Raw genomic sequence first — 57,671 nt, 5'->3', positions numbered from 1 at the left:
CTCCGTGGTCGGCCTGTTCATCGTCGTCGTGCTGCTCTACCCGTTCCTCGAGGCGTGGATCACCGGTGACAAGCGCGAGCACCACCTGCTCGACCGCCCGCGCAACGCGGCGACCCGCACCGCCATCGGTGCCGCCGGAGTCACGTTCTACGCCGTCCTCTGGGCAGCGGCGTCCTCCGACATCATCGCGACGCACTTCCACCTCACGATGGAGGGCGTCATCCACGCCCTGCAGTTCCTCCTCTTCGCCGGGCCGGTCATCGCGTACTTCGTGACGAAGCGCATCTGCCTCGCCCTGCAGAAGAAGGACCGCGAGATCGCCCTGCACGGCTTCGAGTCCGGCCGCATCGTCCGCCTCCCCGGCGGCGAGTTCATCGAGGTGCACCAGCAGCTCGACTCGTACGAGCGCTGGAAGCTGGTCGGCCAGGAGGAGTACGAGCCCCTGATGATCCGCCCGGACGCCCGCGGCCGCATCACCGCCCCGCAGCGCGTCCGCGCCGGCCTCTCCCGCTGGTTCTTCGAGGACCGGATCACCCCCGTCACCCAGAAGGAGCTCGAGAGCTCGCACAGCGAGCACTGACCCGCTCCCCCGAAGGGCCCGGACGCACAGCGTCCGGGCCCTTCGTCGTCCCGCCGCTCCACCAACCCGCCCGAAGCACGCACCCCCGCTGATCCAGCGGCGCCCTCACACAGCGGAGCCCACCCACTCCATGCCGATCGAGTAGCCCGCGCAGCGGGCGTATCGAGATCCCCCACCGTCAGAACAAGAGTCTGCAGATCCGGTGTCCGGAGGACGGCGGATCTCGATACGCCCCTGCGGGGCTACTCGACCACCATGGACAGCATCGCCCCGCTCATGCTGATCGAGTAGCCCGCACAGCGGGCGTATCGAGATCCACCACCGCAAGAACACGAATCTCCAGACCCACCCTGCCGAGGACGGTGGGTCTCGATACGCCCCTGCGGGGCTACTCGACCACCATGGACAGCACCGCCCCGCTCATGCTGATCGAGTAGCCCGCACAGCGGGCGTATCGAGATCCATCAGCACCAGTACAGAAGTCTGCAGACCCGCCCTGTTGGGGACGCCGGGTCTCGATACGCCCCTGCGGGGCTGCTCGACCAGCATGAAGGGGCCGTGCCCTTCCAGGCTCGCCGGAACGGCCGCACGCCGCCGGCTGAGACCCGTTGCGGGTGCGCTCGCGGCTCGGCGCCGGCTCGAGTGGACTCGGATCGGCCTCAGGGCGCCGATCAGAGCCCAGAGAGCGTCCGCTCGCGGCGTCCTCCGTACCTGCGCGCCGCCGGCCCTGCGGGCTCCTCCGGCCCACGAGAAGAGGGCCGGGCGCCGGGGGTCGGAACCCCCTGCGCCCGGCCCTCACGGCCGTGCAGGTCGCCTAGCGGGCGAAGTAGCCGCGGTAGTACTCGTACACCCAGCCGGCGATCGCGACGAGGAAGAGGCCGACCGCGATGTAGGTGATCCAGAAGCCGACCGCGAGGCCGAGGAAGGCCAACGCGGCGGAGCCGCCGAGGATCAGCGGCCACCAGCTCCACGGGCTGAAGAAGCCCAGCTCGGGGTCTCCGTCGTCGATGTCGGCGTCGAGACGGTCCTCGGGCAGCTCGGCGCCCTGGGCCTTGTGCACCCGGCCGACGTAGAAGGCGATGAAGCCGCCCAGCACCGACGAGAGCGCGATGCCCACGGTGCCGACCCACTCGACCTGGCCGGTGTCGATCAGCGACCAGAGGATGTAGGTGACGTCCGCGAGGAGGAAGAACCCGGCGAGGAGCCAGAACAGATTGACGTTGGCGCGCATGGCCCTACTTCACCGTGCCTTCGGACTTGTCGTACGTGGGGGCGTCCGGAGCGTCCTTGGCCGGACCGATGCCGACGGGGATGCCGGCCTCGGGGTGGTTGAGGTCGAAGGCCGGAGCCTCGCTGCGGATGCGCGGGATGGAGGTGAAGTTGTGCCGGGGCGGCGGGCAGGACGTCGCCCACTCGAGCGACCGCGAGAAGCCCCACGGGTCGTTCACGGTGACCTTCGGCGCCTTGCGGGCCGTGATGTACACGTTGAGGAAGAACGGGATGAGCGAGACCGCGAGGATCATCGCGCCGATCGTCGACAGCTGGTTCATCCAGGTGAAGCCGTCCTCGGGCAGGTAGCTCGCATAGCGGCGGGGCATGCCCACGACACCGAGCCAGTGCTGGATGAGGAACGTGGTGTGGAAGCCGATGAACAGCAGCCAGAAGTGCCACTTGCCCAGCGTCTCGTTCAGCATCTTGCCGGTCCACTTGGGCCACCAGAAGTAGAAGCCCGAGAACATCGCGAACACGACGGTGCCGAAGACCACGTAGTGGAAGTGCGCCACGACGAAGTACGAGTCGGAGACGTGGAAGTCGAGCGGCGGCGACGCGAGGATGACGCCGGTGAGACCACCGAAGGTGAAGGTGATCAGGAAGCCGATCGCCCAGATCATCGGGGTCTCGAACGTCACGGATCCGCGCCACATGGTGCCGATCCAGTTGAAGATCTTCACGCCGGTCGGGACCGCGATGAGCATCGTCATCAGCGAGAAGAATGGCAGCAGGACCGAGCCGGTGACGTACATGTGGTGTGCCCACACGGTCACGGACAGGGCGGCGATCGCGATGGTCGCGTAGATCAGCGTCTTGTAGCCGAAGATCGGCTTGCGGCTGAAGACCGGGAAGACCTCGGAGACGATGCCGAAGAACGGCAGCGCGATGATGTACACCTCGGGGTGGCCGAAGAACCAGAACAGGTGCTGCCAGAGCAGCACTCCGCCGTTGGCCGCGTCGTAGATGTGCGCGTCGAACACGCGGTCGGCACCGAGGGCGAACATCGCGGCCGCGAGGACCGGGAACGCCAGCAGCACGAGGATCGACGTCACCAGGATGTTCCAGGTGAAGATCGGCATGCGGAACATCGTCATGCCGGGGGCGCGCATCGTGATGATCGTGGTGATGAAGTTCACCGCGCCGAGGATCGTGCCGAAGCCCGAGAGCGCGAGTCCGAAGACCCAGAGATTGCCGCCGAGCCCTGGCGAGAACGTCGTGCTCGAGAGTGGCGCGTAGGCGAACCAGCCGAACGACGCCGCCCCCTGCGGGGTGATGAAGCCGGCGACCGCGATCAGCGAGCCGAAGCTGTAGAGCCAGTAGGCGAACGCGTTCAGTCGCGGGAACGCGACGTCGGGGGCGCCGATCTGCAGCGGCATGAGGACGTTGGCGAAGCCCGCGAAGAGCGGGGTCGCGAACATCAGCAGCATGATCGTGCCGTGCATCGTGAAGAGCTGGTTGTACTGCTCGCGGGTCTCGACCACGGCCAGGCCGGGCTCGAAGAGCTGGGCGCGGATGACCAGGGCCATCACGCCCGCGATGCAGAAGTAGATGAACGAGGTGATCAGGTACATGTACCCGATGACCTTGTGGTCGGTGGACGTCATCCAGCGAACGAGGACGTTCGCCTTGCGCTCGACCGGCGGTGTGCCGAATGCGCGGGACGGGGCGGGTGCGGTGGCGGTGCTCATGCTCCCTCTACTCCTCGTTCTCGGTGCGGGCCGGCGCGCCGGTGCCGGGCAGGTTGCTGTTGCGGTCGTACTCGGCGCCGAGCTGGCCGGTCTGGCCCGCGTCGCGCAGCGACTGGATGTAGTCGTCGTACTCGCCCTGCGAGACGACCTTCACGTTGAAGAGCATCGCGGAGTGGTACTCGCCGCAGAGCTCGGCGCACTTGCCGGCGTAGGTCCCCTCCTTGAGCGGCGTGACGTACATGTAGTTCGTCTTGCCGGGGATCATGTCCTTCTTGTAGAGGAAGTCGACGACCCAGAAGGAGTGGATGACGTCGCGGGCGTCGAGCTGGATCTTGATCTTCTGGTTCACCGGCAGGTAGAGCGTCGGGACCTCGGACTCGACGAGCGAGCCGGCGCCGTCGGCGCTGTCCTCGTACTGGCCCTGGATTCCGGCGGAGTAGACGTCCTCGTCGACGTAGTTGAAGTCCCACGCCCACTGCTTGCCGTACACCTGGATGGTCTCGTCCGGGTCGTCGTAGGCCTGCTCGATGGCGGCCTGGTCGCGCGCGGTGAAGGCGAAGAAGCCGATCACGAGGATCAGCGGCACGATCGTGTAGAAGATCTCGATCGGCATGTTGTAGCGCAGCTGCACCGGGAGGCCGGTCTGGCCCTTCCGGCGGCGGTAGACGACGACCGCCCAGATCGTCAGACCCCAGGTGATGACACCCACGGCGAGGAGGACGATCCAGGAGGTGACCCAGAGTCCGATGACCCGGTCGACGTGGTTCGTCGTGCCGGGTTCGGTGGGGAGCCAGCCCTGCAGCTGCTCCTGCGTGCAGCCCGCGAGGACGAGGGCGAGAGCTCCTGCGACGGGTACTGCGACCCATCGGCGGAGACGGCGATTGAAGCGCACCGGTGACCTTTCGGAAGACTGGGGACCAGTTCACACGAAACTGTATTAGACCGGCCCTAGCCTACCCGCCGTCGCGATCGTGGAGTGCACGGCCCCCCGCTCTTGACCTCGCGCCGAAGTGGTGCTGCGACGACGAACGGCGCCCGACCGCCCGCCGGAGCGGGGTGTCGGGCGCCGTTCGAGCGGGCCGTGCGGCGTGTCGCCGCGGACGATCAGTGGAAGCTGTCGCCGCAGGCGCAGCTGCCGCCCGCGTTGGGGTTGTCGATCGTGAAGCCCTGCTTCTGGATGGTGTCCTCGAAGTCGATCGACGCGCCGTCGAGGTAGGGGACGCTCATCTTGTCGACGACGAGGCCGACGCCCTCGAACTCGACCGCGGCGTCGCCGTCGAGCGTGCGCTCGTCGAAGTAGAGCTGGTAGATCAGGCCGGAGCAGCCGCCGGGCTGCACGGCGACGCGCAGGCGCAGGTCGTCGCGGCCCTCCTGCTCGAGGAGGCTCTTCACCTTGGCGGCGGCGACGGGGGTCATCGAGACGCCGTGCGCCGCGGTGGTCGTGCTGGCGGTCAGTGTCGTGTCGGACATGTCACTCCTCGGTGGGATGGATCGGAACAGAGCAGGGCGGGAACAGCGCTGGACGGGATCGGACGGCGTGCTGCCGACGATTCTACGGTGGCAACCCGGGCGCGGGCCGGGCTATTCCGAATCGCTCAGGCGCGGTGCCCGGCGGCGCGCAGCAGGAACAGCGCCTCCGTCTGCGCCGCGCGCTTGAACACGCCCAGGTGCAGCGACTCGTTCGGGCTGTGCGCGCGCGAGTCCGGGTCCTCCACCCCGGTCACCAGGATCTGCGCGGCCGGGAACTCCCGCACGAGATCGGCGATGAAGGGGATGCTGCCGCCGGCGCTGGTCTGCAGCGGCGCGCGACCCCAGGCGTCCGCCATCGCCTGCTCGACCAGGCCGACGGCCCAGCCCGACGTGTCGACGAGGAACGGCTCCCCCGTGTCGACGTCGGCGATCTCGAGGTGGGCGCCGAAGGGGGCATGGGCCCGCAGGTGCCGCTCGAGGGCGGCGAAGCCCTCGGCCGCCTCCTGCCCGGGCGCGATCCGCGCGCTGATCTTGACCCGCACCGACGGGCTGAGGGTGTTGGAGGCGTCGACGACGCTGGGGGCGTCGATGCCCGTGACCGTGATCGACGGCTTCGACCAGATCCGGGAGAGGAAGGGGCCGGAGCCGATCGGCGAGACGCCGTCGAGGAGGCCCGCGTCGCGGCGCAGGTCGTCCTCGGTGGTCTCGGGGACCGCTCCGTCGTGCTCGGTGAGCCCGGCGACGGCGACCGAGCCGTCCTCGTTCCAGAGCGTGTCGAGCAGGCGGATCGTCGCGAGCATCGAGTCGGGGACCGCGCCGCCGAGCATGCCCGAGTGCGAGGCGTGGTCGAGGGTGCGCACGGTGAGGGTCAGGGTGACGTTGCCGCGCAGCCCGACGGTGAGCGACGGGGTGTCGACGTCCCAGTTGTCGCTGTCGGCGACGACGATCACGTCGGCCCGCAGCGCGTCGTGGTGCTCGCGGAGGAAGGTCGGGAACGAGCGGGAGCCGAACTCCTCCTCGCCCTCGATGAAGAGCACGAGGCCGAGGTCGTGGTCCTCCCCTGCTACCCGGCGGAGGGCGCGGACAGCCGCGAGGTGCGAGACGACTCCGGCCTTGTCGTCGGCGGCACCGCGGCCGTAGAGGCGGTCGCCGCGCACGGTCGGCTCGAACGGCGGCGTCTCCCACGCCTCCTCGGCCCCCTGGGGCTGGACGTCGTGATGGGCGTAGAGCAGCACGGTCGGTGCCCCGTTGCGGGCGGCCCGCGTCGCGAGGACGGCGGGGTGGCCGAGCTGGTCGCTGTCGCCGATGGTGGAGCTCCGGATCGAGACCTCGTCGAAGGCGCCGGTCTCGCGTGCGAGCTCGGCGATCGCCTCGGCGCTGGCGGCGACGCGGGTGGCGTCGAAGCCGTCCCACGAGACGGAGGGGATCCGGACGAGGCGGCCCAGCTCGGCGAGCGAGCGGGGCAGGTCGTCGAGCACGGCGGCGAGGACCTCCTCCTCGGCGGCGGGCAGGGTGGAGGACGGAGTCGGAGCGTCGTGAGCCATGGAGGTAATCTTAAGAGACCCTCGATTCCAAGGACGTTCCCCTGTGGCCAAGCACCCGATCGCACCCGACACCCCCGACGACGCCGACGTGACGGCCGTCGGGAAGGGCCGGCCGACGCCGACGCGCCGCGAGCAGGAGCTCGCCCGCAAGCGTCCGCTGGTCGTCACCGACCGCAAGCAGGCCGCGCGCGACGCCCGCGTGAAGACCGCGGAGCTGCGCGAGCAGGCCCGGGTCGGCATGGCCGCCGGCGACCAGCGCTACCTGCCCGTCCGCGACAAGGGTCCGCAGCGCAAGTACGTCCGCGACTACGTGGACGCGCGCTTCAGCTTCGGCGAGTTCCTCATCCCGGTGATGGTCGTCGTGCTGCTGATCAGCTTCTTCCCGCAGCCCGAGCTCGCCTCGCTCACGCTGATCGTCCTGTGGGCGTTCTTCCTGCTCGCCGTCCTCGACTGCGTCCTGCTCGGCCGTCGCCTGAAGAAGAAGCTCGCCGAGCGCTTCGGCGGCGCCGACAAGGTCGAGAAGGGCATCCCGTGGTACGCCGCGATGCGCGCCCTCCAGCTGCGCGTGATGCGCCTGCCCAAGCCGCAGGTCAAGCGCGGAGCGTTCCCGGCCTGACCGCCCCGGCACCCTGATCGATCGATCGCCCTGATCGACCGGGTGCCGCGGGCCCCGTGCTCGGCCCGCGGTGCTCAGCGCAGGCGCGCGAGCCCGCGGTTGATCTGCCGGGCCCAGAGCGGCCCGCGGAAGACGAACGCCGAGTAGCCCTGCACCAGCGTCGCGCCGGCGTCGAGCCGCTCCTGCACGTCCTCGGCGGTGTCCACTCCCCCGACGGAGATCACGCAGAACTCCGCGGGGACAGCGCCGCGGATGACCCGCAGCACCTCGAGTGCGCGCGCGGCGAGCGGAGCGCCGGAGAGGCCGCCCGCCCCCGCGCGCTCGACGACGGCGCGGTCGGTGCGCAGTCCCTCGCGGGACAGCGTGGTGTTCGTCGCGATGATTCCGGCGAGGCCGAGGCGCACCGCGAGCTCGGCGACGCGGACGACCTCCTCGTCCGAGAGGTCCGGCGCGATCTTCACCAGCAGCGGCGTCGTGTCCGCCGCCTCGGCGACCGCGGCGAGCAGCGGCTCGAGCTTGTCGATCTCCTGCAGGCCGCGCAGGCCCGGGGTGTTCGGCGAGCTGACGTTGACGACCAGGTAGTCGGCGAGCGGCGCGAGCATCCGTGCGCTGACCAGGTAGTCCTCGACCGCGTCATCGACGTCGACGACCCGGCTCTTGCCGATGTTGACGCCGATGACGGGGCGTCCGCGCGCGCCGCGGAGGCGGGCGAGCCGGCCGGCCGCCGCGCGGGCGCCGTGGTTGTTGAAGCCCATCCGGTTGATCAGCGCGCGGTCGGCGATCAGCCGGAAGAGGCGCGGGCGGGCGTTGCCGGGCTGAGCGCGGGCGGTCAGCGTGCCGACCTCGACGTGGCCGAAGCCGAGCGCGCCGAGACCGAGGACGGCTGTCGCGTCCTTGTCGAAGCCGGCGGCCACACCGAACGGCGTCCGGAAGCGCAGGCCGAGCGCCTCGACCGAGAGGTCGGCGCGCGGCACGGTGAGTCGCCGGGCCAGCGGGGCGACGGGGCCGAGCGCCCGGATGACCGGGAAGGCGAGGTGGTGCGCCTGCTCCGGATCGAGGCGCGAGAGCACGGTCGAGAACAGCAGCGGGTACACGGCGGCGCTCAGAGCTCCTCGGCGGTGTGCAGGGCGGCGGGGCGCTCGGCGCGCAGCAACGCGATCGCCGACTCGAAGTCGTCGAGCGAGTCGAACGCCTGGTACACGCTCGCGAAGCGCAGGTAGGCGACCTCGTCCAGCTCGCGCAGCGGGACGAGGATCGCGAGTCCGATGTCGTTCGCGTCGATCTGCGAGGCGCCGGTGGAGCGGAGGTTCTCCTCCACCCGCTGGGCGAGGACGGCGAGGTCGGTGTCGGTGACCGGGCGGCCCTGGCAGGCCTTGCGGACGCCGCTGACGATCTTCTCGCGGCTGAACGGCTCGACCACTCCGCTGCGCTTGATCACGACGAGGCTCGCGGTCTCGGTGGTGGAGAAGCGGCGGCCGCAGGACGGGCACTGGCGGCGGCGGCGGATGGAGAGGCCGTCGTCGCTGGTGCGCGAGTCGATGACGCGGGAGTCGGGGTGCCGGCAGAAGGGGCAGAACATCTCGGGTGCCTCTCGAGGTCAGGCGAAGCGGGCGTCGACGGCGTCGCCGTGCGCGGGCAGCGCCTCGGCATCGCTCAGCGCGCGGATGTGCGGGGCGACCCGCTGCAGGGCGGCACGGTCGTAGGAGACGAGCTGCTGCGGGCGGAGGAAGGTGTGCGCACCGAGCCCGGAGGAGAAGCGCGCCTGCCCGAGGGTCGGCAGCACGTGGTTGGAGCCGGCGAGGTAGTCGCCGAGGCTCACCGGGGTGGTCGGGCCGAGGAAGACGGCGCCGGCGTCGTGGATCCGCTCGGCGGTGGCCTCGGGGTCGACGGTGTGCAGCTCGAGGTGCTCGGGGCCGTAGGCGTCGCTGAAGGCGCAGGCGATCTCGAGGTCGTCGACGATCACGAGGGCGGACTGCGGGCCGGAGAGGGCGACGCCGACGCGCTCGGAGTGGTGGGTGCGCGCGGCCTGCTCGACGATCTCGCGGCCGACGGCCTCGGCGAGGGCCGGGTCGTCGGTGACGAGGAGGGCGGAGGCGGCCTCGTCGTGCTCGGCCTGGCTGACCAGGTCGGCGGCGATCAGGCGGGGGTCGGCGCTGGAGTCCGCGATCACGAGGATCTCGGTGGGGCCGGCCTCGGAGTCGATGCCGACCTGGCCGAGCACCTGGCGCTTGGCCGTGGTGACCCAGACGTTGCCGGGACCGGTGATGACGCTCACCGGGTCGAGGCCGAGGGAGTCGACGCCGTAGGCGAGGGCGGCGACCGCTCCGGCGCCGCCCATGGCGTAGACCTCGTCGACGCCGAGCAGACCGGCGGCGGCGAGGATCGTCGGGTGCACGGAGCCGCCGAACGCCTTCTGCGGCGGGGAGGCGATCGCGACGGAGCCGACGCCCGCGACCTGCGCGGGCACGGCGTTCATGATCACGCTGGAGGGGTAGACGGCCTTGCCGCCGGGGACGTAGAGACCGGCGCGGCCGACGGGCTGCCAGCGCTGGGTGACCGTCGCGCCGTCGTCGAGCACGGTGGTGCGGGCCGGGGGGATCTGCGCGGCGCTGGCCTTGCGGACGCGAACGATCGCCTCCTCGAGGGCCGCGCGGATCGCGGGATCGAGGTCGCGGACCGCCGCGGCGATGTCCTCGGCGGGGACGCGCAGGTGCGGCGGGCGGACCCCGTCGAGGCGCTCGGCCTGGTCGAGCAGCGCCTCGGCGCCGCGCGCGCGGACGTCGGCGATCAGCTCGGCGACGACGGGCCCGACGGCGGCCGAGGTGCCGGGGTTGCGCGGAACGAGGGCGAGGAGCTCGGCGGCGGACGGACGCCGCCCCCGCAGATCGAGAGTCTGAATCATGGCCGCCCCAGCCTACCGGCCGCGCTCCGGGCCCTCCCCCGCAGGCGCCTCCCGCACCGCCGCCGGCGGGTCTTCACACGCCGCTCCGCGCCGGCCGCCCGGTCTCGATACGCCGCTCCGCGGCTACTCGACCAGCATGCGCTCACCGTGCTGACCGCGCAGGCAGTTCATGCTGATCGAGTAGCCCGCGCAGCGGGCGTATCGAGATCCACCACCGCCAGCACGCCGGTCATCAGGTCTCGATACGCCGCTGCGCGGCTACTCGACCAGCATGTGCAGCGCGCGACTCGAGGCGAACCGGCGATCCGCGTGCCAGCGGATCGCCGCAGCCGAACGCAGGACGCTCTGCACGACGCAACCACCCGCACGAGCCGACCGCGGCGAGCCGGGCAGGGACCGGCTCGCACGACGGCTCAGTAGAGGCAGTTCGGCCCCAGCAGCGACTTCAGCTCGCCGAACAGGTCCGGGGTGATCCGCACCGGGAACGGGACCTCGAAGACGCGGGCGGTGTCGCCCTTGATCAGCTTGAGGCGGACCTCGGTGCGGCCGGAGTGCCGGATGAGCACGTCGCTGAGCTGCGAGACGGTGTCGGTCGTCGCCCGCGACTCCGGCATCGAGACGGTCAGCGGCCCGGAGTCGCCGTCCTGGCTCATCTCGGGGGCGAAGAGGCTGAACGCGTGCAGGTTCATGCCGTCGTCGCGCATGCTGACGCGGCCGCGGACGACGACGATGGAGTCGTTCGTCAGCGCCGGGGCGAACTCCTGGTACGCCTTGCCCATGAACATGCAGGTGATCTCGCCGCCGAAGTCCTCGACCTGGATCATCCCGTACTGGTTGCCCGAGGCCTTCGCCATCCGGTGCTGGACGCTCGTGACCAACCCCGCGACGACGACGGTCTCGCCGTCGCCGATCGACTCCGAGATCAGCAGGTCGGCGATCGTCGTGCTGTAGTGCTTGGCTAGCTCCGTCTCGAGCCCGGCGAGCGGGTGGTCGGAGACGTAGAGGCCGAGCATGTCGCGCTCGAAGGCCAGCTTGTCCCGCTTGGCCCACTCCGGCCGGGTCGGCACCTGGATCGCGGCCTGCGGCTCGTCCCAGAGGCTGTCGAAGTCGAAGCCGACCTGCCCGTTCGCCTCGTTGCGCTTCTCGCCGACGGCGGCCTCGACCGCGTCCTCGTGCACCTCGACGAGGGCGCGCCGGGTCGAGCCGAGCGAGTCGAACGCGCCGGCCTTGATCAGCGACTCGATGGTGCGCTTGTTGGCGACCGGGAGCGGCACCTTCCGCAGGAAGTCGTGGAACGACTCGAAGCGCCCCTTCTCCTCGCGGGCGATCCGGATGCCCTCGACCACGTTGGTCCCGACGTTGCGCACGGCGCCGAGGCCGAAGCGGATGTCGGTGCCGACGGCGGTGAAGAAGCCGATCGACTCGTTGACGTCCGGCGGCAGCACCTTGATGCCCATCCGCCGGCACTCGTTGAGATAGGCGGCCATCTTGTCCTTGGAGTCGCCGACGCTGGTGAGCAGCGCCGCCATGTACTCCGCGGGGTAGTGCGCCTTGAGATAGGCCGTCCAGTAGGAGATGACGCCGTAGGCGGCCGAGTGCGCCTTGTTGAACGCGTAGTCGGAGAACGGCAGCAGGATGTCCCAGAGGGTCTTCACCGCGGCCATCGAGTAGCCGTTCGCGTTCATGCCGCCCGAGAAGCCCTCGAACTGCTTGTCCAGCTCGGACTTCTTCTTCTTGCCCATCGCGCGGCGGAGCAGGTCGGCCTGCGCCAGCGTGAAGCCTGCGAGCTTCTGCGCAATCGACATCACCTGCTCCTGGTAGACGATCAGCCCGTAGGTGCCGCCGAGCACCTCGGCGAGCGGCTCCTCGAGCTCCGGGTGGATCGGGGTGATCTCCTGCACGCCGTTCTTCCGCAGCGCATAGTTGGTGTGCGAGTCGGCGCCCATCGGGCCCGGCCGGTAGAGCGCGAGGACCGCCGAGATGTCCTCGAAGTTGTCGGGCTTCATCAGCCGCAGCAGCCCGCGCATCGGCCCGCCGTCGAGCTGGAAGACGCCGAGGGTGTCGCCGCGGGCCAGCAGCTCGTAGGCGGCGGGGTCGTCGAGCGCCAGGTCCTCGAGGACGAGGTCCTCGCCGCGGTTGGCGCGGATGTTGTCGAGGGCGTCGTCGATGATCGTGAGGTTCCGCAGCCCCAGGAAGTCCATCTTGATCAGGCCGAGCGACTCGCAGGCGGGGTAGTCGAACTGCGTGACGATCTGGCCGTCCTGCTCCCGCTTCATGATCGGGATGATGTCCTTGAGCGGATCGCTCGACATGATCACGCCGGCCGCGTGCACGCCCCACTGCCGCTTGAGGTTCTCCAGCCCCAGCGCCGTCTCGAAGACCAGCTTCGCCTGCGGGTCCTCCGCGATGACGTTCCGGACGTCGAGCGCCTCCTTGTAGCGCGGGTGCTCCGGGTCGTTGATCCCGGTCAGCGGGATGTCCTTGCCCATGATCGCGGGCGGCATCGCCTTGGTGAGCTTCTCGCCCATGCCGAACGGGAAGCCCAGCACGCGCGAGGCGTCCTTGAGCGCCTGCTTCGCCTTGATGGTGCCGTAGGTGACGATCTGCGCGACGCGCTCGTCGCCGTACTTGTCGGTGACGTAGCGGATGACCTCGCCGCGGCGACGGTCGTCGAAGTCGACGTCGAAGTCGGGCATCGAGACGCGGTCCGGGTTGAGGAAGCGCTCGAAGATCAGGCCGTGCTTCAGCGGGTCGAGGTCGGTGATCTTCATCGCGTAGGCGGCCATCGAGCCCGCTCCGGAGCCGCGGCCCGGGCCGACGCGGATGCCGTTGCGCTTGGACCAGTTGATGAAGTCGGCGACGACGAGGAAGTAACCCGGGAAGCCCATCTGCAGGATGACGCGGGTCTCGTAGTCGGCGCGGTCGCGCACCTCCTGCGAGATCCCGTCCGGGTAGCGCTCGTTCAGCCCGGCCTCGACCTCCTTGACGAACCAGGTGTCCTCGGTCTCGCCCTCGGGGACGGGGAAGCGCGGCATGTAGTTCGCCGAGGTGTCGAACTGCACGTCGCAGCGCTCGGCGATCAGCAGCGTGTTGTCGCAGGCCTCGGGGTGGTCGCGGAAGACCTGGCGCATCTCGCGCGGCGACTTGAGGTAGAACTCGTCCGCGTCGAACTTGAAGCGCTTGGGGTCGTCGAGCGTGGTGCCCGACTGCACGCAGAGCAGCGCCGCGTGCGAGGTGGCGTCGTGCGCGTGGGTGTAGTGCAGGTCGTTCGTCGCCACCAGCGGCAGGTCGAGGTCCTTGGCCAGCCGGATCACGTCGCCGATGACCCGGCGCTCGATCTCGAGACCGTGGTCCATGATCTCGGCGAAGTAGTTCTCCTTGCCGAAGATGTCGCGGTAGTCGGCGGCCGCCTGCCGCGCCTCTTTGTACTGCCCGAGGCGCAGGCGCGTCTGCACCTCGCCGCTCGGGCAGCCGGTGGTCGCGATCAGCCCCTCGGAGTGCTCGGCGAGGATCTCGCGGTCCATCCGGGGCTTGAAGTAGTAGCCCTCGATCGAGGCGCGCGAGGAGAGCCGGAAGAGGTTGTGCATGCCGGTCGTCGTCGAGCTCAGCAGCGTCATGTGCGTGTAGGCACCGGAGCCGGACACGTCGTCGCCCCCGCCGTCGCCCCAGCGGATCCGGGTCTTGTCCGAGCGGTGCGTGCCGGGGGTGATGTACGCCTCGGTGCCGATGATCGGCTTGATGCCCGCCGCCGTCGCGGTGCGCCAGAAGTCGAAGGCGCCGAAAACGTTGCCGTGGTCGGTCACGGCGATCGCCGGCATGCCCTCCTCCACCGCCGCGTCGATCAGCGGCTTGACCCGGGCGGCACCGTCGAGCATCGAGTACTCGCTGTGCACGTGCAGGTGGACGAAGGAATCGTTACTCGGCAAAGGATGCGCCTCCGACGGACTGCGGGCAGGGAGACCGAAAGTCTACCCGCGTCACTCCCCGCGGAGGACGTCCAGCGCGTGCGCGAGGTCGTCGGGATAGGTCGCCTCGAACTGCACCCACTCCCCCGTCCCCGGGTGGGTGAAGCCCAGGCGCACGGCGTCGAGCCACTGCCGGGTGAGGCCGAGGCGCTTGGAGAGCGTGGGGTCGGCTCCGTACATCGCGTCGCCGACGCAGGGGTGGCGCTGCGCGGCCATGTGCACGCGGATCTGGTGGGTGCGGCCGGTCTCGAGCCGGATCTCCAGCAGCGAGGCGAAGGGGAACGCCTCGATCGTCTCGTAGTGCGTGACGGACGGCTTGCCGTCGGCCCGGATCGCGAACTTCCAGTCCGAGGAGGGGTGCCGCCCGAGCGGCGCGTCGATCGTGCCGGTCAGCGGATCGGGATGCCCCTGCACGACGGCGTGGTAGATCTTCTCCACCTGGCGATCGTGGAAGGCGCGCTTGAGGTGGGTGTAGGCCCGCTCGGACTTCGCGACGACCATCAGGCCGCTCGTCCCGGCGTCGAGACGGTGCACGATGCCCGCGCGCTCGGCGGCGCCGGAGGTCGAGATCGTGAAGCCCGCGGCGGCGAGGGCGCCGAGGACGGTGGGCCCCTCCCAGCCGACGGCCGGGTGCGCCGCGACGCCGACGGGCTTGTCGATCACCACGATGTCGTCGTCGTCGTGGACGATCCCCAGGTCGGGGACCGCGATCGGGACGATGCGCGGCTCCTCGCGGGGGCTCCACTCGACGCTCAGCCAGGCGCTCGCGGCGACGCGGTCGCTCTTGTCGAGCACCCGCCCGTCGGCCGTGACGCCGCCGGCGTCGATGACCTCGGCGGCGAAGGTGCGCGAGAAGCCGAGCAGCTTCGCGACGGCCGCGTCGGCGCGGAGACCGGCCAGGCCGTCGGGGACGGGCAGCGAGCGCGACTGCACCATCAGGCGCCGCCGCGCGGCTCGGACTCGACGGGCTCGCTGCCCTCAGTGCCTTCGCTGTCCTCCGCGGCGGCCTGCTCGGCCTTCCGCGAGGTGCGCGTGCCGTCGAGGTTCACGCCGCGCAGGCTGAGGATCACGAAGAGTCCCATCGCCGTGCAGATCGCGATGTCGGCGACGTTGTAGATCGCCGGCAGCAGCCACGGCGTGTAGAGGAAGTCGACGACGTGGCCCAGACCGAACGACGGCTCGCGGAAGAGCCGGTCGAAGAGGTTGCCGAGCGTGCCGCCGAGCAGCAGGCCGAAGAACAGCGCCCACGCCGTCGAGCGGATGCGCCGGGAGAACCAGATCACGGCCACGACCACGCACGCGGCGATGATCGAGAAGATCCAGGTGGAGCCGCTCGCGAGCGAGAACGCGGCTCCGGGGTTCTTCACGTAGTGCAGGATCAGCACGTCGCCGAGGACGTGCACGTCCTCACCGAGAGTGAGCCCGGTGCTGACGAGGTGCTTCGCGGTCTGGTCGATCGCGAACACCGCGAGCGCAACGAGGCCGAGGGTGACGAGCACCCTCGGCCTGACGTTCGCTGCGGTGGTGCTACGCCCCAAAGCCGGGGAACGAGGACGACTCGGCCGACACCGGCTGGGTGTCGAGGTCGCGGAGCTGGCCCTCGATGTAGCTCTTCAGCTTCTGGCGGTACTCGCGCTCGAAGGTGCGGAGCTCGTCGATGCGGTGCTCGACCGTCGCGCGCTCCTCCTCGAGCTTCGCGACCTGGGCACGCTGCTTGGCCTCAGCCTCGGCGACGATGCGCGCGGCGGTGGCACGGCCCTCGGCGACGAGCGCGTCGCGCTTCTCAGCGCCCTCGCGGACGTGCTCCTCGTGGAGACGGCGCGCGAGCTGCAGGAGTCCGCTGGAGCTCTCGGCCTCGTCGACCGGAGCCGACTGCGAGGCTGCGGGAGCGGCCGGCGCGGGAGCCGGGGTGGGCTCCGGCTCGGGCTCGGGCTCCGGCTCGGGAGCGGGGGCCTCGTCGACCACCGGGGCGGGGGCGGGAGTGGACGCCACGGGGGCGTCGACCGGCCGCGAATCACCCGAGGAGAGGCGCTGGCGCAGCTCCTCGTTCTCCTGGTTCAGGCGGCGCAGCTCCACGACGACCTCGTCGAGGAAGTCGTCGACCTCGTCCTGGTCGTATCCCTCGCGGAACTTGGTCGGCTGGAACCGCTTGTTGACAACATCTTCGGGAGTGAGCGCCATGGCTTTCCACCTTCGATTTCAAGTAGGTACACGTTCAAGAACGTTCGGCTGGAGCTAGCAACGACTAAAGCTAGCAACTGGGAGCGCGCGGCGCAGTGCGGGCACAGCGGAGCACGTCCGATCGATGCCAACGATACAGGGGCCGCCGGGGGCCCGTGCACCGCGGGCGATCAGACCCGCTGGAGCCAGGTGGCGATGTACATGCCGACGATGACGCAGAGCATGGTGAGGCTCCAGCCGAAGTCCAGCGCGATCGGGCCGATGGAGACCGGCTTGATCACGCGGCGGAAGAAGGAGATCGGCGGGTCCGTGACCGTGTAGACGGTCTCGGCCCCGACCAGCCCGACGCCGCGCGGGCGCCACTCCCGACGGATCACGCGGACCAGATCGAGGACGAACCGCGCCCACATGGCGAAGAAGTACAACAGGAGGACGAAGTAGAGGACGCTCGCGAAGAGCGAGATGACGGAGCTCACCGAACGACAGGGCTCCCGGGATCAGGACTTCGCGAAGAACGACGCGTCGGCGTCGCTCTCGGCGGAGGCCGAGTCGCCGGCGACCGTGATGTGCGACGGCGAGAGCAGGAAGACCTTGCTCGTGACGCGCTCGATCCGGCCGTAGAGGCCCTGCGAGAGGCCGCTGGCGAAGTCGATCAGACGGCGCGCGTCGGCGTCGCTCATCTGCGAGAGGTTGATGATGACGGGGATGCCGTCGCGGAAGTTCTCCGCGATGACCTGAGCGTCGCGGTACTGCTTGGGGTGGACGGTGAGGATCTCGTTCATCTCAGCGTGTGCCGTCGCCTTCGGGGTCTGGGGGGTGGGCTTGCGGAGCGGGGTGACCGTCGCGCGGGGCTGCTGCGGGGTCGGCTCGACCGGCGGGACCGGCTGCACCGGGGAGACCGGGGCGCGGTGCGCTGTCGCGGGGGCCGCCTCGACGGTCTCGGCGCGCTCGTACTCGACCTCTTCGTCGGCGAGTCCGAGGTACACCATCGTCTTCTTCAGCGGGTTGGCCATCAGTGTCCTCCGTGTTGTCGTCTCACCCACAGCTGGGTCACGACGAGGCTACGGGCGGGCGGGCCGATTGCCGGTGATTGCCGACCCGATTCGCAGGTGTGTCGCACCCTCGGCGATCGCCTCGGCGAAGTCGTGCGACATGCCGGCGGAGATGTCCTTCGCTCCGGGGTCGATCGAGCGCACCCGCTCCGAGATCCCGCGCAGCCGCGCGAACGCGGGACGGGGCTCCTCGCCGAGCGGAGCGACGGCCATGACCCCGCGCAGGGCGAGCCCCGGGGCAGCGGCGAGGGCCTCCGCGAGCGGCTCGATCTCGTCGGGGGCCGCTCCCCCGCGGTCGGGGTCGTCGGTCAGGTTGACCTGCAGGAAGACGTCCAGCGGCGCCACCCCGGGCTCCGGCGGGCCGGCGTCGAGCAGCGGAACGAGGGCGAGCCGGTCGACCGAGTGGATCGAGCTCGCGTAGCGCTTCACCTGCCGCGCCTTCTTGCTCTGCAGCTGGCCGATGTAGTGCCAGCGGGCGGGCGTGCCGGCGAGCTCGGCCGACTTCTCCTGCGCCTCCTGGTGGCGGTTCTCGCCGAAGTCGGCGACGCCGAGCTCGAGCAGGTCGCGCAGGAGGGAGACCGGGTGGTACTTGGTGACCACGATCGTGGTCAGCTCCGACGGGTCACGGCCGGCCGAGCGCGCGGCGGCGGCGACCTGCTCGGTCACCGAGGCCCAGCGCTCGGCCAGCTCGCGATCCACCACCGCGGCGACTACTTGAGGAAGTCGGGGATGTCGAGGTCGCTCTCGTCGTCGTCGAACGACGGGTCGGCGACGGGAGCCGGCGCGGCGACCGGCGTGCTCGACCAGATCGAACCGGCGGACGGAGCGGCGACCGGGGCCGGCGCGGGCTCGGCCGACGCCTCCGCGGGCAGGCTCTGCTGCGCGCGCGGCGCAGCGACGGCCGCGGGGCCGGTCGCGCCGGGCTCGCCGCCGTCGAAGCCGGCCGCGATCACCGTGACGCGCACCTCGTCGCCGAGGGTGTCGTCGATGACGGCACCGAAGATGATGTTCGCCTCCGGGTGCACCGCCTCCTGGACGAGTCGCGCGGCGTCGTTGATCTCGAAGATGCCGAGGTTCGACCCGCCCTGGATGGACAGCAGCACGCCGTGCGCGCCGTCGATGCTCGCCTCGAGCAGCGGGGACGCGACGGCCAGCTCGGCCGCCTTGATCGCCCGGTCGGCGCCGCGCGACGAGCCGATGCCCATCAGCGCGGAGCCGGCGCCCTGCATGACCGACTTGACGTCGGCGAAGTCGAGGTTGATCAGGCCCGGGGTGGTGATCAGGTCGGTGATGCCCTGGACACCGGCGAGGAGGACCTGGTCCGCCGTGGCGAACGCCTCGAGCATCGAGATGCCGCGGTCGCTGATCTCGAGCAGGCGGTCGTTCGGGACGACGATGAGGGTGTCGACCTCGTTCTTCAGGGTCGCGACACCCGCCTCGGCCTGGGTCTGGCGGCGGCGGCCCTCGAAGCCGAAGGGCTTCGTGACGACACCGATGGTGAGCGCGCCGATCGACTTGGCGATGCGCGCCACGACGGGCGCGCCGCCGGTGCCGGTGCCGCCGCCCTCGCCCGCGGTGACGAAGACCATGTCGGCGCCCGCGAGCACCTCCTCGATCTCCTCCGCGTGGTCCTCGGCGGCGCGGCGGCCGACCTCGGGGTCGGCGCCGGCGCCGAGTCCGCGGGTCAGCTCGCGGCCGACGTCGAGCTTGACGTCCGCGTCGCTGAGCAGGAGCGCCTGCGCGTCGGTGTTGATCGCGATGAACTCGACGCCGCGGAGGCCGAGCTCGATCATGCGGTTGACGGCGTTGACGCCGCCACCGCCGATGCCGACGACCTTGATCACGGCGAGGTAGTTCTGGTTTGAAGTCACGTGTCCGGCCTCCGGGCTGAACCTTAAACCTGTAGTTGAGGCTTAAAGTTATGCTGAGTATGCATTTGGGGTGTGGGGTCGACGGTAGGCGGAGTGCGCGCCGCCCCGCGCCAGACACGCCCGCAATCGGCAAAGAGCCGCGCGGATCCGTCCGGCGAGACGCTCATCGCCGGGCGACGACCGCGGCCTGGGGCGAGGAGACGTCGTAGGAGGCGACCGTCGCCGGATCGGTCGCCGCCATCAGCTTCTCGAGGACGACCGCCTTGAGGGCCGAGTCGTCGGAGCCGCCCCAGAAGACGACCGCGCCGTCGGTGAGCGTCAGCGAGACGTCGTCCCCCGTGGTCGCCGCGGCCGAGGCGACCTGCCCCTCGAGCGACTCCGGCAGGGTCAGCAGCACCCGCGCCGTCGTGCGGAAGGCGGCGCCGGACGCCGAGCCGGTCGGCGTGCTGAGCAGCGGGTACCCATCCTGGGCGGCCGGTGCGGTCTCGATGACGACGCCCGCCGGGTCGACGAGGTCGAACTCGGCCCCGTCGGCGATCACGCCGACAGGGGTCCGCTCGACGACGCTGACGATCAGGGTGCTGGGCGGCCGCGTCTGCACGGAGTAGCTCCGCACCAGGGGGTAGCTGCCGAGCACCCGCCCGACGGCGGCGCGGTCCACCAGCGTGAGCGGCACCCCGACCTGGTCCGAGAGCGAGTTCTGGATGTCCTGGGCGCTGACGCGCTGCGTGCCCGTGATCTCGATCGTCTTCACGGCCATCAGCGGCGAGTACGCCGCGACGGCGACCACCAGCGCGAGGAGGACGACCGAGCCCGCGGTGACCAGAGCGATGGTGCGGCGCCGACGCGCCCGCTTGGTGAAGCGGCGGACCTCGCCGCGCTCGAAGCGGCGGCGCTCCCGAGCGGCCCGCGCGAGGGCGCGGCCCTCCGAGCCGGGCAGCGCCAGGCCGCTGAGCCGGGTCCGCAGCGTCCGAGCCGGCTCGGCCGGCCTCTCGGGTCGGGTCTTCTCGGGTTTCGCGTTCTCGGGCGCTGTGTTCCCGAGCTTCGCCTTCGCCGTCGTCGCCTTCGCGGACGCCGTGGCCGAGGCCTTCGGCGTCGGTGCGGGAGCCTTCTCGGCCTTCGCCGCCGCGTCGGCCTTCGCCGCCTTCTCCACCTTCAGACGCTCGGCCTGCAGCTTCCCGGCCGCACTGCGGGGCACGGCAGATACCCGCAGCGCCACCGGCGTCGTGAGCCGGATCGGCTCAGTCGGGTGCTCGTCGCCGGCGGACGGACGCGGACCCGCCGGGCGCGGATCAGCCGGCGGAGGGCTCGCCGGGCGCCCGGCCGCGGGACGCGCACCGCTCGGCGGCCGCACGCCGTCCGGCCGCTTCATCGTGCGACCGGCGCGACCTCGCTCGCGCCGAGCGACTCGAGCAGCTGCGGGATGATCCGGTAGACGTCACCGCAGCCCAGGGTGATCACGAAGTCGCCCTCGCGCGCGATCTCGGCCGTGCGCCGGGCCGCGTCCTGCCAGTCGGCGAGGAACGAGACGTGCGACGGGTCGGCGAACCTCTCGCTGACGAGCGCCCCGGTGACACCGGGCTCCGGGTCCTCGCGGGCGCCGTAGACGTCGAGGACGATCGTCTCGTCGGCGTGCTGCTCCAGCGCCTCGGCGAACTCGCGGGCGAAGAGCCGCGTGCGGCTGTAGAGGTGCGGCTGGTGCACGGCGATGATCCGGCCGGTGCCGACGACGGTCCTCGCGGCCGAGAGGGCGGCGGCGACCTCGGTGGGGTGGTGCGCGTAGTCGTCGTAGACGCTCACGCCGCGTACCGCACCGTGCAGCTCGAAGCGGCGCTCCGTCCCGCCGAACTCGGAGATCGCGGCCAGGGCGGGCGCGGGCTCGAAGCCGAGGCCGACGAGGACCGCGAAGGCGCCGGCCGCGTTGATCGCGTTGTGGCGGCCGGGGATGCGCAGCCGCGTCGTGTAGCGGCGGCCCTCGTACTCGACCGTGAAGCCGACCGGGCCGACCAGCTCGAGGTCGACGACGCGGACGTCGGAGCCCTCGGCCTCGCCGAAGGTGAGCACCTTCGGCCCGTCGATGCGGCGCGTGACGCTGACGGCGCCGGTGTCGTCGGAGGAGATCACGACCAGCTCGCGCGCGCTCGAGGTGAAGGTGACGAATGCCTCCTCGAACGCCTCGAGCGAGCCGTAGTGGTCGAGGTGGTCCGGGTCGACGTTGGTGACGAGCGAGACCGCGGTGTCGTAGAGCAGGAAGCTGCCGTCGGACTCGTCGGCCTCGACGACGAAGACCTCGCCGGAGCCGGCCGCGGAGGAGGTGCCGAGGCCCTCGATGATGCCGCCGTTGACGAAGCTGGGGTCGGCGTCGAGACCGAGCAGACCGGTGACGATCATGCCGGTCGAGGTGGTCTTGCCGTGCGCGCCGGCGACGGCGACCAGGCGCTTGCCGCGGACGAGCCAGGCGAGCGCCTGCGAGCGGTGCAGGACGGGCAGGCCGCGCTCCTTCGCCAGCAGGTACTCGGGGTTGTCCGGCCAGAGGGCCGAGGTGACCACGACCGCCTCGGCGTCGCCGAGGTGAGCCGCGTCGTGCCCGATCGCGACCGGGATGCCGAGCTCGCGGAGCTGCTCGATCGGGTGCGACTCGCGCACGTCGGAGCCGGTGACGCGGTGACCGGCGCGGTGGAACAGCCGCGCGATCCCGCTCATCCCCGAGCCGCCGATGCCGATGAAGTGGACCGAGCCGAGCTCGTCGGGGACGGTGATGCCGAGGTCGGGCTTGATCACGGGGCTCTCGCTTTCGGGTGGTCGGCGCGGCGGTGGGGTGCCGCAGGCCGGACGAAGGGATCAGTTTAACCGCGGAGGGCTCAGTGCGGACGGAGACCGGAGCCGATGAGGTCGACCAGCCGGCCGGAGCCGTCGCGCACGCCGACGGAGGCGGCGCGGCGGCCCATGTCCGCCAGCCGCGGGGCGTCGTGCAGGAGCGGCACCAGGTCGCTCGCGACCCAGGCGGGCGTGAACGCCGCGTCCTCGACGAGGACCGCGCCGCCCGCGTCGACCACACCGCGGGCGTTGAAGCGCTGCTCGCCGTTGCCGACCGGATAGGGGACGTAGACCGCGGGCAGGCCGAGCGCGCTGAGCTCGCTCACCGTGGCGGCTCCGGCGCGCGAGACGGCGACGTCCGCGGCGGCGAGGGCGAGGTCCATCCGGTCGCAGTAGGCGAGGAGGTGGTAGCCGGCGACGCCGGGGTCGGTGATCTCGGCTCGGTCGCCGGTGATGTGCAGCACCTGGAACCCGGTCGCGACGAGAGCGGCGGCACTCGCGTGCACGGTCGCGTTGATCCGCCTCGCGCCGAGCGAGCCGCCGGTGACGAGCAGGGTCCGGCGCGCGGGGTCGAGACCGAAAGCGGCCATCGCCTCGTCGCGCGCGGCCGCCCGGTCCAGCTGCGCGATCTCGCGGCGCAGCGGCATGCCGACGACCTGCGCGTTCCGCAGCGGCGTGCCCTCGAAGGCGACGCCCACGAACGGCGTGAAGCGGGCGCCGAGCCGGTTGGCGAGACCGGGCCGGGCGTTGGCCTCGTGCACCACGAACGGGACGCCGGCCCGCCGGGCCGCCAGGTAGGCGGGGGCGGCCGCGTAGCCGCCGAAGCCGACGACCGCGTCGATCCGGCGCTCGCGGAGGGTGCGGACGATGCCGTCGATCGTCGCGCGGAAGGCGGAGGGGAAGCGCAGGGCGGCGCCGTTGGGGCGGCGCGGGAAGGGCAGACGCGGGATCACCGACAGCTCGTAGCCGCGCAGCGGGACGAGCCGGGCCTCGAGCCCCTCCGCGGTGCCGAGGACGAGGACCTCGTCGTCCGCGTTCCGCGCGCGGATCTCGTCCGCGGTCGCGAGCAGCGGATTGACGTGGCCGGCGGTGCCGCCGCCGGCGAGCAGGAAGCGGGTCATCGGGCGGCGGCCTTCTTGGCAGCGCGCGCGGCGGCGCCGTCGCTCGGCGAGGTCTGGTTCCGCGCGAAGGAGAGCACGACGCCGATGGCGAGCAGCGAGCTGAGCAGGGCGGTGCCTCCGGAGGAGATCAGCGGCAGCGGCACTCCGAGCACCGGGAGCACCCCGAGCACCACCCCGATGTTGACGAACGCCTGGCCGATCAGCCAGACCATGACGGCGCCGGTCGTGATGCGCACGAACGGATCGGTGGACGCGTGGATGATGCGGAAGAACGCGATGGCGAGGACGACGAACAGCGCCAGGACCACGATCGCGCCGATCAGGCCGAGCTCCTCGCCGATGATCGCGAAGATGTAGTCGTTGTCGGCCGCAGGGAGCCAGGACCACTTGGCCTTGGAGTTGCCGAGGCCGACGCCGAAGATGCCGCCGGACGCCATCGCCCAGGTGCCGTGCACGGGCTGCCAGCACGAGGTCTCGTACTGCTCCGACCCCGAGCAGTCGCCGAGGAAGGACATGATGCGGGTCAGCCGGTTCTCGCTGGAGACCGCGAAGAGCACGGCGCCCACCGCGCCGACCAGCACGATCGGGACGAGCACCTTCATCTGCACGTTCGCGTAGAAGAGCGCGGCCAGCACGATGCCCGCGAGGATCAGGACGGTGCCGAGGTCGCCACCGCCGAGGACGAGGCCGATCGAGCCGCCCGCGACGATCAGGACGGGCATCAGCGCGTCCTTCCAGTCCTTCGGACCGCGGTAGCGGCGCGCGAGGAGCAGGCCCAGCCAGAGGGCCAGAGCGAGCTTGATGATCTCGGACGGCTGCATCGTGAAGCCGCCGATGCGGAGCCAGTTGCGGTTGCCGCCGACCTCCCAGCCGAGCGGCGAGAACAGCACGAGCAGCTGCAGGAAGCAGCCGGCCCCGAGCAGGAGCGGCGTGGCCTTCTTCCAGAACCGGATCGGCACGCGCGAGACGACGAGCATCAGCGGCACGCCGAGCAGGGCGAATCCGCCCTGGCGGAAGAAGCCGCCGAAGGAGTCGTCGCTGCGCACGTAGGAGGTGACGGAGGAGGAGGAGAGCACCATCGTCAGCCCGAAGAGCACGAGGAAGAGCGTGGTGCCGAAGAGCAGGAAGAAGTTCGGCGATCCCGAGGCGAGGACGCGGGCCAGCACGATCCGCGCGGTGCGGAGGCGGCCGCGCTCCCGGCTCTGCTCGTCCCCGGCGGCCTCAGTGCGCGAGCGGCCCGGGCTGCGGTTCGTCGTCGGAGCGGTCATCGGCTCCCCCTCCCAGATACGTCGCCACGGCGGCCGCGAAGAAGCGGCCCCGCTCCGCGTAGTCGCGGAACTGGTCCATCGACGCCGCGGCGGGTGCGAGCAGGACGACGTCGCCCGTGCGGGCGAGCACCGCGGCGGCCTCGACGGCCGCCTGCATCACCGCCCCAGTGTCATCCGGGACCACCTCGGTCACGGGGAGGGCGGGCGCGTGTCGCCGGAATGCCTCGAGGACCTCCGCGCGGTCCGCGCCGATGACCACGGCACCGCGCAGCCGGCCGGTGTGGGCGGCGACGAGCGCGTCGATGTCGACGCCCTTCAGCAGCCCTCCGACGAGCCAGACGACGGACGGGTAGGCCCGGAGCGAGGCGTCGGCGGCGTGCGGATTCGTCGCCTTGGAGTCGTTCACCCAGACCACGCCGGAGCTCTCGGCGACCACCTGGATGCGGTGCGCGTCGAGCTCGAAGGTCGCGAGCGCGCGGCGGACGGCGCCCGGCTCGATTCCGCAGGCCCGCGAGAGGGCCGCGGCCGCCAGCACGTTCTGCACGATGTGCGGGGCGGCGAGTCCGCGGGCGGCGAGCTCGTCGACCGTGGCGATCTCGATCGCGCTGGTGGCGCGGTCCTCGAGGAAGGCGCGGTCGCAGAGGATGCCGTCGACGACGCCGAAGTCGCTCGGACCGGGCACGCCGAGGCCGAAGCCGATGGCGCGCGCGCCCTCGATCACCTCGGCGTCGACGACCATCTGCTCGGTGACGGCGTCGGCGCGGTTGTAGACGCAGGCGACCCGCGTGTTCGCGTAGACCTTCGCCTTCGCGTCGCGGTAGGCCTCGAACGAGCCGTGCCAGTCGAGGTGGTCCTCGGCGATGTTCAGGCAGGCGCTCGCGAGCGGCTCGATCCGGCCCAGGTAGTGCAGCTGGTAGCTGGAGAGCTCGACCACCAGCACGTCGAAGCCCTGCGGATCTCGGACGGCGTCGAGCACCGGGATCCCGATGTTGCCGCACGGCGCCGCGCGCAGCCCGCCGGCGACGAGCATCGTCGCGGTGAGCTGCACGGTCGTGGTCTTGCCGTTGGTGCCGGTCACCAGCACCCAGTCGGCCGGAGTGCCGTCGGCCCGGACGACCTTGTCGCGGACGCGCCAGGCGAGCTCGACATCGCCCCAGAGCGCGATGCCCGACTCCCCCGCCCACGCGACGATCGGGTGCGTCGGTGCGAAGCCGGGCGAGACCACGACCAGCTCGGGGGCGAACGACTCCAGTTCCTCCGGCACGCGGTCGAGCCGCTCGGCGTGGTGCAGTCGCGCGCCGATCACCTCGAGCAGGCGCTCGCGCTCCTCGTCGGCGCGGTCGGCCAGCACGAGGACCTCGGCACCCAGCTCGGTCAGCGTGTCGGCGACGGAGAAGCCGGTGACGCCGAGCCCCAGCACGGCCACGCGGAGACCGCGCCAGTCGGAGTGCCAGCTGGTCAGGGAGTCGGGGCGGGCGGACTGCGCGGGATCGGTCATGCCAGGGAGAGCCATTCGAGGTAGAAGAGCCCGACGCCGGCCGCGACGAAGATGCCGGCGATGATCCAGAAGCGGACCACCACCGTGATCTCGGCCCAGCCCTTGAGCTCGAAGTGGTGGTGGAGCGGGCTCATCAGGAAGATGCGCTTGCCCCGGGTCAGCTTGAAGTAGATCCGCTGCACGATCACCGAGCCGGTGACGATCACGAACAGGCCGCCGATCAGGATGACGAGCAGCTCGGTGCGGGTGAGGATCGCGAGGGCGGCGAGCGCGCCGCCCAGGCCCAGCGAGCCGGTGTCGCCCATGAAGATCTGAGCGGGCGAGGTGTTCCACCAGAGGAAGCCCACGAGGGCGCCCGAGATCGCCGCGGCGATGATCGCGAGGTCGAACGGATCGCTCACCTGGTAGCACTTGTCGGCCACCTCGGGGTTGAGCTGCGCGTCGAAGCACCACTGGTTCGACTGCCAGAAGCCGATGATCACGTAGGAGCCGATCGCGAGGATCGACGACCCGGTGGCCAGGCCGTCGAGGCCGTCCGCGACGTTGACGCCGTTCGACGTGCTCGTCACGATCACGCAGATCCAGAGCACGAACAGCCCGATGCCGATCCAGCCGAGCGTCGCGAAGTCGAACGGGAGGTCGCGGATGAACGAGATCGAGGTCGACGCGGGCGTCAGGCCGTTGGAGTCGCGGACCATGATCGCGATCACCGCGAAGGCCGCCGCCACGATGATCTGGCCGGCGATCTTCGCCCAGCCGCCGAGCCCGAGGCTGCGCTGGTTCCGGGTCTTCAGGAAGTCGTCGATGAAGCCGACGAAGCCGAGCCCCACCATCATGAACAGCACCAGCAGCGCCGACGGCGCGAGCGCCCGGTTGCCGAAGAGCGAGCCGAGGAAGTAGCCCGCCACGGTGGCGATGATGATGACGATGCCGCCCATCGTCGCCGTGCCGTGCTTGACGTGGTGCGACTTCGGTCCGTCCTCGCGGATGAACTGCCCCCACTGGAGGCGGTGGAACAGCCGGATGAACAGCGGCGTCAGCAGCAGCGTGAACGCGCCGGAGAAGGCTCCGGCCAGAAGGAGTGCTCTCATCGGTGGCGCTCTCCCAGTCGGTCGCCCAGGAATCGCAGCCCGGCGGAGTTGGACGACTTCACCAGGACGGTGTCGCCGCTCCGAAGATAGCCGTCGAGGAGGTCGTACGCCTCGTCGGCGGTCTCGACGAAGACGGACTCGCCGCTCCAGGAGCCCTCGCGCTCGGCGGCGACGTGGATCCGCCGCGCCTTCGCTCCGACCACGACGATCTGCGCGATGTTCAGCCGGACGGCGAGCAGGCCCACGCGGTCGTGCTCCTCGTCGGCCCACTCCCCCAGCTCGCTCATCTCGCCGAGGACCGCGACGGTGCGCCCCTCCGGCTTCGCGATCTGGGCGAGGGTCCGCAGGGCGGCCGCCGTGGAGTCGGGGCTGGCGTTGTAGGCGTCGTTGACGACCGTGACGTCGGCGCCGCCGAGGACCTGCATGCGCCAGCGCTCCGCGAGCGTGACGGTGCCGAGGGCGTCGACGATCGCGTCGAGCGGGACGCCGACGGAGAGCGCGGCGGCGGTCGCGGCCAGCGCGTTCATCACGTGGTGCTCGCCGAGGACGCGGAGGAAGAGCTCGGCGCGGGCGGCCTCGCGGCCCTCCCCCGCGCTGATCTCGATGGTGAAGCGGGTGCCCTCGGCCGTCGGCTCGATGTCGACGGCGCGGACGTCGGCCTGCTCGCCGTGGCCGAACCACAGCACGCGGGCGGCGGTCTTCGCCTGCATCGAGGCGACGCGGCCGTCGTCGGCGTTGAGCACCGCGACGTCGTCCGCCGTCAGATCGGCGACCATCTCGGTCTTCGCCTCGAGCGTGCGCTCGATGCCGCCGAACTCGCCGGCGTGGGCGAGACCGACCGCGAGGACGATCCCGACGTCGGGCTTGGCCATCCGGACGAGGCGGCGGATCTCGCCGACCGCGCTCGCGCCCATCTCCGCCACCAGGTACCGCGTCGACGGCGACACCTTGAGCATCGTGATCGGCGCGCCGACCTCGTTGTTGAACGAGCCCTGCGGGGCGACGGTCTCGCCCTGGCGCTGGAGGATCGTCCGGAGCAGGTTCTTGGTGGTCGTCTTGCCGTTGGAGCCGGTGACCGCGAGGACGGTCAGGTTCCCGAGCGCGCGGACGCGGCGGACGACCTCGGTCGCCAGGGCGCCGAGCGCCTCGACGGAGTCGTCGACGAGCACCTGCGGCACGTCCAGGTCGAGCGGGCGCTCGACGATCAGCAGGGCGGCGCCGCGCTCGACGGCGACGGGCGCGAAGAGGTGGCCGTCGGTGTGCTCGCCGCGCTTGGCGACGAAGATCCCGCCGGGCGCGATCTCGCGGGAGTCGGTCTCGGTCGCGCCGTCGACGACGGTGCTCGCGTTCGCGGAGGAGCCGGCGAGGTGCAGGCGGCCGGAGACGGCCGCGGCGATCTCGGTGAGGGTCAGGGCGATCATCTAGAGCCAGCCCGCCTCGCGCAGGGCCTGCCGGACGTCGTCTCTGGCCGAATACGGCATGTGCACTCCTGCAATCTCCTGATAGTCCTCGTGGCCGGGTCCGGCGTAGAGGATCGCATCGCCCTCGTCCGCGAGGGCGACGGCCGCCCGCACGGCGGCCCGCGGGTCGGGGATCTCGTGGATCTCCCGGCCGGGCGCGGCCTCGGTCGCCGCGGCGAGGAGGACGGCGCGGATCGCCGCCGGGTCCTCCCAGCGCGGGTGGAAGTCGGTCACGATCACGACGTCCGACAGCTCGGCGGCGATGCGCCCCATGTCCGCGCGCTTCGTGGTGTCGCGGTCGCCGTCGGCGCCGAAGACCATGATCAGGCGGCCGGGCGTCAGCGCCCGCAGCGCCTCGAGCGCGTTCGAGAACGCGTCCGGGGTGTGGCCGTAGTCGACGTAGACGCGTGGGCCGCGGTCGCCGGAGACGCGCTCGGCACGCCCCGGGATGTAGACGTCGAGCACGCCCTCCTCGAGGGTGTGCGCGATCGCCTCGAGGTCGAACCCGGACTCGACGAGCATGACGATCGCGAGCGCCGCGTTCGCCGCCATGTACCAGCCGATCAGCGGGATGCTCACGACGACGGAGCGGTTCTCCGGCCCCTCGAGGCGGAAGACGGTGCCGTCCGCGGTGCCCTCGACGACCGTCATCGACCAGTCGGCCGGCGTGCTCGGTGCCACGCCGACCACCGGCGAACTGGCGAGCGTGGTCACGGGGATGCGGCTGCGCTCGACGAGCTCGCGGCCCCAGCTGCTGTCGACGGTCACGACGCCGCGGCGCGCGCGGTCCGGCCCGAACAGGTCGGCCTTCGCCTCGAAGTAGTGCGCCATGTCGGTGTAGTCGTCGAGGTGGTCGTGCGTGAGATTGGTGAAGCCGACGACGTCGAAGACGAGGCCGTCGATCCGGTGGCGGGTGAGCGCCTGGGCGGACACCTCGATCGAGACCGCGCGGACGGCGGCCTCGCGCATGCGCGCCAGCAGCGCGTGCAGCTCGCTCGCCTCGGGGGTCGTGAGCGCGCTGACGACGGCCACGTCGCCGATCCGGCGCTCGGCGGTCGAGCTCAACCCCGAGACGACGCCGAGGCGGCGCAGCAGCGCGTCGAGGAGGTAGACGACACTCGTCTTGCCGTTGGTGCCGGTCACGCCGAAGAGCGTCGGAGCGTCCTCGCGGGTGCGGTGGATCCAGGCGGCGACGTCGCCGAGGGCGGCGCGCGGATCCGGGGTGACGAGGACGGGGAGACCGCTGGAGGCGGCCAGCTCGGCGCCCTCGGGATCGGTCAGCACCGCGACCGCTCCGGCCTCGGCGGCCCCGGCGGCGAAGGCGGCACCGTGCGCGGCCCGGCCGGCGACGCCGACGTAGAGGTCGCCCGGCTCGACGCAGCGCGAGTCGAGGGTGACCCCGCTGACCTCGACGCCGTCGACCCCGCGCACCGGGCCGAGGGAGAACTCGGCGACGAGCTGCGAGAGCGAGCGGGGCGCCGGGTGCTCAGGCCGGAGGGAGGTCTGCGGGCGAGTGTCGTGCAAGGCCCGCCCTCTCTCTCCTGCTGGTGCTGTCTCTCGTGCCGGTGCCGGTTCTCGTGCCGGTGCTGGTTGTGGTCTGCTCGGTCGTGTCCTGGGAAGGGCGGTCACCACGTGGTGGGGTACTCGACCGGCGGGACCGTGGACGGCTCCACCCGGTTGGTCTTGAGCACCTGGGTCATGACCTGCTGGAACACGGGGGCCGTCGCCTGGGACGTGTTCATCTTAACCGGATCGGCGATGGTGACCGTCACGACGTACTCCGGGTCCTCCGCGGGCGCGAGGCCGGCCAGCGAGACGGTGTAGCTCTTCGAGTAGCCGCCGTTGCCGTCCGGCTGCTGCGCGGTGCCCGTCTTGGTGGCGATGTTGTAGCCGTCGACGTGGATGTCGTTCGCGAGCCAGCCCTCGTTGTAGTGGGTCTGCAGCATGTCGACGACGTCCTTCGCCGCTCCGGCGGAGACGACCTGGGTGCCGGTCGTGTCGGGCACGTCGATCACGGAGCCGTCGGGCGTGGTGCAGCCCTCGACCAGCTGGGCGGGCAGGCGCACGCCGCCGTTGCCGAGGGTCTGGTAGATGCTCGCGACCTGGACCGCCGTCGCCGAGACGCCCTGGCCGAACATCGTCGTGTAGTTGGTCTGCTTGTCCCAGTCCTCCGAGTCGGCGAGGAGGCCGCCGGTCTCGCCGGGGAAGTCGACGGCCGTCGGGGCGCCGAGGCCGAACTTCTTCAGGTAGTCGTAGCGCTGCGAGGCGGAGAGCTTGGAGCCCATCATCGCGATGCCGACGTTCGAGGAGTCCTTGAGGATGCCGGTCAGCGTGTAGTTGGTCGGTGTGTGCGCGAAGTCGTCGCTGAACGAGGCGCCGTCCTTCTCGAACGTGTCGGGGACGACGATCTCGCTGGTCGGGCTCGCGAGGCCCTGGTCGATCAGCATCGCCGCGGTCATCGGCTTGAAGGTCGAGCCGGGCTCGAACGGGCTCTGGAAGGCCCGCGAGCCGCGGTCGTCCGGGGCACTGGCCGACACGTTGTTCGGGTCGACCGTCGGGGTCTCGGCGACGGTCAGGAGCTTGCCGGTCTTGACCTCCTGCACCACGACGATGCCGTAGCTGCCGCCCACCTCGGCCACCCGCTGCGCGAGCACCTGCTGCGAGTAGTACTGCAGGTCGGCGTCGATGGTCAGCTCGAGCGTCCCGCCGTCGACCGCGGGGGTCTCCGCCACGGTGCTGCCGGGGATGCGGACGTAGTCGGCGCTGCGCTCGTAGCTCTCGGAGCCGTTGGCCCCGGCGAGGCAGGCGTTCTCGGCGTACTCCATGCCCTCCTGCGCGGCGCCGTCGCCGCCCACGTAGCCGACCAGGTTGCCCGCGACCGCGCCGTTCGGGTAGGTCCGGCCCTGCTGCGTCTCGAAGTAGGTCCACGGGATGTCGAGGGCCACGAGCTTCTGGTACGCCTCGAGGTCGAGGCCCTCGGAGAGGATCAGGTAGTTGGCCTTCGGGTCCTTCGCGACCGCGTCGCTCACCGCGGTGACGATCTGCGGGACGGTCTGCCCCGTGATCGCACCGATCTCGGAGGCGGCCTGCTCGACGCTGACCATCACCTCCTGGCCGTCGGGCATCTCGCGGAGGAACTCCGCGACGTTCTTCGGCGAGGTCGTCAGCCGGTACCGCGTGGTGGCGTCGGCCAGCACCGTGCCGGAGCGGTCGACGATCGAGCCGCGGGTGCCGTAGGTGATGACGCTGTTCGACTGGTTCTGCGCCGCCTCGTCGGTCAGCTCGTTGGCGCGGACGACCTGGATGTCGACCAGCTTGCCGATGAAGAGGCCGACGACGGCGGCGATGACGAGGAAGGTGACGGCGGTGCGTCGCCTGCTCGAGCGGTGGTGTCTCACGGCGCTAGGGGCCCTTCGGTGCGTGGTCGGAGCGGCTCAGTGCGTGCTCGAGGGGAGTCAGTGCGTGATCGGGGCGGGCAGCTCGCCCTGCAGCGGGGCGACCGCCGTGGCGGAGCCCGGGACTGCGGCGGCGGCCGGCGGCGCGATCAGCGCGTTCGGCACGGCGGAGGCGGCCGCGGCGGTGCCGACCTCGCTCGCGGCGGCGGTGGCCGGGTCGCCCAGCACCGCGCCGTCGGAGAGGCGGAGGTAGACGGGCGCGGTGTTCGCGACCATGCCGAGGCCCTGCGCGGCGGTCGCGAGGTTCTGCGGCGAGCTGAGCGTGTCGACCGCGTCCTGCTTCTCCGCATTGCCGCGGGTGAGCGTCTTCTGCTCGCCCTGCAGCGTGGCGATCTGGTACGCGCCCTCGGAGAGGCCGACGCTGACCAGCAGCTGGATCACGATGATCGCGAAGAGGCCGGCGACGGCGACGATCCCGTAGACCAGCTTCGGCCGGGCCTGGCGCTCGGGAGCGGGGACGGCCTCGATCCGGGGTCGCCGGGCCGGCTCGGCGGGCTGCGCCGGTCGTGCGGTGCTGCGGTCGATGACGGGGTCGATGACGGCGGTCGCGCTCATGCGGTGCTCCTGATCCTCTCGGCCGCGCGCAGACGCACGGGTGTCGCTCGGGGGTTGGCGGCCTTCTCGTCGTCCGAGGCGAGCTCGGCGCCGCGGATGACGAGTCGGAACTCTGGTCGGTGCTCGGGCAGCTCCATCGGCAGGCCGACGGGCGCCGTGGAGGAGGAGGCGGCCTGCAGGGCGCGCTTGACGATGCGGTCCTCGAGCGACTGGTACGCCTCGACGACGATGCGCCCGCCGACGGCGATGCGGCCGAGCGCGGCGGGGATCGCCCGCTCGAGCACCGAGAGCTCCTGGTTGACCTCGATGCGCAGCGCCTGGAAGACGCGCTTGGCCGGGTGGCCGTTGCGCTGGATCGCGACCGGGGTCGCCGCCTGGATGATCTCGACGAGCCGGCCGGAGCGCACGATCGGCGCGGACTCGCGCGCCTCGACGATCTTCTTCGCGTAGCGCGCGGCGAGCCGCTCCTCGCCGTACTCGTGGAAGATCCGCCGGAGCGCGATCTCGTCGTAGTCGGCCAGGATGCTCGCCGCGGTCAGCGGTGCGGTCGCGTCCATCCGCATGTCCAGCGGGGCGTCCTTGGAGTAGGAGAAGCCGCGCTCGGTCTCGTCGAGCTGCAGCGAGGAGACGCCGAGGTCGAAGAGGGCGCCGTCGATCGTGTCGATGCCGAGCTCGTCGAGGACGTCGGGCAGCTCGTCGTAGACGGCGTGCACCAGGTCGATCCGGGCGGAGTGCTCGGCGAGCCGGGCTCCGGCGAGCTGCAGCGCCTCCTTGTCGCGGTCGAGTCCGACGAGGTGCAGCCGCGGGAAGCGCTCGAGCAGCGCGAGCGAGTGCCCGCCCATGCCGAGCGTCGCGTCGACCAGCACGGCGCCGTCGCGCTCGAGCGCCGGTGCGAGCAGCTCGACGCAGCGCTCGAGCAGCACGGGGAGGTGCCGCTCCTCGGTGGGGCGCACGCCGTCGCCGGTGCGCCCGTCGCTGATGCGCACAGGGGTGTCCTCGGTGTTCTCTGCCATGGCGGTCCCGCCGTCCTGTTCCTGCCGTCCGATCCCCATCCAGCTCACGACCGGACACCGGGGAAGGTGCGTCCGGGCGCCGAGTGGCTGGGAGTCGCGCGGCAGGAGCTAGAACAGTCCGGGGATCACCTCCTCCTCGGTGTCGGAGAACACGGACTCCTGCTCGGTCAGGTAGCTGTCCCAGGCGTCCTGGGCCCAGATCTCGGCGCGATTGCCCGCACCGATGACGGTGAGGTCGCGGTCGAGACCGGCGTAGGCCCGCAGCGGTGCCGGGAGGGTGATGCGGTTCTGCTTGTCCGGCGTCTCGGCGCTGGCGCCGGAGAGGAACACGCGCAGGAAGTCGCGGGCCTGCTTGCTGGTGACGGGCGCCTGGCGGATCTTCTCGTGCATCGTCTCGAACTCGCGCTGGCTGAAGACGTAGAGGCACCGCTCCTGGCCACGCGTGACGACGACTCCGGAGGAGAGCTCGTCGCGGAACTTGGCGGGGAGGATCACGCGGCCCTTCTCGTCGAGCTTGGGGGAATGAGTGCCGAGGAACAACGGACTGCCCCCACTTCTCTCCGGCCAAGGTTGGTGTGGGCCCCACAGTACTCCACTTCCCCCCACCCACAACCCTGCCGACGGTCGCGGCGCGCCGCAGTGACTCAGTCGATCCGCGCCGTTGCAGGGATCGGGCGCGGTGGAGCGCAGTGGAGGGGAATCACACTCCCGGGGAGGGTCCGGGCGCAAAAAAAGGGCCGATCCGTGAGGATCGACCCTGGAGGTGGTGCGGGGTGGAGGACCCGCGCCGTGGAGCGCTAGGAGCGGCCGTCGCCGCGGTTGTCCCACCGGTCGTTCAGACGGTCCATGAAGTTGGACCCCTGGCCGCCGCTCGCCGAGCGCGGCTTCGACGGCCGGCCGGCCTCCGGGAGGCCGGAGGTGGTGGAGCCGCCGGGAGCGGGACGCATCGCCACGACGACGCCGGCGAGCATCAGTGCGAAGCCGCCGACGCCCACGAGGGGCTGACGGACGATGACGCCGGTGACGAGCACGCCGAGACCGACGATCGCGAGGAGGATGCCGAGCACGAGCGCGCGGTAGTTGGTGCCGCCCCGGCCCTTGCTGACCGCCGCGACGAAATCGGCGTCGTTCTGATAGAGATTGCGCTCCATCTCGTCGAGGAGCCGTTGCTCGTGTTCCGAAAGCGGCATCGGGACCCCTTCAGGGAGTGGCGTCGACCCGGCGGGGACGGCACCGAGGTGGGCGTGCGGTCTGCTCGACCGGGCTGGTGGCGCTTCAGTGTAGACCGAGCCCCGCCGAGGCGCCAGGCGCCATCGGTGCATAGGCTGGTCTGGTGAACCACAGCACTCGTCTGGTCGATCGCGTCCAGTTCCGAATCGATGAATTCCTCACCGGGCGCACGCCAATTCTGCGCTCCATAGGAGAGGACGTCTCCGCCCTCGGCGACCTTTCGCGGGACTTTCTCAGCGGGGGCAAGCGCTTCCGGGCGCGCTTCTGCGAGGCGGGCTGGACGGCCGTCTCCGCGGTCCCGAGCGAGGCGCACCGGAGCGCCTCCGACCCGATCGCCCGCGTCGGCGCGAGCCTCGAGCTCTTCCACGCCGCGGCGCTCGTCCACGACGACGTGATCGACAACTCCGACACCCGCCGGGGCGCGCCGGCCGCCCACCGCCGGTTCTCGGCGCTGCACGAGAGCGGCGGCTGGTCGGGCTCGGCGGACGAGTTCGGCCGCTCCTCCGCGATCCTGCTCGGCGACCTGCTGCTGGTCTGGTCGGACGAGATCTTCGCGGACGCCGAGTGGGCGCTCGAGGACCGCGCCGCCGCGGCACGGGCCCGCGCGGAGTTCAACTTGATGCGCACCGAGGTGACGCTGGGCCAGTACCTCGACATCCTCGAGGAGAGCGCCTGGGTGCGCCACCCCGAGCACGAGCATCTCGAGCGCTCGGAGCGCGTGGTCGTCTTCAAGAGCGCGAAGTACAGCATCGAGGCGCCGCTGGCCATCGGCGGCTCGCTCGGCGGCGGCGACGACGCCCAGATCGACGCGCTGCGCCGGTTCGGCCTGCCCCTCGGCATCGCCTTCCAGCTGCGCGACGACGTCCTCGGAGTGTTCGGCGACCCGGTCGTGACGGGCAAGCCCGCCGGCGACGACCTGCGCGAGGGCAAGCGGACCGTGCTGCTCGGCCTGGCCCGTGCGGCCGCGTCGGCGAGCGAGCGCGACGAGCTGGACGCCGTGGTCGGCCGTGCCGACGCGAGCGCGGACGACATCGCCCGGGCTCAGGAGGTCGTGGCGGGCTCCGGCGCGCTCGACCGGCTCGAGGAGCGCATCGCCCGCGAGGTGGCGACGGCCCTGGACGTGCTGCCCGACGCACCGCTGCGCGAGGAGGGCGTCGCGGAGCTGCGGGAGCTCGCCGACCGCGTCACCGCGCGGACGGCGTAGGACGCGCCGTCGCAGGCGGGCTCAGCGCCCGGGTCGACTCAGGCGAGCGCCTGCGCGACGCGGCGCACCTCGGCCTTGCGGCCGGCGAGCAGCGCCTGCACGGGGCTGGTGCCGAGGCTGTCCTCGTCCGCGAGCAGCCAGTCGATCGCCTCGTCGTCCGAGAAGCCCTGGTCCGAGAGCAGGATCGCCGTGCCGCGGATCTCGCTCAGCGGCTCGCCGTCGCGGAGGAAGACGGAGGGCACGACGAGCTTGCCGTCGCGGCGCGTGCCGAGCAGGTGGCGTTCCTCCAGGAGGCGGCGCACCCGGCTGACACCGAGACCGGTGACCTCGACCAGGTCGGGGACGGTCAGCCACTCGATCTCGGGAGTGGACGGGGAGGCGGAGGCAGCGGACGAGTCGGTCACCCGTCAAGAGTGCCACGAGCCGCCTCCGCGTTGCACGCCGGTTGTCCGGAGGGTCTTGCCTAGACTCGTCGCGTGACCACAAGCCAGCTCGACCCTCTCCTCGGCCGTCTCGTCGACGGCCGGTACGAGGTGCGCTCGCGCATCGCGCGGGGCGGCATGGCCACCGTCTACCTGGCGCACGACCAGCGCCTCGAGCGCCGGGTCGCCATCAAGGTCATGCACGGGCACCTCTCCGACGACCAGACGTTCAAGAACCGCTTCGTCCAGGAGGCGCGCTCCGCCGCGCGCCTGGCCCACCCGAACGTGGTGAGCGTCTTCGACCAGGGCCAGGACTCCGACATGGCCTACCTGGTGATGGAGTACCTCCCCGGCATCACCCTGCGCGACCTCCTTAAGGAGCGCGGGCGGCTGACGGCCCAGCAGGTCGTCGACATCATGCACTCGGTGCTGTCCGGGCTCGCGGCCGCGCACCGGGCCGGGATCCTGCACCGCGACCTCAAGCCCGAGAACGTGCTGCTGGCCGACGACGGCCGCATCAAGATCGGCGACTTCGGCCTCGCCCGGGCCGCGAGCGCGAACACCGCCTCCGGTCAGGCGCTGCTCGGCACGATCGCGTACCTCTCCCCCGAGCTGGTCACCCGCGGCACCGCGGACACCCGCAGCGACATCTACGCCATCGGCATCATGATCTACGAGATGCTCACCGGCGAGCAGCCCTTCACGGGCGAGCAGCCGATGCAGATCGCCTACCAGCACGCGAACGACTCGGTCCCCTACCCCAGCGCCAAGGTGCCGTCGGTGCCGACCTCGCTCGACGAGCTCGTGCTCTGGGCGACGGAGCGCGACCCGGACATGCGCCCGCGCGACGCCGGGGTGATGCTCGCGCAGCTGCTCGAGGCCGAGCGCCTGATGGGCATCACGCCGACCGACCGCCGCGGCGCGGACACCCAGGCCGTCACCCCCCTTCCGGTGGCGGAGCCCGCCACCGCGCTGCTGTTCGACGACGCCGTCACCGGGCACACCTCGGTGATCGAGGGCTCGCCCGCGGAGCTCGAGCAGCGCGACGACGACGACGCGGTCGCGCGGCTCGCGACGAAGCGGCGCACGCGCCGCCGCCGCGGTGTCCTGCTCACCGTGATCGTGCTGCTGCTCGCCCTGATCGGCGGCGGGACCGCGTGGTGGTTCGGCGAGGGCCCCGGCGCGATCGTGAACGTGCCGGACGTGGTGAGCCGCTCGCAGGACGAGGCGACGGCCGCGCTGGTGAGCCAGGGCTTCGAGGTGTCGCCGCAGCAGGCGAACGACCTGACCGTGCCCGCCGGCACGGTGCTCAGCACCGACCCGCCCGGCGGCCAGGGGCTGCACAAGGGCGAGGTGGTGACGCTCGTCGTCTCCAGCGGCCCGCGGCAGCTCGAGGTGCCCGCGCTCGCCGGCGTCTCCGAGGAGGAGGCGACGGCTGCGATCCAGGCCGCGCCGTTCACCGTGGGCGACGTGACGCGGATCTTCGACGCCGACGTCCCCGCGGGCGTCGTCGTCTCGGCGTCGCTGCCCGACGGCGGCGAGCTGCCCGCGACGATGTCCGAGACCAGCACGATCGCGATGACGGTCAGCCTCGGTGCGATCCCCAACGTCGTCGGTCTCACGGTCGACGAGGCGACGGCGGCCGCGAAGGACGCCGGGCTCGCCCTCGACCGCGAGCGCGAGGACTGGAGCGACACGGTCGCCGCCGGAGTGGTGCTCACGCAGATCAATCCCGAGGCCCCGGCGACCACCGGCGACACCGTCTCCGTCGTCGTCTCGAAGGGCCCGCAGCCGGTCGCCGTGCCCAACGTCGTCGGGATGACCCGCGACCAGGCGAAGGCCGCGCTCAGCGCCGTCGACCTGAAGTGGAGCTACGGCCTCACGACTCCGCTGATCGACCAGGTGCCGGACGAGGTGACGAAGGTGACCAACCAGTCCGACAAGGAGGGCGCCCTCGTGCAGCGCGGCACGACGGTCCAGCTCTCGATCACGATCACGATCTGACCGCGGAGCCCTGCGGCCGAGCCTCGTCGGCATGCCGGTCGAGCGGCTCCGCAGGCCGTGTCGAGCGGGGAAGCCGCTTCGCGTCGCGGTGGCGAGTGAAAGGACGCGGCTGCGCCGCGACATGCCGGTCGAGTAGCCCCGCAGGGGCGTATTGAGACCCGCCGTCGCCAGCAAGGGCGGGTCTGCAGACTCGTCTTCTGACGACGGTGGATCTCGATACGCCCCCTCAGCGGGCTACTCGATCAGCATGGAGGCGCCCGCTCAGCGGGCTGCGCCATCAACATGGAGGGGCCCGCTCCGCGGGCTGCGCGATCGTCGAAGACTGCCGCAGGCACACGATCAGCTGCGAATGCATGCTGGTCGAGTAGCCCCGCAGGGGCGTATCGAGACCCACCCGTCAGACGACGGTGGATCTCGATACGCCCGCTCCGCGGCCTACTCGATCAGCAGGCACGGCCCGCTCCGCGGGCTCGGCAGCTCAGCGCTCGCGCAGCTCCTCGGCAACGAGGAAGGCCAGCTCGAGGGACTGCATGTGGTTGAGGCGCGGGTCGCAGACCGACTCGTAGCGGGTGGCGAGGGTCGCCTCGTCGATGTGCTCCGAGCCGCCGAGGCACTCGGTGACGTCGTCGCCGGTGAGCTCGACGTGGATGCCGCCCGGGTGCGTGCCCGCGGCGCGGTGCGCCTCGAAGAAGCCCTTGACCTCGTCGACCACGTCGTCGAAGCGACGGGTCTTGTAGCCGGTGGGCGTCGTCAGGCCGTTGCCGTGCATCGGGTCGGTGACCCAGAGCGGCAGCGCGTCGCTCGCCTTGACGGCCTCCAGCAGCGGCGGCAGGGCGTCGCGGATCTTGCCGGCGCCCATCCGCGTGATGAAGGTGAGGCGCCCGGGCTCGCGGTCCGGGTCGAGCTTGTCGATCAGCTCGAGCATCGTCTCGGGGGTCGTCGAGGGGCCGAGCTTGACGCCGATCGGATTGCGCACGCGCGAGAGGAAGTCGACGTGCGCGCCGTCGAGCTCGCGGGTGCGCTCGCCGATCCAGATGAAGTGGCTGGAGGTGTTGTACGGCGTGCCGGTGCGCGAGTCGATCCGCGTCATCGGGCGCTCGTAGTCCATCAGCAGGCCCTCGTGGCCGGTGTAGAACTCGGTGCGCTTCATGCCCTCGAAGTCGGCGCCGCAGGCCACCATGAACTTCACCGCGCGGTCGATCTCGCGGGCGAGCTGCTCGTAGCGCTGGTTCTGCGGGTTCTCGGTGAAGCCCTTGTTCCAGTAGTGCACGAGGCGCAGGTCGGCGAAGCCGCCCTGGGTGAAGGCGCGGATGAGGTTCAGCGTCGAGGCGGCCGTGTGGTAGCCCTGCACGATGCGGCGCGGGTCGGCGGTGCGCGACTCCGGGGTGAAGTCGTAGCCGTTGACGATGTCGCCGCGGTAGGCGGGCAGCGTCACGTCGCCGCGGGTCTCGAGGTCGCTCGAGCGGGGCTTCGCGAACTGGCCGGCCATGCGGCCCATCTTGATGACGGGCATGCTCGCGCCGTAGGTCAGGACGACGGCCATCTGCAGCACGGTCTTCACCCGGTTGCGGATCTGGTCGGCGGTCGCTCCGGCGAAGGTCTCGGCGCAGTCGCCGCCCTGGAGCAGGAAGGCCTCGCCGCGGGCCGCGGCACCGAGGCGCTCGCGCAGCTGGTCGACCTCGCCCGCGAAGACGAGCGGGGGCAGCGCCGCGACCTCGGCGGACGCGGCGGCGACCGCGGCGGCGTCCGGCCAGTTGGGCTGCTGCTTGATCTCGAGCTCGCGCCAATAGTCCAGGCCGGCGACCACGGAGGGGGCGGCGAGGACGTACGGTTCGTTCGGATCGATGACCACGAGGGTTCCTGGTTCTGACGGGCGCGCGGCGCGCGCAGTGATCGCCGCCCGGGCGGACGGCGACGGTTGACGAGCTTATCGGCTCGGCGGGGCCTTCTCCGGAGGTGCGCCCAGCCGGGGAGGCTCAGCGCAGGAGGAGGCTCAGCGCAGCAGGGCCGCGCGCTTCTCCTTGACCGAGGTCGCGTAGACGTCGAGATACTCCTGGCCGCTGAGCGCCAGCAGCTCGTACATGATCTCGTCGGTGATCGAGCGGAGGATGAAGCGGTCGCCCTCCATGCCCTCGAAGCGGCTGAAGTCGAGCGGCTCGCCGAAGACGATGCCGATGCGCCCGAGCTTGGGCAGGCGACTGCCGATCGGCATGATGCGGGCGGTGTCGATCATCGCCACTGGGATGACGGGTACACCCGCCTCGAGGACCATCCGCGCGACGCCGGTGCGGCCGCGGTACATCCGCCCGTCGGGGCTGCGGGTGCCCTCGGGGTAGATGCCGAGCGCCTCGCCGCCGGCCAGGACGCGGAGCCCCGTGTTGAGCGAGGCCTCCGAGGCCTTGCCGCCCGAGCGGTCGATCGGGAGCATGCCGGTGGCGGTGAAGAAGAGCTTCGTCGCCCAGCCCTTGAGGCCCTTGCCCGTGAAGTAGTCGCTCTTCGCGAGGAAGACCATGTTGCGCTCGATCACCAGCGGGAGGAACACCGAGTCGATGAAGGAGAGGTGGTTGCTCGCGAGGATGACGCCGCCCGTCGCCGGGACGCGGTCGGCGCCGACCACCCACGGGCGGAAGATCGTCTTGAGCAGGGGCCCGGCGACGATGTGCTTCATGAACCAGTAGAACAAGGGGCGCTCCTCAGCGGTCCGCGACCGGGGTCACAGCGAGCTCGCGTGCAGGCGGGCGAGGTCGGCCGCGCCGACGACCCCCGCGTCGTTGACGAGCTCCGCGATGCGGAACTCGGGCTCGGGGTGGTACCCCCGGGCGGGCAGGTTGTCGAGGTAGGCCTGGCGGATCGGATCGAGCAGGAGGTCGCCCGCCTGCGCCACTCCCCCGCCGATCACGAACATCTGCGGGTCGAGGACCGCGCTGAGGCTCGCCGCCGCCTCGCCCAGCCAGTGGCCGAGCTGGCGCAGGGCCGCGAGGGCGCCGAGGTCGCCGGCGCTGATCAGCTCGGCGATGACGCCGCCGTCGAGCTCGCCGCCGTTCCTCGCGCGGGCATCGGCGATGCCCTGGCCGATCCCGCCGGCGTCGGCCAGCTCGGCGGCGAAGCGCTGCAGGGCCCGGCCGGAGCCGTACTGCTCGATGCAGCCGCGCGCGCCGCAGCCGCAGGGCAGCCCGCCGGGGACGACGCGCATGTGGCCGATCTCGGCCGCCGCGCCGAAGCCGCCGCGCAGGAGCCGGTCGTTGATGACGATCGCGCCGCCGACGCCGGTGCCGATCGTGAGCATCAGCATGTCGCTCACGAGGCGGCCGGCGCCGTAGCGGAACTCGGCCCAGCCGGCCGCGTTGGCGTCGTTCTCGATGATGATCGGGAGGTCGATGCGCGCCGAGAGCTTCTCGCGGAAGGGCTCGTTGCGCCAGTTGATGTTGGGGGCGTAGTAGACGATCGACTGCGAGGCGTCGATGAAGCCGGCCGCAGCGACTCCCACGGCCGAGACGTCGCCGGTGGGGAGACCCTCGCGCAGGCGAGCCACCATCTCGACGACGACGTCGACGATGAGCTCCGGGTGCCCGGCGGGAGTCGGCTGACGGTCCTCGCGGACGATGCCGCCGAACTCGTCGACGAGCGCTCCGGCGATCTTCGTGCCGCCGATGTCGATACCGATCGCGTGCACGCGAACCGCCTTCCCTTCGCCTCCGACGCCGCTGCGCCGCGGGTCCGCCCTGGAGCGGCGGCCACAACGAGTGTAGTGACCCGCTGAGAACCGACGTGCGGATCGTTACCCTGAGTGGATACACAGTCGGGAACCGCCGGTAGGCTGGACCCGACAATCATTCAGGTACCGAAGGAGTTGCCGTGGAGCAGTTCGATTCCCCCCTCGTGGTCGCGCCGGATCCGCAGGCCAACACGACGGCGCTGCTCCTGGATCGCGTGCGGGAGACGCCCGACCGGGCGCTCTTCGCCCTGCCGGACGGCGCCGGCTGGCGCGACGTCACGGCGCGCGAGTTCCTCGACCAGGTCACCGCCCTCGCGAAGGGCCTCGTCGCGGCGGGCATCGAGCCCGGCGACAAGATCGGGCTGATCTGCAAGACCCGCTACGAGTGGACGCTGATCGACTTCGCGGTGTGGTTCGCCGGCGGCGTCCTCGTGCCGGTCTACGAGACCTCCTCCCCCGCGCAGGTGCAGTGGAACCTGGCCGACTCCGGCGCGCACGCCGTCATCGTCGAGACGGCCGACCACTTCGCGCGCTTCGACGAGGTCCGCGCGGACCTCCCCGATGTCCGGCTCGCCTGGCAGATCGGCCTCGGCGACCTCGACAAGCTCGCCGCCCGCGGGGTCGACGTGCCCGACGCCGAGATCGAGCGCCGCCGCTCGCTCGCCACCGGCGCCGACGTCGCGACGATCATCTACACCTCCGGCTCGACCGGCCGGCCCAAGGGCTGCATCATCCGGCACTCCAACTTCGTCGAGCTCAGCCGCAACTCCGCGGTCGCGCTGACCGAGCTGATCCACCAGCCGGGCGCGTCGACGCTGCTCTTCATCACGACGGCGCACGTCTTCGCGCGCTTCATCGCCATCCTCTGCGTGCACGGCGGAGTGAAGGTCGGCCACCAGGCCGACACCAAGCAGCTGCTGCCCTCGCTCGGCTCGTTCAAGCCGACGTTCCTGCTGGCCGTGCCGCGCGTGTTCGAGAAGGTCTACAACTCGGCGGAGCAGAAGGCCGAGGCGGGCGGCAAGGGCAAGATCTTCCGCCGCGCGGCCGACGTCGCCGTCGCGCACTCGATCGCCGTCGAGGCGGGCTCGGTGCCGCTCGCGCTGAAGCTGCAGTTCCTGCTGTTCGACCGGCTCGTCTACTCGAAGCTGCGCATCGCGATGGGCGGCAACGTCCGCTACGCCGTGTCGGGCTCCGCTCCGCTCGGCGACCGGCTCGGTCACTTCTTCCACAGCCTCGGCATCAAGATCCTCGAGGGCTACGGACTCACCGAGACGACGGCGCCCGCGACGGTCAACCGGACCGAGCGCTTCAAGATCGGCTCGGTCGGCCCGGCGATGCCCGGCTGCTCGATCCGGATCGCGGCCGACGGCGAGATCCAGGTGCGCGGCATCGACGTCTTCGGCGGCTACTGGAACGACGAGAAGGCGACGGCCGAGGCCTTCGACGGCGAGTGGTTCAAGACCGGCGACCTGGGCTCGCTCGACGAGGAGGGCTACCTTCGCGTCACCGGGCGGAAGAAGGAGATCATCGTCACGGCCGGCGGCAAGAACGTCGCGCCGGCCGCGCTCGAGGACCCGATCCGCGCCAACCCGCTCGTCGGGCAGGTCGTCGTCGTCGGCGACCAGCGGCCGTTCATCGCGGCGCTGGTGACCCTCGACCCGGAGATGCTGCCGACGTGGCTCGCCAACAACGGCCAGGACGCGACGCTGACGCTCGAGCAGGCGGCCGTGAACCCGGCCGTCCTCGCCGAGGTGCAGCGCGCCGTCGACGCCGCGAACGCGCGCGTCTCGCGCGCCGAGTCGATTCGCAAGTTCGTGATCCTGCGCACCGAGTTCACCGAGGCGAGCGGCCACCTCACCCCGAAGATGAGCATCAAGCGGAACGTCATCCTCGACGACTTCGCGGCGACCATCAGCAGCGTCTACAGCGCCGCCCCCGCCACGGAGGGCATCAGCCTCCGCTGAATCGTCCGTCCACGGCGGATCTCGACACCCCCGCTCCGCGGCCCACTCGATCAGCATGGGCAGGCTCATGCTGGTCGAGTAGCCCCGCAGGGGCGTATCGAGACCCACCGTCTCCAGCAGGGCGGGTCTGCAGACTCCACTCCTGACGCTGGTGGATCTCGATACGCCCGCTCCGCGGCCTACTCGATCAGCATGGAGCGCGGAGACCGCAGGTCCTCCGCCAGCTCTGCGGATCATGCTGGTCGAGTAGCCCGCAGGGCGTATCGAGACCCGCCGTCCTCAGCAGGGCGGGTCTGCAGACTCCACTTCTGACGCTGGTGGATCTCGATACGCCCGCTCCGCGGGCTACTCGATCAGCATGCAGCGCCGCTCCGCGGGCTACTCGATCAGCATGCTGCGCCGCTGCGCGGGCTACTCGATCAACATGATGCGCCAGCCGGCCGGAGGGCGATGGCCGAAGGCCGAGCCGTATCCGGCGAAGCGCGTTCCAGCGCTTCGACGTCGGCGGACGCACGACGCTCTGCGGAACCCGGCAACCCCAGGAGGCCGACCGCGCCGAGCCGGGCAGGGACCGGCTCGGAATCAAGTCAGAACCAGGAGCTCTCGCGGACTTCCTTCATGGCGGCCCGCCGGTCGTCCTTGGAGAGGCGGTCGAGGTAGAGGCGGCCGTCGAGGTGGTCGCACTCGTGCTGGAGGGCCTGAGCCATCAGGCCGTCGCCCTCGAGGACGACCTCGTTGCCGTCGAGGTCGGTGCCGCGGACCTTGGCGTGCGGGTAGCGGATCGCGGGGTACCAGAGGTTCGGCACGGAGAGGCAGCCCTCGTCGACGGGCTCGGGCTCGCCGCTCAGCTCGACGATCTCGGGGTTGAGGACGTAGCCGACGACGCCGTCGACGTTGTAGCTGAACGCGCGGAGGTTGACGCCGATCTGCGGGGCGGCGACGCCGGCGCGGCCGGGGGTGCGCACGCTGTCGACGAGGTCCTCGACCAGTCCGCGGATCCCGTCGTCGACGGTCTCGATCGGGGCGGACACCGTCTTCAGGACGGGATCGCCGAAGATCCGGATCTGGCGTTCGGTCATGCGGTGCGCTCCCTCAGTGCCTCCTCGGCGGAGAGGAGGGCGTTCTCGACGACTTCGCTCGCCGCGGGGTGCGGCCAGTACTGGCTGCGGGCGAGACCGCGGATCCCGACCCCCGCGCTGGCGGCCTGGACGAGCGGCTGAATGAGGATACTCGCCTGCGGACCCATCAGGTGCGCGCCGAGCAGCTCGCCGTCGAGTCCGACGACGAGGGTGCAGATGCTGGAGTCGTCCTCCATCGCCCAGCCGTAGGCGGTGGAGCCGAACTCCTGGGTGACGGCGACGACGTCGATGCCGCGCTCCCCCGCCTCCCGCTCCGTGAGACCGAAGTGGGCGATCTGCGGGTGCGCGAAGATCGCGCCGGGCACCGGAGCGAGCGTGTTCGAGAGCATCTCGCCCGGGTGCAGCAGATTGTGCGCGACGAGCCTGGCCTCGTGGTTGGCGACGTGCTTGAGCTGCCACTCGGAGGAGACGTCGCCGAGCGCGAAGAGCCCGGGGACGACGCGCCCGCCGGAGAGGACCCGCTGCTCGTCGTCGACGACCACCCGGCCGTCGGGGTGCAGGTCGATGCCGACGGAGGCCGCGGCGATGGTGTCGCTGTTCGGGTCGCGCCCGGTGGCGACGAGGATCGTGTCGGTCTCGACGCGGGTGCCGTCGTCGAAGGTGGTGACCAGCCCGGTCGGAGTCGCCTCGACGCTCTCGGCGGAGACGCCGATGCGGACGTCCCAGCGCTCGCGCGCCAGCGCCGTGAAGCCGCGGGCGATGCCCTCGTCGAGCGAGCGCAGCAGGCGGTCGCCGCGGACCGCGACCGTCACCGCGGTGCCGAAGGCCGAGAAGATGTGGGCGAACTCGACCGCCACCGCGCCGCCGCCGAGGACGAGCATCCGCGCGGGGAGCTCGTCGATCCGCATGATCGAGTCGGAGTCGTGGATCCGCGGGTCGGGCTCGTAGGCCGCCAGGAGCGGGCGCGGACGCGAGCCGGCGGCGACGACGACCTGCGGGGCGCTGATCCGCAGGCCGCTCGCGCTGACCAGCACGTGCGGCGCCACGCCGTCGCCGAGCGACTCGAAGCCGAAGCTCTCGCGCAGCACGGTGACGTTCTCGGAGCGGTTGGCCCGGTAGTCCAGCCCGCCGGCACTGATCGCGTCGGTGCGGCCGAAGACGCGGTCGCGCACCTCGGCCCACTCGGGCCGGGCCACGCGGCCGTGCACGCCGACCCGGTCGCCCTGGTCGACGTCGGTCACGATGTCGGCGACGTGCACGAACATCTTGGTCGGGATGCAGCCGGCGTTGAGGCAGGTGCCGCCGAACCACTCGCCGTCGTCGAGGATCGCGACACGGGAGCCGGCCCACTCGGGGCCGACGATCGAGTTGCCGGAGCCGGCGCCGAGCACGATCAGGTCGAACGTCAGGGTCTCCGTGGAGTCGCCCTCCTCAGGCGCCGCGGCGTCCGTCACGACCGCCTCAGGCACGACGGACCGGGATTCCCTCGACGACGAGCGCGGCGAGCACGCGCGCGGCCTCCTGGGTCGCGGGGCGCAGCTGCTCCCACTTCACGACCGAGCCGGCGGCGAGCACCGGGTCGTAGGGGATGCGGACGATGTCGCGGACCCGCGAGCGGAAATGCGACTCGATCTCCTCGAGCTTCACCAGGCTGGTGCCCTGCGTCGCGGTGTTCAGCGCGACCACGGCGTTCCGAACGAGATCGCCGTAGCCGTTCGCGTCGAGCCAGGTGAGGGTCTCGGAGGCGAGGCGCGCCTCGTCGACGCTGCCGCCGGAGACGATCACCACGCTGTCCGCGCGCTGCAGCGTCGCGCGCATCACCGAGTGCACGATGCCGGTGCCGCAGTCGGTGAGCATGATGGAGTAGAAGCGCTCGACGAGGTCGGCGACGACGTTGTAGTCGTCCTCGTCGAAGGCCTCGGAGAGCTGCGGGTCGGTGTCGGAGGCCAGGACGTCGAGCCGGGTCTCGTCGCGCGAGACCATGGTGGAGAACTCGGTGAAGCCGGTCACCCCGGAGGCGCGGTTGACGACGTCGCGGACGGTCGAGCGGGTCTGCTTGGGGACGCGCTCGGCGAGGGTTCCGCGGTCGGGGTTGGCGTCGACCGCGATGATGCGGTCCTCGCGCGAGTCGGCGAGGGCCATCCCGAGCAGGGTCGTGACGGTCGTCTTGCCGACGCCGCCCTTGCGGGTCATCACCGGGACGAAGCGGGTGCCGCCCTCGAACTGGCGGCCGATCCGCTCGTCCATCGCCTTCCAGGCCTGGACCTTCGCCGAGTCGCCGAGGTTGACGGTGTGGAAGGTGAGGCCGTAGACGAAGCGGTTCCAGCCCCCGGTCGGCGCGGGCCGGGTCTTGCGGTTGACCTCGAGCAGGCGGTCGGGCGTGAGCATCGACGCGGACTCGGGCGTCGAGGACGTGCCGGCAGCGGTGCCGGACTCGGCGCGGAGCCGGTCGCGGCGGGTGACACCGGGGGCGGGCTCGGCGGAGGCCTCACCCGTGACGGGCTCGGCCGATGCGGGCTCGTGCGCCACGGGCTCGGACGGACGGGGCTCGGCCGGGCAGTGCTCGCCGCGGCCCCGCGGCCGCTCGCCGGAGTCCTCGGGCAGCACCGACACCTCGTCGCGCGCGGCGATGCCGGCCGAGACGGGGCGGACGGCGCCGGGGGCGTCGGGGATCCCGAGCCGGCCGACGTCGACGGTGGGGTCCTCGACGGGGGCCGGAGCGCTGGAGCGGCGCCGTGCCGGAGCCGGCGACTCGAGCCGGATGCCGTCCGGGATGCGGGTGGGAGCGGTGTCGCTCGCGCGCGGCGCGTACTGCTCGGAGTCCCGCGCCGCGTCGAGCGCCGTCCGAGGGGTCGGGCCGGTGTCGAGATCGGGCTGGTCGTCGTTGCGCTCATCCATGCGAACGAGCCTCCTTCCGCTTGCGGTCAGTGTACCGGCGGCACTCAGGCCGATCCCCGGGCTGCGATCCCGGGCGGGAGCCTGCTAGGCCCCGGCCACGACGACGAGCAGATCGCCCGCGTCCACCTGCTGGGTCGCGGGGACGGCCAGCCGCCGGACGACACCCGCGATCGGGCTGGTGATCGCCGCCTCCATCTTCATCGCCTCGATCGTCGCGACGGCGGCGCCGGCCGCGATCTCGTCGCCGACGGCGACCTTGACCGTGACGACCCCGGCGAACGGGGCGGCGACGTGCCCCGGCTCCGTCCGGTCCGCCTTCTCGGCACTGGTGCTGTCGACCGCGATCGTCGCGTCGCGGACGAACACCGGGCGCAGCTGGCCGTTGAGCGTCGTCATCACGGTGCGCATGCCCTTGGCGTCGGCGTCGCCGATGGCCTCGAGTCCGACGAAGAGGCGGACGCCGCGCGCGATCTCGACGACGTGCTCCTCGCCCTGCCGCAGCCCGTAGAGGTAGTCGGCCGTGTCGAGCGCGGAGACGTCGCCGTAGGTCTCCCGGACGTCGAGGAACTGCTTCGCCGGGCCGGGGAAGAGCAGTCGGTTCAGGGTCGACCGGCGCGCGGCGGCGTCGTCACCGGCGAGCGTCGCCGTGTCCTCCGCCGACACCTCCGTCGTGCCGATCCGGACGTCGCGGCCCGCCAGCACGCGGGTGCGGAACGGCTCGGGCCAGCCGCCGGGCAGCTCGCCGAGCTCGCCGGCCATGAAGCCGACCACGGAGTCGGGGATGTCGTAGTTCTGCGGGTTCTCGGCGAAGTCGGCCGGATCGGCGTCGACCGCGGCGAGGTGCAGCGCCAGGTCGCCGACCACCTTCGAGGACGGCGTGACCTTGGGCACCCGGCCGAGGATCCGGTCGGCCGCGGCGTAGAGGTCCTCGACGACCTCGAAGCGGTCGGCCAGGCCGAGGGCGATCGCCTGCTGGCGCAGGTTCGAGAGCTGACCGCCCGGGATCTCGTGCCGGTAGACGCGGCCGGTCGGACCGGGCAGCCCGGACTCGAACGGACGGTAGAGCCGGCGGACCGCCTCCCAGTAGGGCTCGAGGTCGGAGACCGCCTGCAGGCTGAGGCCGGTGTCGCGCGGGGTGTGCGCGAGGGCGGCCACCAGCGCGGAGAGCGAGGGCTGGCTCGTCGTGCCCGCCATCGGGGCGCTGGCGGCGTCCACCGCGTCGGCGCCCGCCTCGGCCGCGGCGAGGAGCGTCGCCAGCTGGCCGCCCGCGGTGTCGTGGGTGTGCACGTGCACCGGGAGGTCGAAGCGCTCGCGCAGCGCGCCGACGAGCTTCGCGGCGGCGTAGGGCCGGAGGAGTCCCGCCATGTCCTTGACGGCGAGCACGTGCGCTCCCGCCTCGACGATCTGCTCGGCGAGGCGGAGGTAGTAGTCCAGCGTGTAGAGGTCCTCGGCCGGATCGAGCAGGTCGCCGGTGTAGCAGACCGCCACCTCGGCGAGCGTGCTGCCCGTCGCCAGCACCGCGTCGATCGCCGGGCGCATCTGCGCGACGTCGTTGAGCGCGTCGAAGATCCGGAAGACGTCGACGCCGGTGTCGGCCGCCTCCCGGACGAAGGCGTCGGTGACCGCGACCGGGTACGGCGTGTAGCCGACGGTGTTGCGCCCGCGCAGCAGCATCTGGATCGCGACGTTCGGCAGTGCCTCGCGGAGCGACGCGAGCCGCTCCCAGGGGTCCTCGCCGAGGAAGCGCAGCGCGACGTCGTAGGTCGCCCCGCCCCAGGCCTCGACCGAGAGCAGCTCCGGCGTCGAGCGCGCGACGGCCGGGGCGACCGCGATCAGGTCGCGGGAGCGCACCCGGGTCGCCAGGAGCGACTGGTGCGCGTCGCGGAAGGTGGTGTCGGTCACGGCCAGGGCCGTCTGCGCGCGCAGGGCGGCGGCGAAGCCGCGGGGGCCGAGCTCGAGCAGGCGCTGACGCGAGCCGTCGACGAGCGGCGCGGCGGTGTCGAGGACGGGCAGCTTCTCCACGGGGGCGACCCCGGGCGGCAGGGCGCCGTGCGGCTGGTTGACCGTAACCTCCGCGAGCCAGGTGAGCAGCTTCGTGCCGCGGTCGCGCGACTCCCGCCCGGCCAGCAGCTGGGGCCGCTCGTCGATGAAGGCGGTGCTGAGGTCGCCCGCCGCGAACGCCGGGTCGTCGAGCACGGCCTGCAGGAACGGGATGTTCGTCGAGACGCCGCGGATCCGGAACTCGGCCAGCGCCCGCTTCGCGCGGTTCACGGCGGCCGGGAAGTCGCGCCCGCGGCAGGTGAGCTTGGCGAGCATCGAGTCGAAGTGCGGGCTGATCTGCGCGCCCGGGTTGATCGTGCCGCCGTCGAGGCGGATGCCGCCGCCGCCCGGCGAGCGGTAGGTCGTGATCTTGCCGGTGTCGGGGCGGAAGCCGGCGGCGGGGTCCTCGGTGGTGATCCGGCACTGCAGGGCGGCGCCGTGCAGTCGCAGCTCGCCCTGGGTGAGGCCGAGCTCGGCCAGCGTCTGCCCGAAGGCGATGCGCATCTGGCTCGCGACGAGGTCGACGTCGGTGACCTCCTCCGTCACCGTGTGCTCGACCTGGATGCGCGGGTTCATCTCGATGAAGACGTGCTCCCCGGCGCGCTCCCCCGCGGTGTCGAGGAGGAACTCGACCGTGCCGGCGTTCTCGTAGCCGATCGAGCGGGCGAACGCGATCGCGTCCCGGTGCATCGCCTGCCGGGTCGCCTCGTCGAGGTTCGGCGCGGGGGCGATCTCGACCACCTTCTGGTGCCGCCGCTGCACCGAGCAGTCGCGCTCGAACAGGTGCACGGTCTCGCCGGTGGCGTCGGCGAGGATCTGCACCTCGATGTGCCGCGGGCGGACGACCGCCTGCTCGAGGAACATCGTCGGGTCGCCGAACGCGCTGTCGGCCTCGCGCATCGCCGCCTCGAGCGCCGCGCGCAGCTCGCCGGGGGCGTCGACCCGCCGCATGCCGCGACCGCCGCCGCCGGCGACCGCCTTGGCGAAGATCGGGAACCCGATCGCCTCGGCACCGGCGAGGAGCTCGTCGATGTCGCGCGAGGCGGGAGTGGAGCGCAGGACGGGCACCCCGGCCGCGGCCGCGTGCTCCTTCGCGGTGACCTTGTTGCCGGCCATCTCGAGGACGCGCGCGGGCGGGCCGATGAAGGCGATCCCCGCGTCGGTCGCGGCGCGCGCGAGATCGGGGTTCTCGGAGAGGAAGCCGTAGCCCGGGTAGATCGCGTCGGCGCCGCACTCCACGGCGACCCGGACGATCTCGGCGACGTCGAGGTAGGCGCGGACCGGGTGGCCCTTCTCGCCGATCTGGTACGCCTCGTCCGCCTTCAGGCGGTGCATCGAGTTGCGGTCCTCGTACGGGTAGACGGCGACCGTGCGGGCCCCCAGCTCGTACGCGGCCCGGAAGGCGCGGATCGCGATCTCGCCGCGGTTGGCCACAAGGATCTTCGAGAACATGGGAGTCCTTCGGGTCTGCCGTCCGGGGCGACGAGGGGGCCGGTCTCGCGACGGTGCGATCTCCGCTTCCGCCCTCCGCGGCCGACGGGCACGCAGGGAACGGTTAGGTTCTCCCACCCTAGTGAAAGTAAAGTACTCAGCCATGCATGTACTCAGCGTGAGCTCCCTCAAGGGCGGCGTCGGCAAGACCACCGTGACGCTCGGCCTTGCATCCGCGGCGTTCTCGAAGGGCCTGCGAACGCTGGTCGTCGACCTCGACCCGCAGTCCGACGTCTCCACCGGGATGGACATCAACGTCGCCGGTCACCTCAACATCGCGGACGTCCTCACGTCGCCCAAGGAGAAGATCGTCCGCTCGGCGATCGCGCCCTCCGGGTGGACGAAGGAGCGCCAGGGCACGATCGACGTTCTCATCGGCAGCCCGTCCGCGATCAACTTCGACGGCCCGCACCCCAGCATCCGCGACATCTGGAAGCTCGAGGAGGCGCTCGCCAGCGTCGAGGCCGATTACGACCTCGTCCTGATCGACTGCGCGCCCTCGCTCAACGCGCTCACCCGCACCGCCTGGGCCGCGAGCGACCGCGTCGCCGTCGTCACCGAGCCGGGCCTGTTCTCCGTCGCCGCCGCCGACCGCGCGCTGCGCGCGATCGAGGAGATCCGCCGCGGCCTGAGCCCGCGCCTGCAGCCGCTCGGCATCATCGTCAACCGCGCCCGCGTGCAGTCGCTGGAGCACCAGTTCCGGATCAAGGAGCTGCGCGACATGTTCGGCCCGCTGGTCCTCAGCCCGCAGCTGCCCGAGCGCACGTCGCTCCAGCAGGCGCAGGGCGCCGCGAAGCCGGTGCACGTCTGGCCCGGCGAGAGCGCGCAGGAGATGGCGCACAACTTCGACCTGCTGCTGGACCGCGTCATCCGCACGGGCCGCATCGGCGAGCAGGCGGTGCCGGCGGCGACGAGCTAGCCGGCGAGGTCCGCGGACGGCGTCGCAGCTCCGGCTGCGGCGCCGTTGCTGTGTGCGGGGGCGGGTCTCGATACGCCCCTTCGGGGCTACTCGACCAGCATGAGGGGCGCGTCTCGATCGAACGCCGTGCCGGTACGGCACAGCATGCTGATCGAGTAGCCCGCGACGCGGGCGTATCGAGATCCACCGGCGTCAGAGCAGGAGACTTCAGGCCCGGCGTGCTGGGGACGGCGGGTCTCGATACGCCCCTTCGGGGCTACTCGACCAGCATGATGGTCGCCGCGCGTGGGCTACTCGACCAGCATGGGGGCCGGTCGGGAGGGGCGGGTCAGCCGACCCTGCGGGAGGCGCGGCGGCGGGCGAGCTCGTCGGCGGGGTCGACCGACTGGTGGTCGAGCTCGACGAGGCTGGTCTCGACCTCGCGGAGGACCTTGCCGACGGCGATGCCGAAGACGCCCTGGCCGCGGCTGAGGAGGTCGATGACCTCGTCGTTGGAGGTGCAGAGGTAGACGCTGGCGCCGTCGCTCATCAGCGTGGTCTGAGCGAGGTCGTCGACGCCGGACTCGCGGAGCTGGTTGACCGCGGTGCGGATCTGCTGCAGCGAGATGCCGGTGTCGAGGAGGCGCTTGACGAGCTTGAGCACGAGGATGTCGCGGAAGCCGTAGAGGCGCTGGGTGCCGGAGCCGGACGCGCCGCGCACGGTCGGCTCGACCAGCTCGGTGCGCGCCCAGTAGTCGAGCTGGCGGTAGGTGATGCCCGCGGCCCGCGCTGCGACGGCTCCGCGGTAGCCCGCGTCGGCGTCGAGGTCGGGCAGCCCGTCGGTGAAGAGGACGAGGTCGCGCTGGCCGCTGACGTCGCGGCTGACTTCTCTCATCCCTGTGCCTTCCGGATACGAACGCCGGTCGCTCCGAACGCGCTCCCTAAGCTACCCACCCGGGGATGCCGAGTAAACGACATCCGCTCTTCCGGGAGGGCGTGTCGTCGGCCCGGGCCGCGCATCACGAGCGCGCGAGCCGCGAGAGCGCGCTGCGCACCATGGCCTCGCGGATGGTGCCGAGGTGCGCGGCGAGGCCGATCGCGTTCTCGGCGGCGCCGGCCGAGCCGGACGCCTCGCCGCGGCGGGCGCTCGAGGCGACGACGCTCTCGATGAGGGACATCTCGCGCTCGACGGCGATGCGCAGCGGGCGGAGGTGGCGCGGCTCGATGCCCGAGCGGCCGAGGTCCACGAGCGCCTTGAGCGTCGTGACCGCCTCGTCGCCGAAGACGTCGCCGCCGCGGACGAGCCCGGCGGCGATCGCCTCGCGCACGAGCGCCGGGCTCGCGCCCGATTCGCTCGCGAGGCCGTCACGGGTCAGCCGGGTGGCGGGGGCCAGCAGGGAGGGGGCGGCGCCGCCCGCACCGGCGGGGAGGGACGGCTCGCGGCCGGCGTCGACGTCGTCGAGGTAGCCGCGGATCACCTTGAGCGGCAGGTAGTGGTCGCGCTGGAGCGCGAGGATCATCCGCAGCCGCTCGACGTCGCCGGAGGAGAACTTGCGGTAGCCCGACTCGGTGCGGGCGGGCGAGACGAGACCCTGCTCCTCGAGGAACCGGAGCTTCGACGGCGTGACGTCGGGGAACTCGGTGGTGAGGTGCGAGAGGACCTGGCCGATGCTCAGCAGAGCGGCCGAGCCGGACGGGAGTGCGCGGGCGGTCGAACGACCCACGGCTACGCGTCCGGAGCGGCGACGAGGTCGGCGCGGGACGCGTAGAAGGTGAGGCGGAATTTGCCGACCTGCACCTCGGAGCCGTCGGTGAGGATCGCGGACTCGATCCGCACACCGTCGAAGTAGGTGCCGTTCAGCGAGCCCAGGTCGCGGACCTCGAACGAGGTGCCGCGGCGGACGAACTCGGCGTGACGACGCGAGACGGTGACGTCGTCGAGGAAGATGCCCGCATCGGGGTGCCGGCCGACCGTCGTCGAGTCGGTGTCGAGCAGGAACCGGGCCCCGGTGTTGGGCCCGCGCCGCACGACGAGCAGGGCCGAGCCGGAGGGCAGGGCGCCGACGGCCTCGGCCTCCTCGCGGGACGCCCGGTTGTCGAGCGCCGCCAGCTGGGCGCCGATGTCGTCGGTGAAGGTGAGGGTCGTCTCCGTCGACGGCTCGACGGGAACGGACGGATCTGCGGATGACGCTCCGCGCACGGACTCGACCAAGACGTACCTCCTCGCTATCCCCTCAGCGTATCGGAATCGGAGGGCCCGCCGGTCGCCGGGAACGCTCCGTCGGCCCCCCGGACGAGGTCCCGGGTCTGCACGGCGTAGACGATCCCGGCCCACCAGTAGAGGAACGCCCCCCAGAGCGCGAACGCCCAGGCGATCGGGAGCGACGTCGGCGCGAGCGCCGGGAACGCCTGCCCGAGCATGATCAGCGGCAGCGCGTAGAACAGGCAGAACGTGGCGAACTTGCCCAGGTGGTGCACCGGCAGCGGCCCGTAGCCGTGATTCGCGAGGATCACGGCCAGCACGACGAGCATCAGGTCGCGCGCCACCAGCACCGCCACGAGCCACCACGGCACCAGCTCGCGGACGGCGAGGCCGATCACCGTCGCGAAGATGTAGAGGCGGTCGGCGGCCGGATCGAGGACCGCTCCCAGGCGCGTGATCTGGTCGAAGCGGCGCGCGATCCAGCCGTCGAGGTAGTCGGTGAGGCTGGAGAGGACGAGGGTCAGCAGGGCGAGCGCGTCCTCGCCCTCGATGATCAGCACCAGGAAGACCGGCACCAGTGCGAGCCGCACCATGCTGAGGATGTTCGGGACCGTCCAGATGCGGTCCTCCGCCGCGCGCGACATGCCGGGAGCCCTCGTCAGCGCTTGTCGCGCCAGACCCGCTCGAACGGGAGCCGCCAGGCGTGCGGGGCGATCAGCTGGTGGATCGCGTTCGGACCCCAGGATCCCGGCGCGTAGAGGCGCACCGGCGGCGGGTCCTGCAGGAGCGGCGCGGACACCTCCCAGAGGCGCTCGATGCCCTCGGCGGTGGTGAAGAGCGTGTGGTCGCCGCGCATCGCGTCGAGGATCAGCCGCTCGTAGGCCTCGAGGGCGTCGCCCGCGCGGTCGGTCTCCTGCAGCGCGAACTGCATGCTCAGCTTGTCCAGCCGCATGCCCGGGCCGGGGCGCTTGCCGTAGAAGGACAGCGACACCTTGGAGGCGTCGGCGAGGTCGAAGGTGAGGTGGTCGGGGCCGTGCGCGCCGACGCCGGAGCCCTGCGGGAACATGCTCTTCGGGGGCTCGCGGAAGGCGATGGAGATGATCCGCTGCCCCTCCGCCATCCGCTTGCCGGTGCGCAGGTAGAACGGGACGCCGGCCCAGCGCCAGTTGTCGATCTCGCACTTGAGGGCGACGAAGGTGTCGGTCTCGGAGTCCGGGGCGACGCCCGGCTCCTCGCGGTAGCCGATGTACTGCCCGCGGACGACGTTCTCGGGGTTCAGCAGCCGCATCGAGCGGAAGACCTTGTTCTTCTCCTCGCTGATCGCCTTCGGCTCGAGGGCGGTCGGCGGCTCCATCGCCATGAAGGCGAGGACCTGGAAGAGGTGGGTGACGACCATGTCCTTGTAGGCGCCGGTCGACTCGTAGAACTCGGCGCGGCGGTCGAGGGTCAGCTTCTCGGGGATGTCGATCTGGACGTGGTCGATGAAGTTGCGGTTCCAGATCGGCTCGAAGAGGCCGTTCGCGAAGCGGAAGGCGAGGATGTTCTGCGCCGGCTCCTTGCCGAGGAAGTGGTCGATCCGGAAGATCTGCTCCTCGTCGAAGGTCTCGTGCAGCTCGGCGTTGAGGACGACGGCGCTCTCGAGGTCGACGCCGAACGGCTTCTCCATGATGATCCGCGAGCGCTCGACGAGACCGGCCTCGGCGAGCATCCGGACGACCGAGAGGGCGGCGCGCGGCGGGACGCTGAGGTAGTGCAGCCGGCTGACGTCCGGGCCCAGCACCTTCTCGGCGTCGGTGACCGCCTTCGCCAGGGCGGCCGGGCCGGCGGACTGCGGGACGTAGCGGAGCTTGGAGGCGAACTCGTCCCACTGCGCCGGGGTCAGCGAGCGGCTGCCGAACTCGTCGTAGGCGAGCTTGGCGAAGGCGCGGAAGGACTCGTCGTCGTGCTCCTCGAGCGAGGTGCCGACGATCTGCAGGTCGGGCGCCAGCGAGGACAGCGCCAGGTGAGCCATGCCGGGGATGAGCTTGCGCCGGGACAGGTCGCCCACGGCACCGAAGAGGACGACGACGTGGGGGGCGGCCTGCTCGGTCTGGACGGCGGGGGTGGGAGGTGCAGGGGTCACGGTCACCCCTCGATCATTCCATTCCGCCGCGTGACAGTGGCGTCATCCGCCGGACACGCGCCGCCGCTAAGGTCGTGCCGTGCCTCCGATCTCCGACGCGCCAGCCGCGACCGCAGCACCCGCCTCCCCCGCCCCCTCCGCCGACGGGACCGTCGCGCCGCCGATGGACGACCGCATCCGCGGCGACGTCCACCTGCTCGGCGAGCTCCTCGGCCAGGTGCTGCGCGAGTCGGGCGACGACAGCCTCTACACCGACGTCGAGCGGCTCCGCGCCCTCACGATCGGCGCCTACGACAGCGGGCACCCGGACGAGCTGGCCGCGGCCGAGGAGTTCGTCGCCTCGCTGACCGCCGAGCGCGCCGAGGAGGTGGCGCGGGCCTTCACCTGCTACTTCCACCTCGTCAACGTGGCGGAGGAGTTCCACCGCGTGCGGGTCCTCCGCCGCCGGGACGCCGACGCCGGCGCCCAGCTGCCCGAGGACTCGATCATCGCGTCGATGGCGACCCTCACCGCCGAGCTCGGCGAGGAGGAGGCCTTCGAGCGCCTCTCCCGCCTCGAGTTCCGCCCGGTCCTCACCGCGCACCCGACGGAGGCGCGCCGACGCGCGGTCTCCTCCACCATCCGCCGGATCAGCGCCCTGCTCGAGCAGCGGGACGACCCGCGCACGGGCGGTGTCGTGCTGGTCGAGAACCGCCGGCGCCTGCTGGCCGAGGTCGACACGCTCTGGCGCACGGCGCCGCTCCGCGAATCGAAGCCGAGCCCGCTCGACGAGGTGCGCACCGCGATGAGCGTGTTCGACGAGTCGCTGTTCTCGGTGCTGCCGCGGGTCTACCGCCGGCTCGACGACGCGCTGCTCGGCGACGCCTCCGGCACCCGGAAGCCGATCGCCCCGGCCTTCGTGCGCCTGGGCACCTGGATCGGCGGCGACCGCGACGGCAACCCGTTCGTCACCGCCGCGACGACCCTCGAGGCCGTGGACATC

Annotated in this window: 49 protein-coding genes (2 of these 49 cut by a window edge); 7 read left to right on the top strand and 42 right to left on the bottom strand. The window is 71.6% G+C overall.

Going from position 1 to position 57,671, the window contains the following annotated elements; all coding sequences use genetic code 11:
- Positions 1-580 carry the 3' end of a ubiquinol-cytochrome c reductase cytochrome b subunit gene (locus HQQ86_RS17665; RefSeq protein ID WP_173289603.1) on the top strand. Its footprint begins 1,076 nt before the window's first position, so only the last 580 of its 1,656 coding nucleotides appear in the window; the start codon falls outside the window, past its left edge; it ends in the stop codon at positions 578-580.
- 814 nt (positions 581-1,394) lie between these two features.
- Here the strand turns inward: HQQ86_RS17665 and HQQ86_RS17660 are convergent.
- The 5 genes from HQQ86_RS17660 to HQQ86_RS17640 form a co-directional block, all read right to left on the bottom strand.
- A complete protein-coding gene (locus HQQ86_RS17660) occupies positions 1,395-1,811 on the bottom strand; it encodes a cytochrome c oxidase subunit 4 (RefSeq protein ID WP_123446154.1) in 417 nt (138 codons plus the stop codon).
- A gap of 4 nt (positions 1,812-1,815) precedes the next feature.
- Entirely contained in the window at positions 1,816-3,540 is a 1,725-nt protein-coding gene (gene ctaD / locus HQQ86_RS17655) for a cytochrome c oxidase subunit I (protein ID WP_173289601.1), read from the bottom strand.
- 7 nt (positions 3,541-3,547) lie between these two features.
- Positions 3,548-4,432, bottom strand: coding sequence for a cytochrome c oxidase subunit II (gene coxB, locus HQQ86_RS17650; protein WP_123446152.1), 885 nt, complete (start codon positions 4,430-4,432; stop codon positions 3,548-3,550).
- Between the two features lie 212 nt (positions 4,433-4,644).
- Positions 4,645-5,010 carry an iron-sulfur cluster insertion protein ErpA gene (gene erpA, locus HQQ86_RS17645; RefSeq protein ID WP_123446151.1) on the bottom strand — a complete coding sequence of 122 codons (366 nt, stop codon included), beginning with the start codon at positions 5,008-5,010 and terminating at the stop codon, positions 4,645-4,647.
- A 125-nt stretch (positions 5,011-5,135) separates the two neighbouring features.
- The gene (locus HQQ86_RS17640) at positions 5,136-6,554 is read right to left on the bottom strand and encodes a dipeptidase (RefSeq protein ID WP_173289599.1); all 1,419 of its coding nucleotides are present in this window, start codon (positions 6,552-6,554) and stop codon (positions 5,136-5,138) included.
- Positions 6,555-6,597: 43 nt separating this feature from the next.
- On the opposite strand from HQQ86_RS17640, the gene HQQ86_RS17635 reads away from it, so the two are divergent.
- Complete coding sequence (locus HQQ86_RS17635) at positions 6,598-7,170, top strand: DUF3043 domain-containing protein (protein WP_244231626.1); 573 nt, start codon at positions 6,598-6,600, stop codon at positions 7,168-7,170.
- Between the two features lie 74 nt (positions 7,171-7,244).
- On the opposite strand, the gene HQQ86_RS17630 is transcribed toward HQQ86_RS17635, so the two are convergent.
- The 24 genes from HQQ86_RS17630 to HQQ86_RS17515 form a co-directional block, all read right to left on the bottom strand.
- The gene (locus HQQ86_RS17630) at positions 7,245-8,264 is read right to left on the bottom strand and encodes a quinone-dependent dihydroorotate dehydrogenase (protein WP_173289597.1); all 1,020 of its coding nucleotides are present in this window, start codon (positions 8,262-8,264) and stop codon (positions 7,245-7,247) included.
- An 8-nt stretch (positions 8,265-8,272) separates the two neighbouring features.
- The gene (nrdR, locus tag HQQ86_RS17625; protein WP_173289595.1) at positions 8,273-8,749 is read right to left on the bottom strand and encodes a transcriptional regulator NrdR; all 477 of its coding nucleotides are present in this window, start codon (positions 8,747-8,749) and stop codon (positions 8,273-8,275) included.
- Between the two features lie 18 nt (positions 8,750-8,767).
- Entirely contained in the window at positions 8,768-10,072 is a 1,305-nt protein-coding gene (gene hisD / locus HQQ86_RS17620) for a histidinol dehydrogenase (protein ID WP_173289593.1), read from the bottom strand.
- Positions 10,073-10,485: 413 nt separating this feature from the next.
- Positions 10,486-13,998 (bottom strand): DNA polymerase III subunit alpha, encoded by a 3,513-nt coding sequence (gene dnaE / locus HQQ86_RS17615; protein ID WP_173289591.1) that lies wholly within the window; start codon positions 13,996-13,998, stop codon positions 10,486-10,488.
- A gap of 51 nt (positions 13,999-14,049) precedes the next feature.
- Entirely contained in the window at positions 14,050-14,970 is a 921-nt protein-coding gene (locus HQQ86_RS17610; RefSeq protein ID WP_173290398.1) for an RluA family pseudouridine synthase, read from the bottom strand.
- A gap of 2 nt (positions 14,971-14,972) precedes the next feature.
- Positions 14,973-15,536 (bottom strand): signal peptidase II, encoded by a 564-nt coding sequence (lspA, locus tag HQQ86_RS17605; RefSeq protein ID WP_173289589.1) that lies wholly within the window; start codon positions 15,534-15,536, stop codon positions 14,973-14,975.
- 28 nt (positions 15,537-15,564) lie between these two features.
- Positions 15,565-16,218, bottom strand: coding sequence for a DivIVA domain-containing protein (locus HQQ86_RS17600; RefSeq protein WP_173289587.1), 654 nt, complete (start codon positions 16,216-16,218; stop codon positions 15,565-15,567).
- A 170-nt stretch (positions 16,219-16,388) separates the two neighbouring features.
- Complete coding sequence (locus tag HQQ86_RS17595) at positions 16,389-16,694, bottom strand: YggT family protein (protein WP_367948715.1); 306 nt, start codon at positions 16,692-16,694, stop codon at positions 16,389-16,391.
- 21 nt (positions 16,695-16,715) lie between these two features.
- Positions 16,716-17,231 carry a cell division protein SepF gene (locus HQQ86_RS17590; protein ID WP_123446142.1) on the bottom strand — a complete coding sequence of 172 codons (516 nt, stop codon included), beginning with the start codon at positions 17,229-17,231 and terminating at the stop codon, positions 16,716-16,718.
- A 48-nt stretch (positions 17,232-17,279) separates the two neighbouring features.
- Positions 17,280-17,972, bottom strand: a complete 693-nt coding sequence (locus HQQ86_RS17585) for a YggS family pyridoxal phosphate-dependent enzyme (protein WP_367948714.1) — start codon at positions 17,970-17,972, stop codon at positions 17,280-17,282.
- Between the two features lie 8 nt (positions 17,973-17,980).
- The gene (ftsZ, locus tag HQQ86_RS17580; protein ID WP_173289585.1) at positions 17,981-19,141 is read right to left on the bottom strand and encodes a cell division protein FtsZ; all 1,161 of its coding nucleotides are present in this window, start codon (positions 19,139-19,141) and stop codon (positions 17,981-17,983) included.
- Positions 19,142-19,304: 163 nt separating this feature from the next.
- Positions 19,305-20,339, bottom strand: coding sequence for an FtsQ-type POTRA domain-containing protein (locus HQQ86_RS22170; RefSeq protein WP_173289583.1), 1,035 nt, complete (start codon positions 20,337-20,339; stop codon positions 19,305-19,307).
- 170 nt (positions 20,340-20,509) lie between these two features.
- Positions 20,510-21,922, bottom strand: a complete 1,413-nt coding sequence (gene murC / locus HQQ86_RS17570; protein ID WP_173289581.1) for a UDP-N-acetylmuramate--L-alanine ligase — start codon at positions 21,920-21,922, stop codon at positions 20,510-20,512.
- Between the two features lie 80 nt (positions 21,923-22,002).
- The gene (gene murG, locus HQQ86_RS17565; protein ID WP_173289579.1) at positions 22,003-23,079 is read right to left on the bottom strand and encodes an undecaprenyldiphospho-muramoylpentapeptide beta-N-acetylglucosaminyltransferase; all 1,077 of its coding nucleotides are present in this window, start codon (positions 23,077-23,079) and stop codon (positions 22,003-22,005) included.
- The gene (gene ftsW / locus HQQ86_RS17560) at positions 23,076-24,347 is read right to left on the bottom strand and encodes a putative lipid II flippase FtsW (protein WP_173289577.1); all 1,272 of its coding nucleotides are present in this window, start codon (positions 24,345-24,347) and stop codon (positions 23,076-23,078) included. Before ftsW ends, murG begins: the two co-directional genes overlap by 4 nt.
- The gene (murD, locus tag HQQ86_RS17555) at positions 24,301-25,845 is read right to left on the bottom strand and encodes a UDP-N-acetylmuramoyl-L-alanine--D-glutamate ligase (protein ID WP_173289575.1); all 1,545 of its coding nucleotides are present in this window, start codon (positions 25,843-25,845) and stop codon (positions 24,301-24,303) included. The genes ftsW and murD overlap by 47 nt, the downstream gene beginning before the upstream one ends.
- Positions 25,842-26,936: a phospho-N-acetylmuramoyl-pentapeptide-transferase gene (gene mraY, locus HQQ86_RS17550; RefSeq protein WP_123732994.1), complete on the bottom strand. Its 1,095-nt coding sequence runs from the start codon at positions 26,934-26,936 to the stop codon at positions 25,842-25,844. Before mraY ends, murD begins: the two co-directional genes overlap by 4 nt.
- Positions 26,933-28,357, bottom strand: a complete 1,425-nt coding sequence (gene murF / locus HQQ86_RS17545) for a UDP-N-acetylmuramoyl-tripeptide--D-alanyl-D-alanine ligase (RefSeq protein WP_173289573.1) — start codon at positions 28,355-28,357, stop codon at positions 26,933-26,935. Before murF ends, mraY begins: the two co-directional genes overlap by 4 nt.
- Entirely contained in the window at positions 28,358-29,920 is a 1,563-nt protein-coding gene (locus HQQ86_RS17540) for a Mur ligase family protein (protein ID WP_173289571.1), read from the bottom strand.
- Positions 29,921-30,021: 101 nt separating this feature from the next.
- Positions 30,022-31,794 (bottom strand): peptidoglycan D,D-transpeptidase FtsI family protein, encoded by a 1,773-nt coding sequence (locus HQQ86_RS17535; protein WP_367948713.1) that lies wholly within the window; start codon positions 31,792-31,794, stop codon positions 30,022-30,024.
- 57 nt (positions 31,795-31,851) lie between these two features.
- The gene (locus HQQ86_RS17530) at positions 31,852-32,406 is read right to left on the bottom strand and encodes a hypothetical protein (protein ID WP_173289569.1); all 555 of its coding nucleotides are present in this window, start codon (positions 32,404-32,406) and stop codon (positions 31,852-31,854) included.
- Positions 32,403-33,419: a 16S rRNA (cytosine(1402)-N(4))-methyltransferase RsmH gene (rsmH, locus tag HQQ86_RS17525; RefSeq protein ID WP_216845646.1), complete on the bottom strand. Its 1,017-nt coding sequence runs from the start codon at positions 33,417-33,419 to the stop codon at positions 32,403-32,405. Before rsmH ends, HQQ86_RS17530 begins: the two co-directional genes overlap by 4 nt.
- A 108-nt stretch (positions 33,420-33,527) precedes the next feature.
- Complete coding sequence (mraZ, locus tag HQQ86_RS17520; protein ID WP_173289565.1) at positions 33,528-33,959, bottom strand: division/cell wall cluster transcriptional repressor MraZ; 432 nt, start codon at positions 33,957-33,959, stop codon at positions 33,528-33,530.
- 257 nt (positions 33,960-34,216) lie between these two features.
- Positions 34,217-34,609 (bottom strand): DUF3040 domain-containing protein, encoded by a 393-nt coding sequence (locus tag HQQ86_RS17515; protein ID WP_173289563.1) that lies wholly within the window; start codon positions 34,607-34,609, stop codon positions 34,217-34,219.
- A gap of 143 nt (positions 34,610-34,752) precedes the next feature.
- On the opposite strand from HQQ86_RS17515, the gene HQQ86_RS17510 reads away from it, so the two are divergent.
- Positions 34,753-35,853: a polyprenyl synthetase family protein gene (locus HQQ86_RS17510; protein WP_173289561.1), complete on the top strand. Its 1,101-nt coding sequence runs from the start codon at positions 34,753-34,755 to the stop codon at positions 35,851-35,853.
- Positions 35,854-35,891: 38 nt separating this feature from the next.
- Here HQQ86_RS17510 and HQQ86_RS17505 read toward each other — a convergent pair whose 3' ends face one another.
- Entirely contained in the window at positions 35,892-36,257 is a 366-nt protein-coding gene (locus HQQ86_RS17505) for an Rv2175c family DNA-binding protein (protein WP_320527026.1), read from the bottom strand.
- A 72-nt stretch (positions 36,258-36,329) separates the two neighbouring features.
- Between HQQ86_RS17505 and pknB the strand changes: the two genes are divergently transcribed.
- Positions 36,330-38,279 carry a Stk1 family PASTA domain-containing Ser/Thr kinase gene (gene pknB, locus HQQ86_RS17500; protein ID WP_173289560.1) on the top strand — a complete coding sequence of 650 codons (1,950 nt, stop codon included), beginning with the start codon at positions 36,330-36,332 and terminating at the stop codon, positions 38,277-38,279.
- Positions 38,280-38,757: 478 nt separating this feature from the next.
- Here the strand turns inward: pknB and HQQ86_RS17495 are convergent, their stop codons facing one another.
- From HQQ86_RS17495 to HQQ86_RS17485, 3 genes are all read right to left on the bottom strand, one after another.
- On the bottom strand, positions 38,758-40,086 hold the full coding sequence (locus HQQ86_RS17495) for a class II 3-deoxy-7-phosphoheptulonate synthase (protein WP_173290388.1): 1,329 nt from the start codon (positions 40,084-40,086) through the stop codon (positions 38,758-38,760).
- A 186-nt stretch (positions 40,087-40,272) separates the two neighbouring features.
- Positions 40,273-40,962 carry a 1-acyl-sn-glycerol-3-phosphate acyltransferase gene (locus tag HQQ86_RS17490; protein WP_173289558.1) on the bottom strand — a complete coding sequence of 230 codons (690 nt, stop codon included), beginning with the start codon at positions 40,960-40,962 and terminating at the stop codon, positions 40,273-40,275.
- Between the two features lie 30 nt (positions 40,963-40,992).
- Positions 40,993-41,952, bottom strand: a complete 960-nt coding sequence (locus tag HQQ86_RS17485; protein WP_173289556.1) for an ROK family glucokinase — start codon at positions 41,950-41,952, stop codon at positions 40,993-40,995.
- A 182-nt stretch (positions 41,953-42,134) separates the two neighbouring features.
- On the opposite strand from HQQ86_RS17485, the gene HQQ86_RS17480 reads away from it, so the two are divergent.
- The gene (locus HQQ86_RS17480) at positions 42,135-43,958 is read left to right on the top strand and encodes an AMP-dependent synthetase/ligase (protein ID WP_173289554.1); all 1,824 of its coding nucleotides are present in this window, start codon (positions 42,135-42,137) and stop codon (positions 43,956-43,958) included.
- A 587-nt stretch (positions 43,959-44,545) separates the two neighbouring features.
- Here HQQ86_RS17480 and def read toward each other — a convergent pair.
- From def to HQQ86_RS17460, 4 genes are all read right to left on the bottom strand, one after another.
- Entirely contained in the window at positions 44,546-45,037 is a 492-nt protein-coding gene (gene def / locus HQQ86_RS17475; RefSeq protein ID WP_173289552.1) for a peptide deformylase, read from the bottom strand.
- A complete protein-coding gene (locus HQQ86_RS17470) occupies positions 45,034-46,506 on the bottom strand; it encodes a mycothione reductase (protein WP_367948712.1) in 1,473 nt (490 codons plus the stop codon). The genes def and HQQ86_RS17470 overlap by 4 nt, the downstream gene beginning before the upstream one ends.
- On the bottom strand, positions 46,499-47,935 hold the full coding sequence (locus HQQ86_RS21475; protein ID WP_254072209.1) for an AAA family ATPase: 1,437 nt from the start codon (positions 47,933-47,935) through the stop codon (positions 46,499-46,501). The genes HQQ86_RS17470 and HQQ86_RS21475 overlap by 8 nt, the downstream gene beginning before the upstream one ends.
- Positions 47,936-48,019: 84 nt before the next feature.
- Positions 48,020-51,427 carry a pyruvate carboxylase gene (locus HQQ86_RS17460; protein WP_173289550.1) on the bottom strand — a complete coding sequence of 1,136 codons (3,408 nt, stop codon included), beginning with the start codon at positions 51,425-51,427 and terminating at the stop codon, positions 48,020-48,022.
- A gap of 142 nt (positions 51,428-51,569) precedes the next feature.
- Here HQQ86_RS17460 and HQQ86_RS17455 point away from each other — a divergent pair, with 142 nt between their 5' ends.
- Positions 51,570-52,385, top strand: coding sequence for a ParA family protein (locus HQQ86_RS17455; protein WP_123446122.1), 816 nt, complete (start codon positions 51,570-51,572; stop codon positions 52,383-52,385).
- Between the two features lie 328 nt (positions 52,386-52,713).
- Here the strand turns inward: HQQ86_RS17455 and HQQ86_RS17450 are convergent, their stop codons facing one another.
- From HQQ86_RS17450 to zwf, 5 genes are all read right to left on the bottom strand, one after another.
- Entirely contained in the window at positions 52,714-53,259 is a 546-nt protein-coding gene (locus HQQ86_RS17450) for a MerR family transcriptional regulator (protein ID WP_173289549.1), read from the bottom strand.
- Positions 53,260-53,383: 124 nt separating this feature from the next.
- Positions 53,384-54,088 carry a MerR family transcriptional regulator gene (locus tag HQQ86_RS17445; protein WP_173289547.1) on the bottom strand — a complete coding sequence of 235 codons (705 nt, stop codon included), beginning with the start codon at positions 54,086-54,088 and terminating at the stop codon, positions 53,384-53,386.
- 2 nt (positions 54,089-54,090) lie between these two features.
- The gene (locus HQQ86_RS17440) at positions 54,091-54,564 is read right to left on the bottom strand and encodes an FHA domain-containing protein (RefSeq protein ID WP_160091368.1); all 474 of its coding nucleotides are present in this window, start codon (positions 54,562-54,564) and stop codon (positions 54,091-54,093) included.
- Between the two features lie 26 nt (positions 54,565-54,590).
- Entirely contained in the window at positions 54,591-55,211 is a 621-nt protein-coding gene (locus tag HQQ86_RS17435; RefSeq protein WP_173289545.1) for a CDP-alcohol phosphatidyltransferase family protein, read from the bottom strand.
- A 14-nt stretch (positions 55,212-55,225) separates the two neighbouring features.
- Positions 55,226-56,689, bottom strand: a complete 1,464-nt coding sequence (gene zwf / locus HQQ86_RS17430; protein ID WP_320527018.1) for a glucose-6-phosphate dehydrogenase — start codon at positions 56,687-56,689, stop codon at positions 55,226-55,228.
- Positions 56,690-56,852: 163 nt separating this feature from the next.
- Between zwf and HQQ86_RS17425 the strand changes: the two genes are divergently transcribed.
- Positions 56,853-57,671: the 5' portion of a phosphoenolpyruvate carboxylase gene (locus HQQ86_RS17425; protein ID WP_173290382.1), read on the top strand. Its footprint extends 1,779 nt past the window's final position; only the first 819 of its 2,598 coding nucleotides appear in the window; it begins with the start codon at positions 56,853-56,855; its stop codon lies beyond the right edge, outside the window.

Source organism: Rathayibacter sp. VKM Ac-2857, assembly GCF_013205025.1.
Lineage (GTDB): Bacteria > Actinomycetota > Actinomycetes > Actinomycetales > Microbacteriaceae > Rathayibacter.
This window is presented reverse-complemented; position numbering and strand designations above follow the sequence as displayed.

Excerpts from the sequence above, each read along its gene's own strand:
- HQQ86_RS17660 (WP_123446154.1), bottom strand. The coding sequence starts at position 1,811 with ATGCGCGCCAACGTCAATCTGTTCTGGCTCCTCGCCGGGTTCTTCCTC.
- ctaD (WP_173289601.1), bottom strand. The coding sequence starts at position 3,540 with ATGAGCACCGCCACCGCACCCGCCCCGTCCCGCGCATTCGGCACACCG.
- erpA (WP_123446151.1), bottom strand. The coding sequence starts at position 5,010 with ATGTCCGACACGACACTGACCGCCAGCACGACCACCGCGGCGCACGGC.
- HQQ86_RS17640 (WP_173289599.1), bottom strand. The coding sequence starts at position 6,554 with ATGGCTCACGACGCTCCGACTCCGTCCTCCACCCTGCCCGCCGCCGAG.
- nrdR (WP_173289595.1), bottom strand. The coding sequence starts at position 8,749 with ATGTTCTGCCCCTTCTGCCGGCACCCCGACTCCCGCGTCATCGACTCG.
- hisD (WP_173289593.1), bottom strand. The coding sequence starts at position 10,072 with ATGATTCAGACTCTCGATCTGCGGGGGCGGCGTCCGTCCGCCGCCGAG.
- HQQ86_RS17600 (WP_173289587.1), bottom strand. The coding sequence starts at position 16,218 with ATGGCGCTCACTCCCGAAGATGTTGTCAACAAGCGGTTCCAGCCGACC.
- HQQ86_RS17590 (WP_123446142.1), bottom strand. The coding sequence starts at position 17,231 with ATGGCCAACCCGCTGAAGAAGACGATGGTGTACCTCGGACTCGCCGAC.
- murG (WP_173289579.1), bottom strand. The coding sequence starts at position 23,079 with ATGACCCGCTTCCTGCTCGCCGGCGGCGGCACCGCCGGCCACGTCAAT.
- ftsW (WP_173289577.1), bottom strand. The coding sequence starts at position 24,347 with ATGACCGCTCCGACGACGAACCGCAGCCCGGGCCGCTCGCGCACTGAG.
- murD (WP_173289575.1), bottom strand. The coding sequence starts at position 25,845 with ATGACCGATCCCGCGCAGTCCGCCCGCCCCGACTCCCTGACCAGCTGG.
- mraY (WP_123732994.1), bottom strand. The coding sequence starts at position 26,936 with ATGAGAGCACTCCTTCTGGCCGGAGCCTTCTCCGGCGCGTTCACGCTG.
- murF (WP_173289573.1), bottom strand. The coding sequence starts at position 28,357 with ATGATCGCCCTGACCCTCACCGAGATCGCCGCGGCCGTCTCCGGCCGC.
- HQQ86_RS17530 (WP_173289569.1), bottom strand. The coding sequence starts at position 32,406 with ATGAGCGCGACCGCCGTCATCGACCCCGTCATCGACCGCAGCACCGCA.
- rsmH (WP_216845646.1), bottom strand. The coding sequence starts at position 33,419 with ATGGCAGAGAACACCGAGGACACCCCTGTGCGCATCAGCGACGGGCGC.
- HQQ86_RS17515 (WP_173289563.1), bottom strand. The coding sequence starts at position 34,609 with ATGCCGCTTTCGGAACACGAGCAACGGCTCCTCGACGAGATGGAGCGC.
- def (WP_173289552.1), bottom strand. The coding sequence starts at position 45,037 with ATGACCGAACGCCAGATCCGGATCTTCGGCGATCCCGTCCTGAAGACG.
- HQQ86_RS21475 (WP_254072209.1), bottom strand. The coding sequence starts at position 47,935 with ATGGATGAGCGCAACGACGACCAGCCCGATCTCGACACCGGCCCGACC.
- HQQ86_RS17460 (WP_173289550.1), bottom strand. The coding sequence starts at position 51,427 with ATGTTCTCGAAGATCCTTGTGGCCAACCGCGGCGAGATCGCGATCCGC.
- HQQ86_RS17455 (WP_123446122.1), top strand. The coding sequence starts at position 51,570 with ATGCATGTACTCAGCGTGAGCTCCCTCAAGGGCGGCGTCGGCAAGACC.
- HQQ86_RS17450 (WP_173289549.1), bottom strand. The coding sequence starts at position 53,259 with ATGAGAGAAGTCAGCCGCGACGTCAGCGGCCAGCGCGACCTCGTCCTC.
- HQQ86_RS17435 (WP_173289545.1), bottom strand. The coding sequence starts at position 55,211 with ATGTCGCGCGCGGCGGAGGACCGCATCTGGACGGTCCCGAACATCCTC.